Annotated in this window: 62 protein-coding genes and 1 tRNA gene (2 of these 63 running past the window's edge); 31 read left to right on the top strand and 32 right to left on the bottom strand. The window is 46.7% G+C overall.

Annotated features, from left to right (window positions below; translation table 11 throughout):
* A protein-coding gene (queG, locus tag QJS83_RS10485; protein ID WP_284604622.1) for a tRNA epoxyqueuosine(34) reductase QueG crosses the window boundary here: on the top strand, positions 1-719 show its 3' portion. Its footprint begins 325 nt before the window's first position; the window shows 719 of its 1,044 coding nt (coding positions 326-1,044); the start codon falls outside the window, past its left edge; its stop codon occupies positions 717-719.
* 3 nt (positions 720-722) lie between these two features.
* On the opposite strand, the gene QJS83_RS10480 is transcribed toward queG, so the two are convergent.
* The gene (locus QJS83_RS10480) at positions 723-1,205 is read right to left on the bottom strand and encodes a hypothetical protein (protein ID WP_284604620.1); all 483 of its coding nucleotides are present in this window, start codon (positions 1,203-1,205) and stop codon (positions 723-725) included.
* A gap of 67 nt (positions 1,206-1,272) precedes the next feature.
* Between QJS83_RS10480 and QJS83_RS10475 the strand changes: the two genes are divergently transcribed.
* Positions 1,273-2,199 carry an HD-GYP domain-containing protein gene (locus QJS83_RS10475; RefSeq protein ID WP_284604618.1) on the top strand — a complete coding sequence of 309 codons (927 nt, stop codon included), beginning with the start codon at positions 1,273-1,275 and terminating at the stop codon, positions 2,197-2,199.
* A 70-nt stretch (positions 2,200-2,269) separates the two neighbouring features.
* Here QJS83_RS10475 and QJS83_RS10470 read toward each other — a convergent pair whose 3' ends face one another.
* Positions 2,270-2,812 carry a hypothetical protein gene (locus QJS83_RS10470; protein ID WP_284604617.1) on the bottom strand — a complete coding sequence of 181 codons (543 nt, stop codon included), beginning with the start codon at positions 2,810-2,812 and terminating at the stop codon, positions 2,270-2,272.
* A gap of 29 nt (positions 2,813-2,841) precedes the next feature.
* Positions 2,842-3,690, bottom strand: coding sequence for a hypothetical protein (locus QJS83_RS10465; protein ID WP_284604616.1), 849 nt, complete (start codon positions 3,688-3,690; stop codon positions 2,842-2,844).
* A 42-nt stretch (positions 3,691-3,732) separates the two neighbouring features.
* On the opposite strand from QJS83_RS10465, the gene QJS83_RS10460 reads away from it, so the two are divergent.
* From QJS83_RS10460 to htpG, 6 genes are all read left to right on the top strand, one after another.
* Positions 3,733-4,452 (top strand): creatininase family protein, encoded by a 720-nt coding sequence (locus tag QJS83_RS10460; RefSeq protein WP_284604615.1) that lies wholly within the window; start codon positions 3,733-3,735, stop codon positions 4,450-4,452.
* Between the two features lie 44 nt (positions 4,453-4,496).
* The gene (locus QJS83_RS10455; RefSeq protein WP_284604614.1) at positions 4,497-5,081 is read left to right on the top strand and encodes a hypothetical protein; all 585 of its coding nucleotides are present in this window, start codon (positions 4,497-4,499) and stop codon (positions 5,079-5,081) included.
* Positions 5,081-6,040 (top strand): formimidoylglutamase, encoded by a 960-nt coding sequence (locus tag QJS83_RS10450; protein ID WP_284604613.1) that lies wholly within the window; start codon positions 5,081-5,083, stop codon positions 6,038-6,040. The genes QJS83_RS10455 and QJS83_RS10450 overlap by 1 nt, the downstream gene beginning before the upstream one ends.
* Positions 6,041-6,042: 2 nt before the next feature.
* Complete coding sequence (locus QJS83_RS10445) at positions 6,043-7,068, top strand: threonine aldolase family protein (protein WP_284604611.1); 1,026 nt, start codon at positions 6,043-6,045, stop codon at positions 7,066-7,068.
* Entirely contained in the window at positions 7,065-8,144 is a 1,080-nt protein-coding gene (locus tag QJS83_RS10440) for a tryptophan 2,3-dioxygenase family protein (RefSeq protein ID WP_284604610.1), read from the top strand. The genes QJS83_RS10445 and QJS83_RS10440 overlap by 4 nt, the downstream gene beginning before the upstream one ends.
* 80 nt (positions 8,145-8,224) lie before the next feature.
* Positions 8,225-10,099 (top strand): molecular chaperone HtpG, encoded by a 1,875-nt coding sequence (htpG, locus tag QJS83_RS10435; RefSeq protein ID WP_284604609.1) that lies wholly within the window; start codon positions 8,225-8,227, stop codon positions 10,097-10,099.
* Positions 10,100-10,195: 96 nt separating this feature from the next.
* On the opposite strand, the gene QJS83_RS10430 is transcribed toward htpG, so the two are convergent.
* The gene (locus QJS83_RS10430; protein WP_284604608.1) at positions 10,196-10,669 is read right to left on the bottom strand and encodes a peroxiredoxin; all 474 of its coding nucleotides are present in this window, start codon (positions 10,667-10,669) and stop codon (positions 10,196-10,198) included.
* Positions 10,659-11,783, bottom strand: a complete 1,125-nt coding sequence (locus tag QJS83_RS10425) for a hypothetical protein (protein ID WP_284604606.1) — start codon at positions 11,781-11,783, stop codon at positions 10,659-10,661. Before QJS83_RS10425 ends, QJS83_RS10430 begins: the two co-directional genes overlap by 11 nt.
* A 131-nt stretch (positions 11,784-11,914) precedes the next feature.
* Here QJS83_RS10425 and QJS83_RS10420 point away from each other — a divergent pair, with 131 nt between their 5' ends.
* Positions 11,915-13,579: an AMP-binding protein gene (locus tag QJS83_RS10420; protein ID WP_284604604.1), complete on the top strand. Its 1,665-nt coding sequence runs from the start codon at positions 11,915-11,917 to the stop codon at positions 13,577-13,579.
* A 31-nt stretch (positions 13,580-13,610) separates the two neighbouring features.
* Here the strand turns inward: QJS83_RS10420 and QJS83_RS10415 are convergent, their stop codons facing one another.
* Positions 13,611-15,458, bottom strand: a complete 1,848-nt coding sequence (locus tag QJS83_RS10415) for a DUF5050 domain-containing protein (protein WP_284604602.1) — start codon at positions 15,456-15,458, stop codon at positions 13,611-13,613.
* 211 nt (positions 15,459-15,669) lie between these two features.
* On the opposite strand from QJS83_RS10415, the gene QJS83_RS10410 reads away from it, so the two are divergent.
* From QJS83_RS10410 to QJS83_RS10400, 3 genes are read left to right on the top strand one after another with little or no spacing between them, the layout of a single operon-like run.
* Positions 15,670-17,424 carry an alpha/beta hydrolase gene (locus QJS83_RS10410; protein WP_284604600.1) on the top strand — a complete coding sequence of 585 codons (1,755 nt, stop codon included), beginning with the start codon at positions 15,670-15,672 and terminating at the stop codon, positions 17,422-17,424.
* Between the two features lies 1 nt (position 17,425).
* Positions 17,426-18,538, top strand: coding sequence for a DUF6765 family protein (locus tag QJS83_RS10405; RefSeq protein ID WP_284604598.1), 1,113 nt, complete (start codon positions 17,426-17,428; stop codon positions 18,536-18,538).
* Between the two features lie 12 nt (positions 18,539-18,550).
* A complete protein-coding gene (locus QJS83_RS10400; RefSeq protein WP_284604597.1) occupies positions 18,551-20,236 on the top strand; it encodes a GMC oxidoreductase in 1,686 nt (561 codons plus the stop codon).
* A gap of 64 nt (positions 20,237-20,300) precedes the next feature.
* Here the strand turns inward: QJS83_RS10400 and QJS83_RS10395 are convergent, their stop codons facing one another.
* Positions 20,301-20,675 carry a high-potential iron-sulfur protein gene (locus tag QJS83_RS10395; RefSeq protein ID WP_284604594.1) on the bottom strand — a complete coding sequence of 125 codons (375 nt, stop codon included), beginning with the start codon at positions 20,673-20,675 and terminating at the stop codon, positions 20,301-20,303.
* A gap of 250 nt (positions 20,676-20,925) precedes the next feature.
* Between QJS83_RS10395 and QJS83_RS10390 the strand changes: the two genes are divergently transcribed.
* On the top strand, positions 20,926-21,690 hold the full coding sequence (locus QJS83_RS10390; protein ID WP_284604592.1) for a murein L,D-transpeptidase catalytic domain family protein: 765 nt from the start codon (positions 20,926-20,928) through the stop codon (positions 21,688-21,690).
* Here QJS83_RS10390 and QJS83_RS10385 read toward each other — a convergent pair.
* Positions 21,583-22,014, bottom strand: coding sequence for a MerC domain-containing protein (locus QJS83_RS10385; protein ID WP_284604591.1), 432 nt, complete (start codon positions 22,012-22,014; stop codon positions 21,583-21,585). The two genes, QJS83_RS10390 and QJS83_RS10385, sit on opposite strands and share 108 nt — an antisense overlap.
* Positions 22,015-22,117: 103 nt before the next feature.
* Between QJS83_RS10385 and QJS83_RS10380 the strand changes: the two genes are divergently transcribed.
* On the top strand, positions 22,118-23,530 hold the full coding sequence (locus tag QJS83_RS10380; RefSeq protein ID WP_284604589.1) for a protein adenylyltransferase SelO family protein: 1,413 nt from the start codon (positions 22,118-22,120) through the stop codon (positions 23,528-23,530).
* Here the strand turns inward: QJS83_RS10380 and QJS83_RS10375 are convergent.
* From QJS83_RS10375 to QJS83_RS10360, 4 genes are all read right to left on the bottom strand, one after another.
* Positions 23,527-26,628, bottom strand: coding sequence for an efflux RND transporter permease subunit (locus tag QJS83_RS10375; protein ID WP_284604588.1), 3,102 nt, complete (start codon positions 26,626-26,628; stop codon positions 23,527-23,529). The two genes, QJS83_RS10380 and QJS83_RS10375, sit on opposite strands and share 4 nt — an antisense overlap.
* Positions 26,628-28,046, bottom strand: a complete 1,419-nt coding sequence (locus QJS83_RS10370; protein WP_284604586.1) for a TolC family protein — start codon at positions 28,044-28,046, stop codon at positions 26,628-26,630. The genes QJS83_RS10375 and QJS83_RS10370 overlap by 1 nt, the downstream gene beginning before the upstream one ends.
* Entirely contained in the window at positions 28,043-28,690 is a 648-nt protein-coding gene (locus QJS83_RS10365; RefSeq protein ID WP_284604584.1) for a TetR/AcrR family transcriptional regulator, read from the bottom strand. Before QJS83_RS10365 ends, QJS83_RS10370 begins: the two co-directional genes overlap by 4 nt.
* A gap of 147 nt (positions 28,691-28,837) precedes the next feature.
* On the bottom strand, positions 28,838-29,026 hold the full coding sequence (locus QJS83_RS10360; protein WP_284604583.1) for a hypothetical protein: 189 nt from the start codon (positions 29,024-29,026) through the stop codon (positions 28,838-28,840).
* A 275-nt stretch (positions 29,027-29,301) separates the two neighbouring features.
* On the opposite strand from QJS83_RS10360, the gene QJS83_RS10355 reads away from it, so the two are divergent.
* The 4 genes from QJS83_RS10355 to QJS83_RS10340 are packed head-to-tail and all read left to right on the top strand — an operon-like array spanning position 29,302 to position 31,743.
* Positions 29,302-30,192: an HNH endonuclease family protein gene (locus QJS83_RS10355; protein ID WP_284604582.1), complete on the top strand. Its 891-nt coding sequence runs from the start codon at positions 29,302-29,304 to the stop codon at positions 30,190-30,192.
* Entirely contained in the window at positions 30,189-30,869 is a 681-nt protein-coding gene (locus tag QJS83_RS10350; RefSeq protein ID WP_284604581.1) for an RluA family pseudouridine synthase, read from the top strand. The genes QJS83_RS10355 and QJS83_RS10350 overlap by 4 nt, the downstream gene beginning before the upstream one ends.
* Before the next feature lie 32 nt (positions 30,870-30,901).
* On the top strand, positions 30,902-31,327 hold the full coding sequence (locus tag QJS83_RS10345; RefSeq protein WP_284604580.1) for a hotdog fold thioesterase: 426 nt from the start codon (positions 30,902-30,904) through the stop codon (positions 31,325-31,327).
* Positions 31,328-31,329: 2 nt separating this feature from the next.
* A complete protein-coding gene (locus QJS83_RS10340; protein WP_284604579.1) occupies positions 31,330-31,743 on the top strand; it encodes a nuclear transport factor 2 family protein in 414 nt (137 codons plus the stop codon).
* 168 nt (positions 31,744-31,911) lie between these two features.
* Here the strand turns inward: QJS83_RS10340 and QJS83_RS10335 are convergent.
* Positions 31,912-32,003: transfer RNA gene (locus tag QJS83_RS10335), tRNA-Leu, on the bottom strand.
* A 146-nt stretch (positions 32,004-32,149) separates the two neighbouring features.
* Here QJS83_RS10335 and QJS83_RS10330 point away from each other — a divergent pair.
* Genes QJS83_RS10330 through QJS83_RS10320 form a run of 3 tightly spaced genes read left to right on the top strand, consistent with a single transcriptional unit; the run spans position 32,150 to position 33,843 of the window.
* Positions 32,150-32,479 carry an ArsR/SmtB family transcription factor gene (locus tag QJS83_RS10330; RefSeq protein ID WP_284604578.1) on the top strand — a complete coding sequence of 110 codons (330 nt, stop codon included), beginning with the start codon at positions 32,150-32,152 and terminating at the stop codon, positions 32,477-32,479.
* Complete coding sequence (locus tag QJS83_RS10325) at positions 32,466-32,957, top strand: SRPBCC family protein (protein WP_284604577.1); 492 nt, start codon at positions 32,466-32,468, stop codon at positions 32,955-32,957. Before QJS83_RS10330 ends, QJS83_RS10325 begins: the two co-directional genes overlap by 14 nt.
* A 1-nt stretch (position 32,958) precedes the next feature.
* Positions 32,959-33,843 (top strand): alpha/beta fold hydrolase, encoded by an 885-nt coding sequence (locus QJS83_RS10320; protein ID WP_284604576.1) that lies wholly within the window; start codon positions 32,959-32,961, stop codon positions 33,841-33,843.
* A gap of 51 nt (positions 33,844-33,894) precedes the next feature.
* On the opposite strand, the gene QJS83_RS10315 is transcribed toward QJS83_RS10320, so the two are convergent.
* The gene (locus QJS83_RS10315) at positions 33,895-34,509 is read right to left on the bottom strand and encodes an ATP-dependent Clp protease proteolytic subunit (RefSeq protein WP_284604575.1); all 615 of its coding nucleotides are present in this window, start codon (positions 34,507-34,509) and stop codon (positions 33,895-33,897) included.
* A 53-nt stretch (positions 34,510-34,562) separates the two neighbouring features.
* Here QJS83_RS10315 and QJS83_RS10310 point away from each other — a divergent pair, with 53 nt between their 5' ends.
* Positions 34,563-35,144 (top strand): TetR/AcrR family transcriptional regulator, encoded by a 582-nt coding sequence (locus tag QJS83_RS10310; protein WP_284604573.1) that lies wholly within the window; start codon positions 34,563-34,565, stop codon positions 35,142-35,144.
* Here QJS83_RS10310 and QJS83_RS10305 read toward each other — a convergent pair.
* Entirely contained in the window at positions 35,141-35,548 is a 408-nt protein-coding gene (locus QJS83_RS10305) for a hypothetical protein (RefSeq protein ID WP_284604572.1), read from the bottom strand. The genes QJS83_RS10310 and QJS83_RS10305 overlap by 4 nt on opposite strands.
* 49 nt (positions 35,549-35,597) lie before the next feature.
* Between QJS83_RS10305 and soxR the strand changes: the two genes are divergently transcribed.
* Positions 35,598-36,056, top strand: coding sequence for a redox-sensitive transcriptional activator SoxR (soxR, locus tag QJS83_RS10300; protein ID WP_284604571.1), 459 nt, complete (start codon positions 35,598-35,600; stop codon positions 36,054-36,056).
* On the opposite strand, the gene QJS83_RS10295 is transcribed toward soxR, so the two are convergent.
* The 3 genes from QJS83_RS10295 to QJS83_RS10285 are packed head-to-tail and all read right to left on the bottom strand — an operon-like array spanning position 36,057 to position 38,463.
* On the bottom strand, positions 36,057-36,419 hold the full coding sequence (locus tag QJS83_RS10295) for a DUF1428 domain-containing protein (protein ID WP_284604570.1): 363 nt from the start codon (positions 36,417-36,419) through the stop codon (positions 36,057-36,059).
* 47 nt (positions 36,420-36,466) lie between these two features.
* Positions 36,467-37,774 carry a sensor histidine kinase gene (locus tag QJS83_RS10290; RefSeq protein ID WP_284604569.1) on the bottom strand — a complete coding sequence of 436 codons (1,308 nt, stop codon included), beginning with the start codon at positions 37,772-37,774 and terminating at the stop codon, positions 36,467-36,469.
* The gene (locus QJS83_RS10285) at positions 37,771-38,463 is read right to left on the bottom strand and encodes a response regulator transcription factor (RefSeq protein WP_284604568.1); all 693 of its coding nucleotides are present in this window, start codon (positions 38,461-38,463) and stop codon (positions 37,771-37,773) included. The genes QJS83_RS10290 and QJS83_RS10285 overlap by 4 nt, the downstream gene beginning before the upstream one ends.
* Positions 38,464-38,623: 160 nt before the next feature.
* Here QJS83_RS10285 and QJS83_RS10280 point away from each other — a divergent pair, with 160 nt between their 5' ends.
* Positions 38,624-39,073 (top strand): Spy/CpxP family protein refolding chaperone, encoded by a 450-nt coding sequence (locus tag QJS83_RS10280; RefSeq protein ID WP_284604567.1) that lies wholly within the window; start codon positions 38,624-38,626, stop codon positions 39,071-39,073.
* Between the two features lie 179 nt (positions 39,074-39,252).
* Positions 39,253-39,663 (top strand): CoA-binding protein, encoded by a 411-nt coding sequence (locus QJS83_RS10275; protein ID WP_284604565.1) that lies wholly within the window; start codon positions 39,253-39,255, stop codon positions 39,661-39,663.
* A 42-nt stretch (positions 39,664-39,705) separates the two neighbouring features.
* On the opposite strand, the gene QJS83_RS10270 is transcribed toward QJS83_RS10275, so the two are convergent.
* The 3 genes from QJS83_RS10270 to QJS83_RS10260 all read right to left on the bottom strand — a co-directional run bounded on the left by QJS83_RS10270 (position 39,706) and on the right by QJS83_RS10260 (position 41,804).
* The gene (locus tag QJS83_RS10270; RefSeq protein WP_284604563.1) at positions 39,706-40,101 is read right to left on the bottom strand and encodes a DoxX family membrane protein; all 396 of its coding nucleotides are present in this window, start codon (positions 40,099-40,101) and stop codon (positions 39,706-39,708) included.
* Between the two features lie 148 nt (positions 40,102-40,249).
* On the bottom strand, positions 40,250-40,552 hold the full coding sequence (locus QJS83_RS10265) for a hypothetical protein (RefSeq protein ID WP_284604562.1): 303 nt from the start codon (positions 40,550-40,552) through the stop codon (positions 40,250-40,252).
* Positions 40,553-40,676: 124 nt separating this feature from the next.
* Complete coding sequence (locus tag QJS83_RS10260) at positions 40,677-41,804, bottom strand: Rieske 2Fe-2S domain-containing protein (protein ID WP_284604561.1); 1,128 nt, start codon at positions 41,802-41,804, stop codon at positions 40,677-40,679.
* 133 nt (positions 41,805-41,937) lie between these two features.
* Here QJS83_RS10260 and QJS83_RS10255 point away from each other — a divergent pair, with 133 nt between their 5' ends.
* Positions 41,938-42,450 carry a DUF1440 domain-containing protein gene (locus QJS83_RS10255; RefSeq protein ID WP_284604560.1) on the top strand — a complete coding sequence of 171 codons (513 nt, stop codon included), beginning with the start codon at positions 41,938-41,940 and terminating at the stop codon, positions 42,448-42,450.
* Positions 42,451-42,452: 2 nt separating this feature from the next.
* Here QJS83_RS10255 and QJS83_RS10250 read toward each other — a convergent pair whose 3' ends face one another.
* On the bottom strand, positions 42,453-43,334 hold the full coding sequence (locus tag QJS83_RS10250) for an SDR family oxidoreductase (protein WP_284604559.1): 882 nt from the start codon (positions 43,332-43,334) through the stop codon (positions 42,453-42,455).
* Positions 43,335-43,443: 109 nt separating this feature from the next.
* Between QJS83_RS10250 and QJS83_RS10245 the strand changes: the two genes are divergently transcribed.
* From QJS83_RS10245 to murI, 3 genes are read left to right on the top strand one after another with little or no spacing between them, the layout of a single operon-like run.
* Positions 43,444-44,124, top strand: coding sequence for a hypothetical protein (locus QJS83_RS10245; protein ID WP_284604558.1), 681 nt, complete (start codon positions 43,444-43,446; stop codon positions 44,122-44,124).
* Positions 44,117-45,157, top strand: a complete 1,041-nt coding sequence (locus QJS83_RS10240; protein ID WP_350159290.1) for a guanosine monophosphate reductase — start codon at positions 44,117-44,119, stop codon at positions 45,155-45,157. The genes QJS83_RS10245 and QJS83_RS10240 overlap by 8 nt, the downstream gene beginning before the upstream one ends.
* A gap of 2 nt (positions 45,158-45,159) precedes the next feature.
* On the top strand, positions 45,160-45,966 hold the full coding sequence (gene murI, locus QJS83_RS10235) for a glutamate racemase (protein ID WP_284604556.1): 807 nt from the start codon (positions 45,160-45,162) through the stop codon (positions 45,964-45,966).
* On the opposite strand, the gene lysA is transcribed toward murI, so the two are convergent.
* Positions 45,963-47,138, bottom strand: a complete 1,176-nt coding sequence (gene lysA / locus QJS83_RS10230) for a diaminopimelate decarboxylase (protein ID WP_284604555.1) — start codon at positions 47,136-47,138, stop codon at positions 45,963-45,965. The two genes, murI and lysA, sit on opposite strands and share 4 nt — an antisense overlap.
* 44 nt (positions 47,139-47,182) lie before the next feature.
* Between lysA and QJS83_RS10225 the strand changes: the two genes are divergently transcribed.
* Together QJS83_RS10225 and QJS83_RS10220 are read left to right on the top strand one after the other, a co-directional pair.
* Positions 47,183-47,836, top strand: coding sequence for a M14 family zinc carboxypeptidase (locus QJS83_RS10225; protein ID WP_284604554.1), 654 nt, complete (start codon positions 47,183-47,185; stop codon positions 47,834-47,836).
* Between the two features lie 19 nt (positions 47,837-47,855).
* A complete protein-coding gene (locus QJS83_RS10220) occupies positions 47,856-48,677 on the top strand; it encodes a 2,3,4,5-tetrahydropyridine-2,6-dicarboxylate N-succinyltransferase (protein ID WP_284604553.1) in 822 nt (273 codons plus the stop codon).
* Here the strand turns inward: QJS83_RS10220 and QJS83_RS10215 are convergent, their stop codons facing one another.
* From QJS83_RS10215 to QJS83_RS10175, 9 genes are all read right to left on the bottom strand, one after another.
* Positions 48,678-49,874, bottom strand: a complete 1,197-nt coding sequence (locus QJS83_RS10215) for an FtsX-like permease family protein (RefSeq protein WP_284604552.1) — start codon at positions 49,872-49,874, stop codon at positions 48,678-48,680.
* 124 nt (positions 49,875-49,998) lie between these two features.
* Entirely contained in the window at positions 49,999-50,799 is an 801-nt protein-coding gene (locus tag QJS83_RS10210; RefSeq protein WP_284604551.1) for a substrate-binding periplasmic protein, read from the bottom strand.
* A gap of 110 nt (positions 50,800-50,909) precedes the next feature.
* Complete coding sequence (locus QJS83_RS10205) at positions 50,910-51,866, bottom strand: MlaD family protein (RefSeq protein WP_284604549.1); 957 nt, start codon at positions 51,864-51,866, stop codon at positions 50,910-50,912.
* Positions 51,863-52,573, bottom strand: coding sequence for a cell division ATP-binding protein FtsE (locus QJS83_RS10200; protein WP_284604548.1), 711 nt, complete (start codon positions 52,571-52,573; stop codon positions 51,863-51,865). The genes QJS83_RS10205 and QJS83_RS10200 overlap by 4 nt, the downstream gene beginning before the upstream one ends.
* Positions 52,573-53,397, bottom strand: a complete 825-nt coding sequence (locus QJS83_RS10195; RefSeq protein WP_284604546.1) for an MlaE family ABC transporter permease — start codon at positions 53,395-53,397, stop codon at positions 52,573-52,575. Before QJS83_RS10195 ends, QJS83_RS10200 begins: the two co-directional genes overlap by 1 nt.
* 74 nt (positions 53,398-53,471) lie before the next feature.
* The gene (locus QJS83_RS10190; RefSeq protein ID WP_284604544.1) at positions 53,472-54,047 is read right to left on the bottom strand and encodes a YdcF family protein; all 576 of its coding nucleotides are present in this window, start codon (positions 54,045-54,047) and stop codon (positions 53,472-53,474) included.
* Positions 54,034-54,411, bottom strand: coding sequence for a RidA family protein (locus QJS83_RS10185; protein ID WP_284604542.1), 378 nt, complete (start codon positions 54,409-54,411; stop codon positions 54,034-54,036). The genes QJS83_RS10190 and QJS83_RS10185 overlap by 14 nt, the downstream gene beginning before the upstream one ends.
* Positions 54,412-54,428: 17 nt before the next feature.
* Complete coding sequence (locus QJS83_RS10180; RefSeq protein ID WP_284604540.1) at positions 54,429-54,911, bottom strand: organic solvent tolerance protein; 483 nt, start codon at positions 54,909-54,911, stop codon at positions 54,429-54,431.
* A gap of 108 nt (positions 54,912-55,019) precedes the next feature.
* Positions 55,020-55,933: the 3' portion of an HD domain-containing protein gene (locus QJS83_RS10175; protein ID WP_284604538.1), read on the bottom strand. 412 nt of this gene lie beyond the right edge of the window; the window shows 914 of its 1,326 coding nt (coding positions 413-1,326); its start codon lies off the right edge, out of view; it ends in the stop codon at positions 55,020-55,022.

Here is a 55,933-nt window from a genome sequence, read left to right as displayed (position 1 = left end):
TTCTCTGTAAAAAACTGCAAGAGCTTTTTCCTGGAGAAGAGTTTTTGCCATTCACAGATAGCAGCCCCGTGCTGGAGCGCGATCTTGCGAAACGCGCGGGCTTAGGCTGGGTCGGGAAAAACACGTGTCTGATTCATCCCAAAAAAGGCAGCTTGTTTTTTATTGGCGAAATTTATTCGTCACTGAATATGCAAACAGAGTTTTCTCCGCTGCCGGATTTTTGCGGCACCTGCACTCGATGCATCGACGTCTGCCCCACAGGAGCTTTGCTCGAACCGCGTAAGATGGATGCGCGTAAATGCATTTCCTATTTGACGATTGAATCGCGCCAAGTTCCTGCCGAAGACTTGCGCGAAAAAATCGGCGATTGGTTTTTTGGCTGTGATCTGTGCCAAACAGTGTGTCCTTGGAATCAAAAAGTTTTTAAGGGACAGCTTTCCATCGAAAAATCATTGCCCTTAAATGACAACGATGAGCAGCTCTTGGTTGAAGATCTCCGCTATATTCTGACGGCTTCAGGAAAAAAAATCGGCCGCGATTTCTTAGGAACTCCGCTCGCCCGCGCTGGCTCTTTCGGCTTAAAAAGAAATGCCCTGATCGTCGTCGCCAACCGTCGACTGCACTCCCTCACAAACGAAGTGTCCGAACTGCAAACACACGAAAAACTCGGCGAACTCGCCCAATGGACTCTCACCCAACTCGGAAAAGATGCCCGCTGATTTTTAGAGGCCGAGCTTTTTGAGGAGGTCGTCGATTTCGGATTGTTTTAGCTTTTGTGGCGTTGCGCCTGTGCCGACGCTCATACTGTAGGCTTCGCTGAATTGGCTTGAGACCCAACGCAATCGCTCGATGAAGGCTTGCGGAATTGTTTCGCGTAAGACTTTGCCATCTTCGTGAATATTACTTAGCAGCGTGCTCAGGGTTTCCGTGGCGTCTAACAATACGGCTACGCACACATCAAAAAATTGTTCATTGTCGGTGATTTGCGACGCCTTGTAACCGACGGCTTTGCAAAGAGCTGCGTAGTCAGAAATCATATGAAGAGCGTGATCCGGAGGCGCGAGCATCGCTAAACTTTTCGCTCCCCCCATGATGCGGTCGACGTTGTTGCCATAATCGGCCAACTTAAGAACCTGAGAAAAATCACCTTCAATACCTTCGAGAAGGTCTATCAATTCCTCAATTAAGGTCTTTGACTCACTCACAAAATCTTCTACAATTTCTTTATCAATCGACATAGGTTCACGATAACAACCGAAGGAAACTCAGGCAATGGATTATGTTTCTATTCGCGTAAGCACCCTGCGCGGAGATCAAAAAATCGATTTCAACGCTTACGTTAAGATCAACGAGAAAATGGTTCTCTACCTTCGTCGCGGCGACAGTTTCGAAGGGGAACGCCTTAAGCGTCTTAAGGACAAAAAGCTTCGCAAAATGTACATCCTCAATGACGAGGAAGCCGCTTATCGCAACTACTTGCAGAAGAATATTGAAACGGCTTATGACAACTCCTCGAACAAGGACATTCAAACGCGTGCTGAAATCATTCAAGGATCGCAGCAAAGCAATACGGAAGAGGTTTTTGAAAACGCCGACAACGTCGAGTCCTACAACTATGCTAAAGATGCTGCCGGTAAATACGTCAGCTTTATCATGAGTAACGCCCAGGCTATGGGTGCGATCATGAACATGGAAAACACCGACAAAAATATCGCCCATCATGGCGTGACGGTTTCAACGCTGGCGATTGCTTTAGCTCAGAAATTGGGAGTCACCGACCCTAAGAAAACTCAGCTCCTGACTTTGGGCGCTCTTCTGCACGATTATGGTCATCACAATACGACGCTCAACTTGAATCAGCCTCTCGATACGATGAGTGCCGCTGACAAAGCGATGTGGGATCGCCATCCAAGAGAAGGTGCTTTGCGCGTGCACGACAAAAAACACTTCGATCAAACTGTCATCAACATCATCGCGCAACACGAAGAAACCATTAACGGCACGGGACCTCAAGGTCTGCGCGAGAAAGAACAGGATCCTTTGGCGATTATCGTGTCTTCCGCGAATGCGATGGATCGTTTGATTACTTTTGAAGGCATTCCAAAAGCTGAGGCCGCAAAAAAGCTTATGATCGATCACGTCGGGAAACATCCTCTGCCACATCTGCAAATGTTGAACGAAATTCTTAAGGGTCTATAGACCGCAAAATAAAAAAGGCTCCCGTCCTGGGAGCCTCACAATAACGTTCTAAAATTTATATTTTTCGTCCTTAAAAAATAAAGCCGACCGTGAGAAGTGGCATCAACTCCGATGTTTTAATACTGGAAACAGAAGCATCTGTTTCGTCTTTTTTATACTCAATCGCGCGATATGAAAGCTCAACGCCCACGATAAAAGCACCTGTGACATTCGTGATATAACCGAAGTCACCTTGGAAACCTGTTCCCTCTTTCCAATCGCCGTACTCTGCTTGCGCTAAGTAGTGACCTTGCACGTAAAATCCGCTGGCTCCGACATAACCAATAGAGCCACCTAAAGCTTTGCCGTCCGTTGAGGCGCCGCTACCTTCTGTCTTGGAAATAGAGTAGATACCGCCCAGATACAAGCCGCTACCGCCAAGATAACCCAGCTTCAAATCATAGGTACTCACCTTGCTTTCGCTTTCGGAACCACTGCCTACCTTTGAGGTTGTGTTGCGCATAAACGCATTCGCCGTCAACATCACACCGCCACCGGTGCTGCGGGCTTCAGAGATGGAAGCAAAAAGACCTACACTCAACAACGCGCTTAACACCAACAATTTAGATTTCATACTCACTCTCCCTGTTCGTCGAATCTGAACTATCCACTTACACAAATGAGTATAGCGTCGGCTTGCAATGATAAAAACTTTTTTTGCCATTCCTCGGGCGATAGCCGTGGTGTTATTTCGTCACTTAAAAGCGCGGCTTGCACCAACTGCTCAGGTGTGTACTTTCTATCTTCTTGTAATAAGTCGATGATTTGCGCTTCATAGACGTCCAGTGACCTTTCCACCACAGTACCGCGATCGTCACTGTAAACAAAAGCATACATACCTTTGTCTCGCTTTAAAACAGGATTGTCCTGAGATAACGAAACCACCTGAAGACTTGGATTGATCACCACCAAACCGAATTCCAAAGCGCCGATATCAAACGGTTGAATTTCGAGCCACGCCAGGACCCACTCCCAATGTGCGAGCTCCATCAAATCCATTCTGTCCGGAAATTTCTGACGAAGATACCCGACGAAATAGCGCCAGTGATCTTGCAAAAGCCAGCTGCTCCACTCCATGTCTTCCAGATACGAATCGCGAAGTTTGTTGGCAGTAAATCCCAAGCCCTGCTTGGTCAGAGGAAAAATCTTATCAAAAAGATTTTTCTGCTCTTGAACAAAATCGAAAGACGTCCCTTCTTCCACTTTGAACGGACGGAGCCACTGCAATGTGCGCAGAAGCTCGGCCTGATAAATCGAAAGAACCGAAGAAGGAATTTTATTTTCATGCGTTTGCAAAATAATTTTCTTTGTTTTTTGCAACTCTTCGAGCTGATGGCGGCGCAGACCACCGACACCTACCACGTCGACATCGCGCAAAGCCACGACGTCGGCCGCAGGCCATTCACCGCGCAGAGGAAAAGAAAGCTGACGAGTTCCGTTATCCATAGACATTTATCTTAATCTTATGTGTGCTTAGAGGACTGGAGCAAGACAATGTCGATGAATCTACAAGAAAAAACCTGGCCACAAGTGGAAGAGTATCTCAAAACCAAAAAGCACATCATTGTGCCTGTCGGTTCAACCGAACAACATGGCCCGACAGGGCTTATCGGTATCGACTATCTTTCGGCATGGGAAGTCGCTAAAGCCGTGGGAGAAAAAACTCAAACTCTGGTGGCGCCGCCGCTTTGTTTTGGCATGGCCGTTCATCACATGGCGTTTCCGGGCACGATCACTTTTTCTCCACTCACTTACATTCAAGTCGTGACAGAGATTATTCAAAGTCTTGGCAAGCACGGCTTTAATAAGTTCACTTTTATTAACGGTCATGGCGGAAATATCGCGCCTTTGACTTCGGCGTTCTGCCAAGCCAAACAAGACAAAGAAACTTTCGATATTAAGCTTTTTAACTGGTGGCATCTTCCTGAAGTCACGGCTTACGAAAACAAAGTTTTTGGGAATGAAAACGGATTCCACGCCACGTGCGGGGAGATTTCCGTCACGATGTACACACATCCTGAAGCTTATAAAGACGTTCCGAAGATGAATTTTCAGCCCACGAAAGATCGTCCACATTGGCCGATGGCGCCTCAAGAATTCCGAGAAATTTTTCCCGATGGCCGAATGGGTTCAAACCCGAGCCTTTGCTCTGCCGAACATGGTAAAATGCTATTTAATTTAGCAGTTGACTCCATTTGTCAAAAAATGGAGTAGGAATACTATTGACCGAGCTTTCGACCCATGAAACAAGGTGGGGCATGAGATTTTTGCTTTTCGTCCTCAGCCTTGTTTCAACATGCATGGCCTCTGCGGCTACGCCCGTAAGTGGTACCGTGGTTAAAGACCCATCTGGCGTTTATTTGCTCGCAGATAACGGATGCTATAGATACCTTGTTGACACAAAATCAGAGGATGCAGCAGAAAGCCTTCGCAAGCTTGCTTCAGGCGATACAATTACGGCTTCAGGTCTTCTTGATAAAGACACGTGCACAGCCGTGATCGAAAGCATCGACTACGTTGGTCTTAAAAAGATGCTTGGTTACTGGTACAGCCAAGAAGGTGTGATCACAGTTCGTGATTTCAAATCTTTGAACTTCTACCCGATCAACATGAAGGACTTCCAAAACGGCTCTGCGATTTCCGTTGTAGAACCGGTGCGCTACACTTACAGCATCACGCCTTCTGGCGGCAAAGAGTGGGTTCTTTTCTTGTCTGATTCGACAAGCACGACGTTTGCGACGATCCAGTTCAACAAGAGCAACGCAACGATGAAAATCTACGACTCTGAAACTGGAAATATTAATAAAATTCTTCGACTTTCTAAGTGGGGCAACCTGAAATAATGAGCTGGTTTCATCCGATCGACAAACATCTTCTTTTCACGAAAAATGATAAAGAAGATCCTCGTCTTGGTGAATGCGTCCAGCTCCTTAGTAAAGCCGATCTGCAATCGATCGCTGACACTCCCTCTGACATTACTATTCTAGGTTATCCTGATGACGAAGGTATCGCCCTTAACGGTGGTCGTCCGGGAGCACAAACGGCTCCACATCATGTTCGTCTTTACCTCTACAAAATGACTCCGCACTTGCTTGCAACACGCCTACCGAAAATTCTCGACGTGGGCGATCTTGTCGATAAAGAGAAGCCTTTAGCGGAACGTCACGAGCGGGCGCGCGAAACAGTGCGCACCTTCGCCCAAAGCGGTAAACGCTGGATCTCTCTCGGTGGAGGCCACGACTATGGCTACTGCGATGGCGCAGGCTTCTTGGACGTTTACAAGGACGATGCGGTTCTGATTAATTTCGACGCTCATATGGATGTGCGCCCGACTGACAAGGGCTTGAATTCAGGAACGCCTTTTCATCGCGTTCTGTCTGAGTTTCATGGTCACGTGGACTTTGCGGAAGTCGGCATTCAAAATCAATGCAACAGCCAAGCGCACATCACATGGGCCAAGAATCATGGCGCGGCGATCTTCACGCTAGATCAAGTGAATGAAGCAGGCCTTCAGCAAACGCTGCAAAACTTCATGCAGGGCAAAGAGAAGAAAAAAGTCTTCTTGAGTATTGATATCGATGCCTTTACTTCGAATGAAGCTCCCGGCTGCAGCCAATCTTGGACGACGGGACTTTTCACGAAAGAATTTTTAGAGAGCTTCTTGTGGTTGGTTCGCGAATTTGATGTTCGTGGTATCGGCATCTATGAAGTTTCACCTCCTTTGGATCAAGACAATCGCACAAGTAAATTGGCCGCTCTGATCGCGTATAATTTTATTTTCGCCACTCTTAAAAAGGGCTGATTATGAAACGAGGTTTTGGCAGTGATAATCATGCTGGAGTTCATCCGCGGATTTTAGCTTCCTTGGCTCTGGCAAATGTCGAACACGCCCCGGCTTATGGCACGGACGAGTGGACGGAAAAAGCCGTCGAAGCTTTTCGCCGCGAGTTCGGCCCTCACGCGCAGGTCTTCTTCGTGTTCAATGGTACTGCGGCCAATGTTACGGCCTTAAGATCGATAGCCCGGCCTTATCAGTCCGTTCTGTGTTCTGATGTCGCGCACATCAATGTCGATGAATGCGGGTCGCCGGAGTTTATGGCGGGTTGCAAATTGATCGCCCTTCCTTCTCGCAACGGAAAACTTTCTGTCGATGAGCTTGAAAAAGCATTTATCCGTCGCGGCGATCAGCATTATTCACAAGCGCAGGTTTTGAGTCTGACACAACCGACGGAGCTTGGGACGACTTATTCGTTGGCAGAACTCACGACTTTAATCGCTTGGGCCAAAGATAAAAAAATGCACGTGCACATCGACGGTGCCCGTCTTGCCAATGCGGCGACATTTCTTAAAAAGACATTGCAAGAAATCACAACGGATCTTGGCGTCGACGTCGTCTCTTTTGGCGGTACGAAAAACGGTCTTATGATGGGAGAAGCCGTTGTTTTTCTTAATAAAGATTTGGCGCAGGATTTTAAATACATCCGCAAGCAAAGCGCCCAGCTTCCCTCAAAGACCCGCTTTATCGCCTGTCAGTTTGAAACTTATTTCGCCAACGGCTTGTGGAAAGAAATCTCGCAACATTCTTGCGATATGGCTTTGTATCTTTACGAAGCGGTTCGATCCATTCCTGGAGTTCAGGTTCGCGAGACTCCACAAAGCAACGCGGTCTTTGCGAAAATTCCGAGCTCTTGGGTAAAACCTCTGCGCGAAAAATATTTCTTTTACGTTTGGGACGAGAACACTTTTGAATGTCGTTGGATGACTTCTTGGGATACGCAAAAAGAAGACATTGACGGCTTTGCTTCAGCTTTAAAGGAGCTTTCACGATGAAATACCCTCCGGTGCACTATCATAACTATTTGGGCCTAGACACTCTGCTTTCCGCACAAAATCCAAAGAGTATTGAATACGGAAAACCCGCTCACGATGAAATGCTTTTCATCACAGTTCATCAGACTTACGAATTGTGGTTTAAACAAATCATTTTCGAATTGGATTCGGTGCTGACAACTTTCCAGCAAAACGAAATTCCTGAAAGAGAACTCGGTGTTACTTCCGCCCGTCTTGAACGTATTGTCGCGATCCTAAAGCTTATCATCGGTCAGGTGGATGTTCTTGAAACAATGACACCAATGGACTTTCTGGATTTCCGCGACATGCTTTACCCGGCTTCGGGGTTTCAAAGCTTTCAATGGCGTTTGATTGAAACCAAATTAGGTCTGCGCATGGGCGACCGTTTGGCTTACAATCAGTCTCCTTTTTATAAGTCTCTGACCGAAGAACAACAACAGGTGATGTTGAACGTTTTAAATTCAACGTCGCTTTTTGATGCCGTAGAGAAATGGCTTGAAAGAACGCCGTTCTTGCAAGGCGAGAACTTCAACTTCTGGGATTCGTATAAGCAAGCCGTGCACTCGATGTTCCAAAGCGATATGAACACCGTTCGCGCGAACTCCCGCCTTACAGAAGAGGAAAAGAAAAGAGACATCGCCGGCCTCGAGGCCGCTCTGGGCAGTTTCGAAGCGCTCTTTAACGAAGAGGTTTACAATAAATTGCGCCAAGAAGGCCAGTACCGCTTAAGCTATAAAGCCCTGCACGCAGCTATTTTGATCCCTTTGTACCGTCACCAACCGATTTTACAGACGCCGTTTAGAATCATCCGTGCGCTTTTGGACATCGATGAAATCATGACGACATGGCGCTACCGACACGCGATGATGGCGCTAAGAATGCTTGGCCAAAAGATCGGCACGGGCGGCTCTAGCGGACATAAGTACCTGGCTGACGCGACCTCGAAGCATAAAATCTTTGGCGATTTCTTTAATTTAACAACGTTCTTTATTCCAGGTTCGCAAGTCCCGCCTTTGCCGGAATCGATTGCGAAAAAAATGAATTTCAATACTTAAATTTTTACTTTAACGACTTGCCAAAATTTTAAAAATTCCCAGATTTTGGAAGTCGTTAAAATGCTTTCGAAGGAGATTTTATGGCTAAACAAGTCCAAAGTTTTAATGCAGAAATAAAACAGCTTCTCGATATCGTGATTCATTCTCTTTATTCGCATAAAGAGATCTTTTTGCGTGAGCTTCTTTCCAATGCTTCCGACGCGATCGACAAGCTCAAATTCAACTCTTTGACTCATCCAAGTCTTTTGCCTGAAAACTGGCAACCGACGATTCGTCTTGAACCTTCATCCGATATGAAAACTCTAAAGATTATCGATAATGGTATCGGCATGACTCAGGAAGAAGTCGTCGAGTTTATCGGAACGATCGCCCGCTCTGGCGCCAAAGCCTTCGCGCAAATGAATGCCGAAATGAAATCAAAGCCCGAATTGATCGGTCAGTTCGGCGTGGGCTTTTACTCTGCCTTTATGGTGGCTGATCGTGTGACTTTGCACACGCAAAAAGCCGGCACCAACGACGGCACTGTGTGGGAATCTCAAGGTGATGGCACTTACTCCATCGACAGCGTGCCTCGTCCTGATGGCAACGGAACGACAATCACGTTGCATTTAAAAGAATTTAAAGAAGAAGATGAAGTGCAAAACTTCACCGATACTTGGGTTCTTAAATCCCTTGTTAAAAAGTATTCCGACTTTATCGCCTACCCAATCAAAATGCAGGGTGAAAAAGAAGATGAAGTTCTGAATTCGCAAAAAGCCTTGTGGCTGAAGTCCCCGTCCGAAATCACGGCGGAAGAGTATAAAGAATTCTATCAACACCTTACGCACGATTGGAACGAGCCTCTGCGCACCGTTCACTACAAAGCCGAAGGCACGATGGAGTTTAACGCGCTTTTGTATCTTCCGAACAAGAAGCCTTTTAACTACAATATGCGCGACATGGAATATGGCTTAAGCCTTTATATCAAGCGCGTGTTTATCATGTCTGACTGCAAAGATCTGATCCCGGCTTATTTACGCTTTATGAAAGGTCTTGTCGACAGCAGCGACCTTTCTTTGAATGTCTCTCGTGAGCTTTTGCAGCAAGATCGTCAAGTGACGCAAATTCGCAAGAACGTCACGAACAAGACTTTGGCAACTCTCAAAGACCTTCTGACAAAAGAGCGCAGCGTTTACGAAGACTTCTGGACTGAGTTCGGTGCGACTTTGAAAGAAGGCTTGCCAAGCGATCCGGCAAACAAAGAAAAGTTGCAAGATCTGGTTCTTTTCCATTCGACGGCGTCAGATAAGATGACAACACTCGACGAATACGTCGCGCGCATGAAAGAAACGCAAAAAGATATTTACTTTATCACAGGCGATTCTCTTTCCCAGGTTAGCAACAGTCCTTACCTTGAGAAGCTTAAAGAAAAAGGTTACGAAGTTCTTCTTCTTGTCGATCCGGTGGATGAGTGGGTGGTCGATTCGATGCGCGAGTTCAAAGGTAAGAAGCTGCAATCCATCACTCGCGAAGGTTTGGATTTAGACACAGCTGAAGAAAAGCAAAAGAAAGAGGAAGAAAAGAAACAGGCCGAAGAAACTTTGAAACCTGTTCTTGAGGTGATGAAAAAAACTTTGGCAGAGAACGTGAAAGACGTTGTTCTTTCCGATCGTCTGACGAACACGCCGGCATGCCTGGTTTCCTCTTCTTCCGACCCCTCCGCGCACATGCAAAAGCTGATGGCGCAAATGGGGAAAGAATATGCCGGCATGCAAACGAAACGTATTATGGAGATCAATCCGAACCACGCCGTCTTTAAAAAGATGCTAACGGCATCGCCGGAGCAACAGTCCCAATGGGCGGAAATCCTTTACGGACAGGCATTGCTCACTGAGGGTTCGTCATTGCCGGATCCGGTGAAGTTCTCACAACAAGTCGCAGAACTGATGGTGCAAGCAGCTGAGAGCAAACACTAACTGCGGCACATTCCGCTAACTGGATAAAAATAAAAAAGGCTCCGACAAGGAGCCTTTTTTTTCGGGAAAGGGAAAAAGGTACCTGGCACCTTTTTCCTACTTGAGACTTTTTACGAACTTCAGCATTTCTGCTGCGTGGCCTTGCGCTTTGATTTTTCTGAATTCGCCGACAAGTTTTTGATCTTCATCAAGAACAAAAGTGCTGCGCTCAATGCCCATCACTTTTTTGCCGTACATGTTTTTTTCTTTAATCACATCAAAAAGCTTACAAACTTCCTCTTCTTCATCCGAGAGAAGAGAAAACTTAAAGTCGTACTTGCAGATAAATTTATCGTGGGACTTTAAACTGTCGCGGGAAATTCCCAAAACTTCAGTGTTTTGTTTTTTAAACTGCGACAAAAGTTCATTGAACTCAATACCTTCTGTCGTGCAGCCTGGAGTGCTGTCTTTCGGATAGAAATACAACACCACTTTTTTCCCTTTGAGGCTCGACAAAGAAAAATCCTCCCCATTGGAAGAGGGAATTTTAAAATTAGGAACTTTTTTACCAATTTCGATTTTAGCGGCCATGATTTTCAACTCCTTCAGGCGCAGGCGGCTCTTGGCCCTGCTCTTGCGGTGGCATTTCCGGTTCTACACCTTCTGGCGGCAACCCCTCAAGAATTCTTTGTTGCTCACTCAGAGGTAAAACCTGCACAGGGCCGTCGCCTTGCTGCTGCTGTCTTTGCATTAATACATCCGGATCCACAGCCATCTCTTCGCGCGGAGGAGGAATCAAACCTTCGGGACCTTGTCCTTGTGGCGGCAACTCTAAAGGCGGCGCATTTGCGGCTCTCTCCGGAGCAGGGCCTCCCTTCGCCGCCGGCGTCGGCGTTGGATTCACAGGCGGCGGAGGCGTTTCCGGAGGATACAGCTCGGTCTCTGTGACTTGGATTTTTCCTTCCATGGGAATATCCGCTTCAATCTTGCGGGTGTCGGAAAGGTTTTCATAAACTTTGCCGCGCAGTTTGATCAGATTTTTTCCCTCTTTCGAGTAATCGTAGACATCGAGTCGAATCATTTGCGTTTGATTGCGATCTTGCGCCCAGTCTTTACACTGAAGACTTACAAGCTGGCCTTTTTCATTTCCTTTAAGCGTGCACTGACTGCGCTTGTTTAAAACCGTCGCACCTAGACCAAGGACTTCTTCAAGACCATCAGGAAAGAACGTCACTTGCACTTCGCTCACCGAGGGAGCGGAAAACTCCGCCAAAAGCTTTGCCGGCGTTTTTTCACTGCACTTTTCAAAAACTTCCGCCTTTTGCGGATAACCTGAAAGCCCCATGATATCGCGCTTCACCAAATAGCGGTCACAGCGAAACATGGACTTATTCGAGAGCTTAATGTTTTGTGAGGACAACAAAGCCCTTTGAACTTTTCCAAAAGGCGACTTGCCAGCAGGACGTCGTTCTTCCGTTAAAACCCACCAGGCTTCACGATGAATAGCGTCAGCCTGCTCGAAATAACGCGCAAAGGCCTCAAGCGCTTTATCTTTTGCGGGCTCCGTCGAGTTTTTCTTTGGGGGCAGAACAGAAACCGTCGTTTTGCCACTAGATACAGGTTCCGGCGCTTTTTCTTGCTTAGAAAAGCAGCCAACGAGGGAAAGACTTAAACTCAGAAGAACCCACCACGAAACAAGTTTCATGCTCTAAGTCTGGCAAATACCACCAGTGAAAACAAGAATTTACTTTACCATGATTGAATCTTTACTCTAAAATTTTAAAGGTAAATAAAACTCAGCATTGATCCACAGAATTTTTAGCATCGGAGAATGAAATGGAAAAAATCTGGCTTAAGAAATATCCAAAAGGCGTCTCACCAGAAGTCGACTTCTCAAACTATTCTTCGCTGTTTGACCTCTATGAAGAATCCATTCGTATGTTCAATACGAAGAAAGCCTTCACAAACATGGGAGTCAGCCTCACCTTCAACGAGCTCGATCGCCGCGTGGATCAGTTTGCATCGTTTCTGCAAAACGAGTTGAAACTAAAAAAAGGCGATCGCATTGCGATTCAAATGCCGAATCTTTTGCAATTCCCGATTGTCGCCTTCGCTGCTCTTCGTTCGGGTTTGACGATCGTAAATACGAATCCTCTTTACACAGCTAAAGAGATGCAACATCAGTTCAAAGACTCTGGCGCCAAAGCGATTGTGATCTTGGCCAACTACGCCCACTTGCTTGAGCAGATTTTGAAAGACACGAACATTGAAAGCATCGTCGTCACGGAAATCGGCGACATGTTCCCGACTCCGAAAAGAATTCTTGTGAACTCTGTTGTAAAGTACATCAAAAAAATGGTGCCGGCTTACAACCTTCCGCAGGCGTACTCTTTCCGTCAGGCCTTAGAGTTAGGCGCCATGAAGCCTTCACAAAAGATAGCGACAACTTTAGAAGACATCGCTTTCTTGCAATACACAGGTGGAACGACCGGCGTTGCAAAAGGCGCAATGCTTTTACACCGCAACGTTTTAGCGAACGTTTTGCAAATCCGCGACTGGATGAAACCAAAATTGCGTGAAGGCGAAGAGATCGCGATTGCAGCTTTGCCGCTTTACCATATCTTCGCTTTGACTTTGAACTGCTTGGGTCTGCTTCGCTATGGCGCTGAAAACGTGCTCATCACAAATCCGCGCGACATCCCTGGTTTTATCAAAGAGCTTAAGAAAGTCGACTTCACCATTATGGCCGGAGTTAATACGCTCTTTAACGCTCTCATGAACAATCCAGAATTTATGACTGTGAACTTTAGCCGCGTGAAAGTCAGCGTTGCAGGTGCAATGACTTTGCAAAAATCCGTGGCGGAAAAATGGATGGAGCTGACAAAGTCCGTGATCGTGGAAGGTTATGGTCTTACTGAAGCTTCTCCGGTTGTCTGCTGCAATCCTATCGATGGTACGGATAAAGTCGGCACAATCGGCCTTCCTTTCCCAAGCACAGACGTAAAACTTCTTAACGACGACAATCAAGAAGTTCCCATGGGAGAAGCCGGCGAACTTTGCTGTAAAGGCCCGCAAGTCATGGCGGGATACTGGAATCGTCCTGACGAGACGGCAAAAGTGATCGTTGACGGATGGCTTAAGACCGGTGACGTCGCTGTTTTTGACAACGATGGCTTCTTGAAAATCGTCGACCGCAAAAAAGACATGATTCTTGTGTCTGGCTTTAACGTTTATCCAAACGAAGTGGAAGAGGCTATCGCTTCACACCCGGGCGTGCTGGAAGTAGCCGCGATCGGTATTCCTGATGAACACTCCGGTGAAATCGTCAAAGTTTTCGTCGTTAAAAAGGACGACAAGCTGACAGCGGAAGAAGTTATCGCGCACGCCCGCAAATCATTAACGAATTACAAAGTGCCGCGCTTAGTAGAGTTCAGAACGGAACTTCCGAAAACAAACGTCGGTAAGATCCTTCGCCGCGCGCTTCGTGAAAACCCAAAATAATAAAAAAGGGGCTGTAAAGCCCCTTTTTCTTTTAGAGGAATTCGATCATAAACATCTCTCCACTCCAGACGAAAATAAGCTCTGAGCTTGGCAACTGATACATAGATTGATTCGTCAGATTCCACCCCCAGCTTCCCATATTCGTGTGCCGCTGCAAACCTTCGCCGGTTTTGGCATTGATGGAGTAAATATCTTTATCAAACGAACTGTTTTCCGCGGTAAAAAAGACACGATCTCCAAGAATCGCAAGTCGGTCATCAACACTCACGTCGAGCGCATGCACCTTGAGGTCTCCGCCTTGGTAATTCGTCGACATTAAGGCCGACATGCCTTCTGTCGAAGCGGCAAAATAAATACGATCCGCACTTAAAACAAAATTTTCCGGAGCTATATTGTAAGTCGTCCCGTCGGGGTCTAAGTCCGACAGCAAGGTGAACTGCTCGTTCGTGGGATTAAAAAGAAAAAAACTATAACGAGAATCGCTAAAGCTCTCGCTAAAAGCGGCGAGCCACAAAGGACTTTTATGCACGAATTCGAATGTGTAGTAATTTTCCGTTTCTAAAATTCGCGTCCAGGTCGAGTGATCCGAAGATATTCTATAAACTCCGCTGCCAAGAGATGTCGTGCCGACGACATAAAGTTTATTTTCAACAACGTAAATACCGCCGATGTCATAACCTGTGGCATTCATATTAGGAAAGCGATAGATCGCGAGATTATCCCCGCCCTCGTCCGTTGTAAGATAAAATAATTTGTATCCGGTCGACGGAGTCGAACCTACGTTCGCGGTAAAATAAAGTTTGTCATTGTAAACTTTCAGCATGAAGATTCCGTCAGCCGCGCCAGAAACAAAATTCGAGATCTTCTCTACGCCGGTGCCGTCCGGATTCATGCGAAAAAGTTTACTTCTAAAATCAGCTTCGTAAAGCGTGAAATACAGCTTTCCACGATAGAGCACCATTTCATAGTTGCCAAACATCGACAGATCACTCGCGTTGGTTCTAATATTCGCGACCAGCCTAAATTCAGAAAAATCCGCCTTCATAACATAAAGGCCTGTATAGTCGACATTGGGTTTGTAGCCATGAAAGTAAATGTAATCGCCAAATCGCGCGATCTCTTTCAAGAAATCATAGTTACTGCTGCGCTGATAAACTTTTCTAAATGTCGTAGGCGACGTTTTCAGGTAAGTGCTGTTGTCGGAACTTAATTGATAGTATTCATTATCAAGCACCGCCACGCCCGACTCTCTTGCGGAAAACGACGGAGATATATCACTCGTCAAGGCGCCAAAGGACACACGAGAGACTTTGTAACGTTTTGTTTCGTATTGAGCGTCTTCCCCTTGATCGAAATGAAATGTCAACGCGCCCGTTTCAATTTCTTCTAAAGGCACGCTCACACTCTCAAAAGAACATTCAGCCCCGGGCAACAACGGTGTCAAAGAGCATTGATCAAAAGACGAAACACCCGAAAGACTTGAACTCTTTCGGAAAGCCACGGGTGTCGTTTCGAAATTATCTGGAATCGGCGGTATGCTTAAAGGCTCTGTTCCGACATCCACTCTCTCGGGACGAAGCAAAGGTTTGATATCATCGACAAGAGCCGGCGTCGCCAGCACCGTGACATCCGCTAGAACTTTCAACTGCGCCGTACTGACCGCAGGAGCCACCGCAGACGGAGAAAAAAGAGGCGTTGTATTCACCGCGAAGCTCAGCGTTCCCTGCTCCGTAAAAACCAGATCTCTTTCCGGCGTAAGCTTAAAACGTTCACTGCTCACTTGAGAGAGGAGTTGGCTTTTTAAAGATGCATCCAGACTGCAGCCAGAAAGTCCAAGCAAAGAAAGAATCGCGTATAAGACGTGCCTATAAAACTTCATAAGTTCTTTTCGGAGCCTTAAAATCTCCCCTGAAGACCCTCACTGTTTCATCTTGAGAAACTTTAAAAAATAGTAATGATGATTTCCAAGGTAAATCGGTAACTGTTGAAAAGCCCTTCATAAGGGTGCGTCCACGGCTTTGAGATTCCGTCCTCCGATCTAAAGTCCAAACGACATTTACTTTATATGTGAATATCCCTATCTTTGATGAATGACAGTACACAGCTTAGAGTTCACTGAAAGAATGGCCGGGCACATTGTTGCTCAAAACTTCACTCTGAATCCCGCGCATCCTCTTTCGCGCACTTCATTTCAAGAAGCCGAAATCAGTCCTCACCACCAGCCTTTCGAATTTACACTGACGATCTCTGTGCAAGACGTGAACTCGTTCATTCGCGATCCTGAATTGCAAGCGGCCGCCTTCGGAACTGTCGCGTCTTTTGCGGGAAAAAATTTTTCCGTCGAAGAAGGCCACTTCAATCTTTTTACTCGGCCTTCCGTAAGTCCCGACTTGGACACCGCGAAAGAAATGCACTACCGTCTTTACCTGCAAGACACCCAAGGGAAAGATTGGACCTTTTACGGCTTCAAAGAAATTTTAAAAGAAGACGGTTTTGAGGCGTGGTCACAGACAACGACATTGTATTTTTATCTCTGGGAAGGTCACTCCGATTTCAAAGACGGCCAAGAAAAGAAAGTTCATGGCTTAGGCATTTTGCATATTTCCGTCGGCGACTTCATTAAACAACTTGGTACTTTTAAAACGAATGCCGACAGTCCTTTAGAAGAACAAAGCCTTATCGCGCAGTTCCTCAACGTCTTTGCCGCCAACCTTTGGCAGGCTTATGCCCCTTTCATGTTCACAACCACGTCGTCGCGCTGGAATGAACATCTTTACCCTTTGCATACGACCCAAGGCGTGGCCCTCGGTGAAAAAACTTTACATCCGCTTGATACGGCGGATGGTCTTACGATTTCAGTTCAGCGCTTTAAGGTGAAAGAAAGCAAAAAGGTTGTTTTGCTTTTGCACGGCCTTACAACCTCCACGGATATGTACATCATGCCGGAGCATCAAAACCTGGTGAACTATCTTCATGCCCACGGCTTTACGGACGTATGGTCGCTCGATTGGCGTGGCAGCGGACGCTTTACTTACAATCTTATTCCGCATCGTTATACGATCGATGACATCGCAAAAAATGACGTTCCTCGAGCCGTCGAATTTATCCGCCAAAAATGCGGCGAAGATGTAGAGATCCACGTGATCTGTCATTGCGTGGGTTCCCTGGCATTCATGGCTTCGCTGGCCGCGGGTCACGTAAAAAATATTAAAAGCGTTATTTCCAACAGCGTTTCTTTAACTCCTAAAGTGCGCTGGCAAGGCTTTTTAAAACTGCTCTTCGGGCCGACAGTATTTGAACATCTTTTTGGCTATGCTTACATCAGTCCGCGAATGCCGTACCTTCCCGGTCCCGGTTTTGGAAAATGGATTTACTGGATGGAGCGCCTACTGCGCAAAGAGTGTAAAGAACCGGCCTGTCACCTTGTGAGCTTTATGTGGGGCTGGGGTTTTCCCGCCGCTTACTCTCACCGCAACATGCACCCGATTACGCACCGTCGTCTGGTCGATCTTTTCGGCGGAACCAGTTTTCATTACTACAGACATATTCGCAAAATGCTTTTCGCCAAAGCCTCTATTTCTTATGAAAAGAAAAATCGCACGAATTATTTGGAAGAGATGAAAAAACGCAAAGACCTGCCGCCAATACTTCTTATGAGCGGCTCTGAGAATCATATTTTTCCGGGTTCTAATAAGGAAACTTATGCCCAGCTTCGCGAGCATCACGGAAAAGTTCGTTATTTGGAACTCCCCCACTACGGGCATCAAGACGTTTTTATGGGACAGTATTGCCATATTGAAGTCTTCCCTAAACTCGTTGCCTTCCTGAAAGAGCAAGGAGCTTAAAATGCAAATCGATTTTCATCTCGGCGTTACATATGTTTTGGCACGTTTAAGCGGCTTTTCGCCTTACGAGGCAAACACGATCGCAAGTGCCTCCCAATACGTGGACGATGCAATTCACGAAGGCACGATTCTGTTTAACAACCGCTCCATGTACAAGTTCACGGCCAGCGCGCATAAGATGCTCGACTATCGTAACTTTAAAGAATTGGCTAACCACCACGTGTGGATTCCGTTTCATTTTATCCCCGGTAACAGCGTCAGCGACCTACAGATGGATCCGTTGACTCAAAAACTGATCTGTCGCCCAAACAGCAAAGTCGCGCAGGACATCACTCAAAACTGCATTCAAAATTTTCAGCGTACTTATGGGTATCATCTTCTTGGTGTGACTACTCACGCTTATGTCGATACATGGGCGCATCAGGGATTTTCCGGAATCACGCACGAGTCGAACAAAGTCTATGATATCTATGACGATGCGGGCTCTTTAGATCACGAGATGCTCGATTACCGTGATCAGTACTTTAAAAGCGGCAAATACCGCCCGTGGTGGCGATTTCTTTATGACCGTCTGATTTCCTATTTTGTCAGTGAAGCCAATCCCATCGGCCATGGCAGCGTTCTTAGTTATCCCGATCTTCCGTACCTTAAGTGGAGTTACCGTGACTGGAAAGGCCGTCTTATCGAACGAGACAATCCCACCGACTACATGACAGCCGTTCATCACGTTCTGGATTTTTACAAACGTCTGCGCGAAACTCACAAGATGACTGTCATCAAAATTCAAGAGCGGGATATCGCAAAAATCAAAGAGCTTCTTGAAAACATCGATAACGAAGAATCCGAAGACCGCCTGAAAAAATGGGAGCATGAAATCCGTTGCGGCGCTTTTAGTTTTGGCACCGACACATGGAAGTATTCAACCGAGGGCCAAGACTCCTGGTTGAAAGAAGCGTTCGACTATGACACTCAGGACGAGTTTGAATATGAAGACGTCGTCTATAAAGAGACATTTCTGACTTCAAACTGGAAAATGATGCACGATGCGCTGGCCTACTACCGCTTCAGTGTTTTGCACGAAATACTTCCCCGTTATCAAATCTGCGTAGCATAGAGGTTGAAGACAATGATCGACTGCGATTACGACTATATTGTTATTGGTTCTGGATTCGGCGGCTCTGTGATGACGTGCCGGCTTGCTGAAAAAGGTTACAAAGTTTTGCTTCTGGAACGCGGACGCCAATGGAAAATGCACGAGTTCCCGCGTCGTCCTCACGAGATCCAACAAAACATGTTCTGGGATCCCGAAGACAATAAATTTGGTCTTATGGAATTTCTCGACAATCCGGAAAGTGATGCAATCTCTTTGACAGCAAGCGGACTTGGCGGCGGCAGTCTTATTTACGCCAACGTTCTTTACAAAATGCCCGCTGAAAATTTCCACGCTTGGCCGGGTGGTTTTACGCGGGAAAAGTTAGAACCTTATTACGATAAAGTTCTAGCCACGATGGAAGCAAAACCTTATCCTTTCGAAACAGAGTCCTTTTATCATCACACTCCGAAAACAAGTACGCTCAAACGTTTGGCGACGGAGCTTCCCGTTTCCGACGAAGAAAATGAACCTCCCAAATTCGTCCTGCCGCCTTTAGCCGTACGCTTTGAAGGCGCTTATCCCGGCGAGCAGACAAAGAACATTCATGGTGCCACCCAGTCGAAATGCACAAAGTGCGGCGAGTGCGATCTTGGTTGTAACATTCACGCGAAAAATACTTTGGATTTAAATTATCTTTATCGCGCCCAGCATTTAAAAACGAAAGCGGAAGTACGCACCCACGCTGAGGTTCAACGCATTGAATACATCGACGGCGTTTATAAAGTGACCTACGTGATTCCGCAAATGCCAGAGCATGAGATCTCTTTCACCGCGAAAAACGTTATTGTGGCGGCGGGCTCTGTAGGTTCGACGTCTTTGCTTTTAAAAATGAAAAAGGAAGGTTATCTTCCCCGTTTGAATTCCTGGTTAGGAAAAAAATGGTGTGGCAACGGCGATCTTTTGGGAATCGTTCTTGATTCTGAAGAGAACCTCGATCCCACAAACGGTCCCGTCATCACGGGTGCCTTACAATATTCCTTTAAGAATTATCCCGATGGCTTTGCTCACAATATGGTCGTTGAAGACGCGGGTTTTCCCATCGGCATGGCCTGGTATCTTTCCGGCAAAATTCCGCAACTGCGGGGTCTTGGCGGAACTCTGAAACTGATTGCAAAAAACCTTCGCGACTATCTTTATAAGATTTTGCGTCTTAAGAATCCACGCAAAGAACTCAATATTGGCGACGACTTCGCCACAGCGATCGACCGCGCCGACTTTGTTCGTCGTGCTTTTGTCCTCTTGGGAATGGGACGTGATCGCCCCGATGGCGAGATCTCGTTGCGCTCAGACAATAAAGCCGTTATCCGCTGGAAGCTCGAGAAGAGCGAACTGCACTATGACCGTCTTCGTCGTGCCATGAAAAATATCGCGGATAAAGTCGGCGGCGTGTTCATGGATAATCCTCTCACGCATCTTGATAAGGTGATCGCGGTCCATCCTCTAGGCGGGTGTCCCATGGGGAATACGTCGGAAGACGGCTTTGTTTCTCCGCAAGGAAAAGTCTTTGGTTATGACGGGCTTTACGTTGTCGATGGCAGTATCATTCCAACATCGATCGGGCCGAATCCGTCACTCACGATCGCAGCCTTGGCTGAATACATTTCCGAGCAAATTCCCGCCAAAGATTCTATTCTGAAAAAGGCAACGGAACTGGCGTAACGAACAAAATAAAAAAGGGGCTGTATAAGCCCCTTTTTCTTTTCTGAAATAATGAAATGCTTTATTAAGCTTTTTTATTCCAAGATGCGCACCAAGCATCAGCGTAAACCAGTTTGCCCGCGAAGATCGTGCAAGTTCCCGCTTCTTTACCATTGCGAGTCTCTTTCTTAGCGTAGAAACCACAAGTCGCGCAGTGATTGCCTTTCGCTTCGGGAGCTTTTTTATGATCTTCAATATACTTCACAGCTTTTGCCACAGAGTCATTGGGATCAACCATAGGCATAGCATTGCCGGCTGCTGGAGCCGCTCCGCCTCTCTTCTTTTGTGCATGTGCAGAAGACGAGAAAACCGCTGTCAAAGCAGCTGGAGCTACGACAGCTACACCCGCTAATTTCGCAACAGTTGAAAAGAAACTACGACGATTCATTTTGTTATCCATCAGGATGCCTCCATTTAGAATTCTCAATTAGCGATACTATTCCTTTTCATTTAGTTATCAATTGTAAATTTGCAAATATTGCGGATCGGCGCAAGAGAATCGACAAAAGTCCGAATGCAAGCGCCACAGTTTGTTGCACCCTTCGCGGAAAAAGCTTTTTTCGCCGTCCGCCATTTCGACAAAGAAATTAGACAGTCCTTCCGAGGAGCACAAAGGTAAATGCCCTGGCACATTTCACGGAGTGAAAAAAATGAAAGCAGTTCTTAGCTTCTTCATCTTGCTGGTGCTCACCTCTACAACACAGGCAAGTTGGTTTGATAAAAAAATCAGTGGCCGATATCTTTACGATGTCTTTCGCAAGCAAGGCGTACCGAAACAAGCCGTCGAGCGCGTTTTCGAATTTCTTGATCTCAATGCCGACAAAAAATTCAAACTAAAACTCAACGAAGAGACGACGACCAAAAAGATCGCGAACAAAGACTACGCCGTGATCGTTGATTTTTCCAAGCCGTCTTCGGAAAAGCGTCTTTACTTTATGAATCTAAAAAATGGCGGCGTCGAAAAATATTATGTCGCGCACGGAGTGAACTCCGGCGAAGACCGCGCCGTCAGTTTTTCGAATGAAATCGATTCGCGTAAATCCTCTTTGGGATTTTACATCACGGGTTCTATTTACACCGGCAAACACGGCGAATCGCTTTACTTGCATGGGTTGGAAAAAACCAACGACCTCGCCTTTAAAAGAGACATCGTCATGCACGGAGCTAAATATGTCTCGCTGGAATTTCTAGAAAAATACGGAAGAATGGGGCGAAGCTGGGGATGCCCCGCCGTCTCAGAGGCTGTTAATAAAAAACTGCTTCCGCTGATCAAAGGCGGAGCCGTCTTTTATGCCTATCACAAAGAACTAGTGCTTATGACACAAGCACGCGCGACGATTCAAAACGTGCGCGGTGATCAGAGAGATACTTCCGAGAATGGTCACAACGTCGTATTCGAAGAGCTCGACCCATGAATGTGGAGCTAAGGAAGCACCACCGACCATAAGAAGACCTAAGACGCCCAAAGCGAAAACTTTCACTTGCTTATGGTGTTTGTAGCCGGACCAGAAAGCAAAAAGACCTACAGGCACAACAAACAAAGCCATTGTTAAATGCATCCACTCTTGTTCAAAAACTTCGCCCATTACTGGCAAAGTCAAAACAAGCAAAGGTGTCGCCAGACAGTGAATCGCACAAAGACTTGAAAGAAAAATCCCGATCTTATCCCAGGTTCCCGTCTTCTCATCGAATTGTTCGTGTTCAGAGTGATTCACTTCGCAGCATGCATGTTCGTTCACGACGACCGCCTTTGGTATTTAGGTTTTCTCCTAAATGCAAATAACTGTCAACTAGAGACTCTCCCTGCTTGCGTTTCTTCGGGGAAAGGCTCATAAAATAGAGGTGCCACAATATAAAAATCCTCCCATTTATGAGCTCGGCCCCGATTTCTACGACGAAGTCGAACCTGCACAGTTTCCCAAAGCGATTTTACGCTATCGCAATCAGGATGCGGCTCACAGCATCGGCCTTGCACACCTCACGGCGGAGGAGTGGCAAAAACACTTTTGGTCTTTCCAACCGATCGAGAAGAATATTCAAAAGCCTTTGGCTTTGCGCTATCACGGGCATCAATTCCAAGTTTACAATCCTCGTCTTGGTGATGGTCGTGGATTTCTGTTTGCGCAATTTCTGACTGAAGGAAAACTTTTTGATTTAGGCACCAAAGGCAGTGGACAAACTCCCTACTCGCGCAATGGCGATGGTCGTCTGACTTTAAAAGGAGCTTTTCGCGAAATTCTCGCCACCGAAATGCTTGAATCCTACGGCATGAACACTTCAAAAACTTTTTCGGTTTTCGAAACGGGAGAAAGTCTTGAAAGACACGACGAACCTTCCCCCACCCGCGCCGGAGTTCTTGTTCGTCTTAGTCACAGTCACATTCGTTTCGGAACTTTCCAGCGTCTCGCATTTTTAGGCGAAACGGAGAACATCAAAAAACTTATCGACTATTGCGTAAAATATTTTTACCCACAGCTAAGTTCTTTCACCGATCTTGAGCGCGCGGCGGCCTTCTTGCGGGAGGTTTCCCAGGCCTCGGCTAAAACCGCAGCTTCGTGGATGATCTCAGGATTTGTTCACGGTGTTTTAAATACCGACAATATGAATATCACCGGTGAAAGTTTCGATTACGGTCCGTATCGCTTTCTTCCGACGTACGATCCCGCTTTCACAGCGGCCTATTTTGATGAAGCGGGACTTTATTGTTACGGCCGACAACCAGCTTCCGTGTTGTGGAATCTTTATCAACTAGGCGGCGCCTTGATGAAGGCCTTTCCTGAGTTGCCGGTTCAAGATCTGCTTGAAGATTTTAGCGACACCTTTTCCCTTCACATTCACCACAGGCTTCTTAAACGTCTTAATTTGCGCAATCCCCTTGAAGAACCCGCAGCGCAAGCGGATCTGAATCAGGAACTGGTTACAGATCTTTTCTCCTTCATGGATCAGGAAAAAGGGTTGTTTGAGCAGACTCTTTTTGATTTGCATTCCGGCGCCAACGACGAGCGCCTGCAAAGATCTCCGCAAGCGGCTCTATACCAGAAAGAGTCTTTCGCAAAACTTAAAGACACATTGAATTGTTATGAAATCGCCGATAACCAAATCGCAGTCCATCCTTACTTTCAGCAAGGCAAAGCCTGTTCGATGTTGATTGATGAATTGGAAGCATTGTGGAAGCCCATCGCTGACAATGACGACTGGGCTCCGTTTGAAAAGAAGCTGCAAGAAATTCGCAGCTTCCGAGGTGTTTACACTTAAGGCTGATAGCCCGTGATCTTCGCAAGTTTCGCGCGAACCCACGCTTTAAAGTCTTCGATAAAGCCAAACGCCGCTGGAACAATCAGCAATGTCAAAAGCGTCGAACTCACCAAACCGCCGATGATCGCAATACCCATGGACGTTCTCATCGCAGAGGCTTCGTTCAAACCAATCGCAATTGGAATCATCCCAGAGATCAACGCGAGCGACGTCATCAAGATCGGACGCAGACGCGTGCGGCACGCTTTCAAAAGCGCGGCATTGCGCTCAAGTCCCTCGTGAATCAACTGATTCGTATAATCCACAAGCAAGATCGAGTTCTTCGCCACGACCCCAAGCAAGAGCACGATCCCAATCAGCGAGAAGATATCAATCGTCTTCCCGAAAATCAAAAGAGCCAAGAAGGCGCCCGTCATCGCCAATGGCAACGCCAGAAGAATCGAGAACGGAGTGATAAAGCTTTCATACAAACTCGCAAGCACGAGGTAAATAAACGTCACACCCAGGAAAATCGCCAAGAGCATGTTTTCGATCAACTCTTTAAAGTCATCGGCCTGTCCACGGAAACTAAAATCAATTCCCGGAGGAGGCGGCAATTCTTTCTTCACAATTCTTTCAATCTCAGTCGAAATCGTTCCTAACGCACCACCTTTAGCCAAGTTTCCTGAAACTTGGATGTAACGGCCTTTGTTTTGGCGATTGATCTGCGAATAACCAAAGGCCTCTTCCCCTTTTGCAATACGCGGAAGGGGAATCATATTGTAGTTCGAGTTTGGCACAAGCGTGGTCGCAAACTGCGTGCGCAAGTCGCGGAAAGCCTCTTCAAAACGAACGCGGATTTTATAGTCGATCCCGTCTTCGCGGAAGATCGCCTGTTCGTTTCCTTCGGTGCGGTTACGAAGCTCGCCACCGGCAACAACCGTCGAAACGCCCAGAGCCTCTGATTTTTTACGATCAAAGACAACGTGGAATTCAGGTTTCCCAGAGCGGAAGTTTGTATCAACGTCCACCAGACCCGGGATCTTTTTCATTTTCTCAACCAGTTTTGTTGCGTAAGCATTGAGGTCTTCCAGGTTTTCACCTTGAATGATCACGTTCAAGGGCTTTTCCCCCGAACCCACGGCATCAATGTCACCGATTTGCACGGAAGACTTGCCGTTGAATTTCTCCAACTTCTTACGAAGAGTTTCTTTGTAATCCGTTGTCGTCATGCTGCGATTTTTACGCTCCACCAAACGAACGAACAAAGACGATTTGTTCGACTCATTATTGGTGTTCCCCACAATCGCCAGAATAATATCGACCGCTTTATCTCCTTCAAAAACCTTCTCGACTTCTTCCGTGAACTTGCTGGTCGCCATCAGCGAAGAGCCTACAGGCAACTCGATGTTCACCATAAACTCCCCGTTATCCGGAGAAGGCAAGAATGTTTTCGGAATGAAAGCAATCGTTCCCAAAGAACCAAAGAAGATCAATGTGCCCGCGATCAAAATTTTGATCGGATGGTGCAACGTATACTTCAACGCTTTTTCATAAATGTCTTCCAGCCAAGTTTGGAAACGGTCAAAGCCCGTCAGCATTTTTCCGACAAAGCCCGTGCCCTTCACATGCTCATTCGGATGAGCCATGTAAGCAGAAAGCATTGGCGCCACCGTAAAGGCGTCAAACAACGAAATCAACATTGTAAAGACGACAGTTAAACCGAACTGTTTAAAGAACTGTCCGACGATCCCCTGCAAGAAAGAGATCGGTCCAAACACCGCAATAACCACAAGAGTTGTCGCGATCACGGCCATGGCCACTTCTTTGGTTCCGTCTAATGCCGCATCTTTGGGTTTTTTACCCATCTCAAGATGACGGAAAATATTTTCCCGCACCACGATCGCGTCGTCGATCAAAAGACCAACAGCCAAAGACAACGCCAACAAGGTCATCAAGTTGATCGTAAAGCCCATCGCATACATGATAACGAAACCGCCCAAAAGGGAGTTCGGTAACGCCATCGCCGTAATAAATGTCGAACGCGCGGATCCCAAGAAGAAGAACACCACAATCACGCAAAGAATAATACCGATAATAATAGATTCTTTAACGTCATAAACGTTCAATTGAATCGGACGAGAGCTGTCACGCACCATCGTGACCTGCGCGTTGGTTTTTCGGTCTTTCATCAGGGTGTTGGCTTTTTCGATATTCTTTTTAACGGCTTCAGCCACAGCCACCGTATTTGCACCACGTTGTTTATAAACGTTGAGCAACAAGGCTTTCTTCCCGTTGATACGCCCCATTGTTTTTTGATCTTCAAGACTGCGCACAACACGGCCGACGTCTTCAACCAAAACAGCGCGGTCGGAACCTATGAAGTTCACGTTTACTTCCGCAATTTGTTTAAGAGAATCAAACTCCCCGCTTGTTCGCAAAGTCGTTTCGTCACTGGGATTTTCAATCTTTCCAATCGGCGTATCTTTGGACGTGTCCAAAATACGCTGCGACACTTGCAGCATTGAAATCTTACGGTCTTGCAGACGGTTCTTATCGATCAAGACGTGAATCTCTTGCTTACGACCACCGAAGATATCCACTTGTCCCACGTCTTTAATACGCTCGAACAAAGGCTTAATTACTTCGTTGGCTAAGTCGTAGGCTTTGGCATCGTCAAGATCCGTCGTCAACGCCAAGGTCACAATCGGCTGATCGGCCGGGTCGAAACGGCGAATGACCGGCTCGTAGATATCCGTCGGCAAATCCCGGCGAATATTTCCGATACGGTTACGAACTTCTTGTTCCATCTCGCGAATGTCCGTCCCCAATTGGAATTCCAAAACAATCACGGCGACGCTGTCTAAGTTGTTCGAAGTCAGCGTCTTTAGTCCCGAAAGACTTCCGACTTCATCTTCAATAGGTTTAGAAACCTGTTTCTCTAAATCCAGTGGAGAAGCGCCGGGATAGGTCACTTGCACCATCAATACTGGAAAGGTCACATCCGGAAACAAATCCACGGGCATTTTTCGCAATGAAAACACTCCCAGGATCAGCATCAGGATGACGACACTCGAAATAAAAATCGGTCTTTTAATTGAAAGACTTGGTAAATTCATTATTGCTCCTCAATAGCGACAAACAAGCGCCCTTGAGCCTCCATTTTTCTCTGTTCCGATTTCAATCTGATTAAATTCAATTCCGCAACACCGGCATCTTCTTCTGCATTGATTACGTTCATTGTGATCGAGCGTCCTTTATTGAAAAGATCCGTTTGCGCTTTCGCCGCTGCTGTTTGCAAGCGGGACGTTTCAGCCGCGGCCTCAATACGTTTACTCAGCTCGATGTAACGGCGATTGAGCTCTGTCCATGCGCTGTCACTCTCAAGCATTTTTCTTTCACTCTGAAGTCTTGCAGCAAGCGCCTCCGCACGTGCGGCCTCTTGCGCGGAGGATTTTACGTCTGTGTCGAAAAGATAACGGAAACTCAAACCCACCTTCGCAGTCGGTCGGTCCATATCCGTCCATTGCCCGACAGCGGTATTCATATCCCCTTCCAAGGAATTGGTTTTATAAGATCCGCCAAGGATAAGATCCGGACGATAAGCATCTTCGACTTCTCGAGCCGCTAAAGAACGGGCTTTGGCCTGCAATGACGCCAGGTAAGCTTCAATCGCTACGACTTTTCCTTTTTTCCCCGTGATCATGCTGCTCAAAGCACGGCTTTGATTGATGTCGCCCGTAATCTCGGGAAACTCTTCGGAATCTGCCAGCTCCAGGTAATCGCGCACTTTTCTTTTCGCCGCCGCCAATTCATCTTCGGTCGAGATCAACAACAACTGACGAGTCGACACAAGAGCTTGCGCCTGCAATAGATCCGCGCGATCACTAATACCGTCATTCACACGGCGGCGGGTCCAGCTTTCAATACGCTTCGCACGCTCCAAAGAAGCTTTTCCGACTTTAAGGTTTTCACTCGCGTATACATAATCCCAGTAAGCGGCTTCCGCGCCGACAAGAACCGCTTTCTTTTGCAAATCAAAAGAACCGGTCTCTGCTGATGTGGCGGCGTCTTCACGCTGTCTTCTTAAGCGAGTGGCATTTCCGAAAAAGTCTCTCCAGAGAGATTGCGAAAGCTCGACTCCTAAAGAGCCGACACCGAACTTTTGATAAACACCGGGCGCTCCGACGTTATCAAACTCCGCGGCCATCGCCGACAATGCGACGCTGGTTCCTGAAGAAAACTTTTTCGCCAATCCCAGACTGTACTGCGCGGATTTACTTTCAGTGGCGCCAATCAACGCAAACTGGCTGAGCGGTGCCTTATCACTGATCCACTGCGCGTCCGCTGAAAGCATCGGCACAAGTTCAATGTCGCCCGCCTCTTTGCGCGACTCGGCTGCGGCTGTCGATGCATCGAATGCCTGAAGACTTTTATTTCTGGTTTCAACAGCTTTTAAATAATCCTGCAAATTCATTGCGAAGGACTGAGGTTGCCAAGCTAAGAAGAACAAACCTACGAGGGCTCCCTTTTTCATTCTAAAATCCCTTCTAAAAACAATAGCGAAATCTGATTCATGAGTTCATTTTTATGCTCTGGTTTTGCATACAAACCGTCATTGAAAGAGCAATTGCAATCGACGATGTTGAAGTAACCCAGCATTCCCTCCACCAAACAGAGGATAAAGAAACGCGGATTGATCTGCTTTTTTACGAGCCCCGCCTCTTGCGCTTTAATAATTATGGATTCAAGTTTTAAACCGGCACCGGTCATCATTGTTTCGTGAATTTCTCGAGAGAACGGCAGACCTTGCAGCTTTTCCCGAGTCATAATCTTTGCCATATGCGGATTGGCGACACGACAATCAATCACAGTTTGAATCAGCGATTGAATGGCTTTGCGCAAACTTCTTTCGCTGACAGTGTCTTGTTCAAACTCATTCACGACGTTGGAAATTTGCAAAAAGATCTTTTGCACGAATTCTTGTATGACCGTGCGATAAAGCCCCTCTTTGCCGCCAAAGTAGTAACTGATAAGACTAAGATTTAAACCTGATTGCTTCGCGATATCCCGCGTACTGGTTCCGTGCAGACCTTCGTTGGCAAAAAGCACAATGGCTGCTTCTGTGATTCTCTGTCGAGCGCCAACATCGTCCGGAGTCATTTCTTGCAGTGAGTTCATGTGGACACCGTAATTTACGGGCCCCTATTAATCAAACGATTTAATCATTTGATTGAATCTTAACGATCTCTTGAAACGAGGTTGCGTCAAAAACAACAAAGCCCCTGATTTCTCAGGGGCTTCTTAAAAATCTAAAGTATTCAGAGCCTACTTCGCTGCGGCTTGTGTGCACTCCGCACATTTCTTATCAACGGCGCACTCTGTGCCAGAGCATTTCGCTTCTGCTTTTGCTTCGCTGTGACCGCAGTTGCAACCTGCGTGTTGGTGAGCTTTTTGCGCGCAAGCCGCCAAAGTCAAAGCTACTGCCGCTGTCATAATAAGTGTTTTGAAGTTCATGGATGCCTCTCCTCTATATGATGGATTCAAGCTTAACGATAAACCGCGCCCCTGCACAACAACAGAAAACGGCCCCCGGACCCTATATATTCTTCACGCGAATAATATTATGCGCAGAACGGCAGATTAAATTTGCGCAAATAAACAGCAAATCGTCCTCATATTGCATACTTAACGCGATGCATGTAAAAACAACAAAATCCTGACAAATTGTTTCCTTGAATCCACAAAGGAAGTCGTGCTTTATTGTGTCCGATTCGCGGAGGGGGACCCGAATGAAACTTCAAAAGGCATTGATTCTGATACTGACGCTGTTGGCACTTCAAAGCCACGCATCGTCCTCAGGTCAGCAGCAACAGCTCACACCGCAAAAGCCCCTACCGGTTTACCACGAGTACTACACGGTCAACGAAGAACATCTCGAAGACGGCAATGGTCGCCGTACAGCGGCTCACTCATTCAGCGAGTTCTCTCCGGTTTTTGATGCTCACCAATTTATTAAAGTAACTAAAAAAGTTCTCGTGAATCTTCTGCGCTGGACGATTCACAATGAAGACCTCGCTCTTCCAGAAGAAGGCTACATCCGCAAATTGCACTTTGGCCGCTGGATCAATGATCCTACAGACGACACGTGCATGAACACGCGCGCGAAAGTTTTAGTGCGTGATAGTGAAGAGGAAATCACTTACCGCGGCGATCGCCAATGCGTCGTTGAAACAGGTCGCTGGCTAGATCCTTATTCCAATAAAGAATTTACTTCTTCCCGCGAAATCCAAATTGATCACATGGTGCCACTCAAGAACGCTTACGTGTCTGGCGCTTGGAAATGGGATTATAAAACGCGCTGTCTTTATGCGAACTACATGGGCTACAGAAATCATCTGATTCCAGCTTCTGTTCGCGAGAACACATCTAAGGGCGACCGTGCTCCAGACCGATATCTTCCAACGGAACTTTCTTACCGCTGTCAGTATGTTAAAGACTGGCTGACTGTGAAATTGATCTGGGGCTTGACGATGAACCCGGATGAGGCGCAAGCCATTCACGAAGTCGTCACAAACTACGGCTGCAAAGTCTCTAATTTCCGTATTTCCAAAACAGAACTTGAGAGTCAAAGACAATACATCAACGACAATCTCGAATTCTGCATGATCAATAAGCGATGAATTTGAATATCCTCTTCGAGGACGAATACTTCATCGCTGCGGAAAAACCCGCAGGCCTTCCTTCACAACCCACCGTCGATAAACGCCGGCCGGATTTTTTCACTCTCTTAAAAAAACAACTCCAAGAAGAGCGCGGAAAAGATTTTTATTTAGCTCTTCATCACCGTTTGGACCGCGACACATCGGGCGTGATGATTTTCGCGAAAAATAAAATCGCCAATGAGCCTCTGGCAGAGATGTTTAAGAAGCACAAGATCCAAAAAACTTACCTGTGTGTGACTCAGTCAAAGAAATCTCCCGCGAACTGGGAGGTTCAAAATCATCTCGCCGAGGTCCGCGATCCTGTTCTGAAAAAAATGAAAATGAAATCCGTGCGCTCCGGCGGCGATAAGGCTCACACAGTTTTTCGTCGAATTGAAACTTATACGAAGGGTCTGCTTGTCGAAGCCAAACCGCTCTCAGGACGTATGCATCAGATTCGCGTGCATCTCTCTGAAAACGGCATGGGGATTTTTGGTGATGACATTTACCCCTCTCCCCAAAAGCCCGCAGCTCCAAGACTTATGTTACATGCTCTGCGTCTGGAGTTCACACATCCCTTCACGCACGAGAACCTCGTAATTGAAAGCCCTCTCCCCGAGGACATGCGCCAATTTATCGCTTCCTTGACCTCTTAGATTTTCTTTTTAGAATATCGACAGAGGTGCGCATGGAAATTCAAAGAAAAAAAGCGACTGTTGATGAACTCAATGCTCTTTCAAAAAACACAATGCTGGAAACACTCGGCATTCGCATCACAAAAGTCGAGGACGGCCTGCTTGAAGGCACAATGCCGGTCGACCATCGCACGCACCAACCTTACGGCATCTTGCATGGTGGAGCCTCCGTAGTGCTTGCCGAAAGCTTGGGCTCGATCGCCGCGCAACTTTACGCTCCCGAAGGTCATTTCTGTGTGGGTCTTGATATCAATGCCAATCACATTCGCTCCGTACGGTCATGCACCGTCACCGGCCGTGCAACGCCAATTCATTTGGGAAGAACAACGCAAGTATGGGAAATCAAAATCACAAGTGAAGACGATAAGCTCGTGTGCATCAGCCGACTCACGATCGCGGTCGTTCAGAAAGTTAAATAATCATGATGACCCCAAACTCCCATATTCAAGAAATAGAAATACTCAAAGCCGTCTATGCGGCGATCAACCGCAATGACATTGAAACAGCTCTGAGTTTTTTTGATCCACAAATCGAGCGCACAGAGCCGGAAGGCTTTCCTTCCTCCGGCACCTATCGCGGACTGGCAGATTTTGAAAAACATCTTAGACAAGGCCGCGCAACATGGGCCGAAGGAAGCTGCGAACCCGAACACTTCCAAGGCATGGGCAATAAAGTCATCGCCTTCTTACACGTCAGAGTCCGACTAAAAAACAACTCCGAATGGATCGACGCCCGCTTCCCCGACGGTTTCACATTCAAAAACGGCAAAATCACCGAAATGCGAACGTTCACCAAAGACCAAGAAGCCAAAACCTGGGCAGAAATCAAATCCTAAAAAACTACCCTCCCCCAAAAAAAGGAGGGCACCACTTCCTCTTCTTTTGCAAGTTCCGCAGCAAAAAAAGAACGAAGTAAGAACGACGCAACAACATCGAGCCGAAAGATTCCAATCGAAGTAACAATTAAAACGAGCGAGGACTGTCCGAAGCAAAAGAAGAGGAAGTGGTGCCCCGGGCCGGACTTGAACCGGCACGACCCTGTGAAGGAATCCCAGGATTTTAAGTCCTGTGCGTCTACCAATTTCGCCACCGGGGCACGAAGGTCAAATTTTACAGTTTCGACTTTAAAGGTCAACCACTTAGTTCGTTTTGACCTTGCGCTTAGTACCCCTCCTTGCGCGGGAAAAAGCCTTCCATATTTAAGTATTGACTTAATTAAGCAAATACTTTATTATTGGTCTCATGAACGCATTCGCCGCTCTTTCAGACGATACCAGACGGGAAATTGTGAGACTTGTTGCTCGCAATGGAGAACTAACTTCGACAGAGATCAGTCAGAGTTTCAAAATGAGTCCTCCCGCCATTTCCCAGCATCTTAAAATTTTAAAAGAAGCCAAAGTTCTGCAGATGAAAAAAGAGGCACAGAAGCGGATCTACAGCCTTCATGAATCGGGTCTCAGTGAAGTGGAAGATTGGCTTTTGGAGATCCGCAATCTCTGGAATGAGCGGTTGGATAATTTAGAAAAATACCTACTCAAAATGAAAAAGGATAAAGCTCGTGAAAAAAAATAATATCGAGACAATCGTTGAGGGCAACAAGGTTATTTACAAACGCTACTTTGATGCCCCGGTAGAGCTGGTCTTTGCAGCATGGTCTTCGCACGAACATCTGTCCCAATGGTGGGGACCCGATGGCTTTACGATTACAACGAAAAGCCTGAACTTCAGCAAAGATGGAATTTGGGATTTCATTATGCATGGTCCCGATGGACGCGATTACAAAAATAAAATTCAGTTCATCGACATCGAAAAACCGAATTATATTTCCTATAAACATCTCGGCGATGGCGAGGGCGACACGGACGTGCACTTTCACTCGAAGATTTTCTTCGAAGAAGCTGGTGACGGAACAAACCTGACAATGGAACAAATCTTCCCAAGCAAGGAAGAACTTGAAAGAATAAATAAAAAATACGGCGCGATTGAAGGTGGCAAACAGCATGTTGGCAACCTGGCCCACTATTTAGAAACTTTGAAAGGACGTCCCTAGTATGAAAGCTCTGTTAGTATTTATACCGTTTTTTATTCTTGCAGCTTGCACACATTCCCCTAAAGGGTCTTCATCAAAAAATCCTGCACCGCAAGCGCAAAGCGGTTATGCACCTGTGAACGGTCTAAATCTTTATTATGAAATTTATGAACCGACAGAAGAACTTCACAATCCTATTCCCCTTCTTTTGCTCCATGGCGGAGGCGAGACCATCGAATCGAACTACGCGCGCTTTATCCCGTTAATCGCGAAACATCGCCGAGTCATCGCTATGGAAGAACAAGGCCACGGCCACACGGTGGCGATCAACCGCCCCTTCACTTTCGACAACTCAGCAAAAGACGCAGCGGCTTTGCTCGAGTATTTGAAAATTGAGAAGGCGGATATCATGGGCTTTAGTAACGGAGGCACCGTCGCTTTGCGTGTCGCTCATTTTCATCCGCATAAAGTGAACAAACTGATCATCGCTTCGGCGCAATACCGCCGCGACGGAATGATCAAAGGATTTTGGGATGGCATGAACAAAGCCCGTATAGAAGATATGCCGAAGTCTTTGCTTGATGCGGACCGCAAGATCAATCCGGATCCAAAACATCAGGAACAACTCTTCTTGCAAGACAGTAAACGCATGCAAAACTTCAAAGATATTCCTGAAAAAGAAATCAAGTCGATCTCTTCACCCACACTTGTCATTATTGGCGACAAAGACGCCATCACTGTGGAGCACGCTGCGAGAATGTCGCGCACTCTGCCCCACGGACGCCTTGCCGTTCTACCGGGCACACATGGCAGCTATATCGGTGAAGTGAGCTCTGGAGTCGCGGAAAACAGCCGCGCACCTGAAGCCACCGCTTTGTTTGTCAGTGAATTCTTAGATTCTAAATAGCAAATCTTCGTCCTCACGGGACTCGAAAAGAAAAAACGAGTCCCGCGAAACTTATACCGCGTTTTTGAGTTTGTTCTTTCTAAACTCAACCACGTGATCAATAAGCCCAAATGACTTCGCATCCTCGGCACTCATATAGTAATCACGTTCCATAATTCCAGCGAGATGATCCGCGCTTTTTCCGGTATGAGTTGCGTATATCTCGGTCATTTTCTTTTTCATACGCACAAGCTCTTTAGCATGAATCTCTATATCGGTGACTTGACCGCCGATACCGCCATCACCCAAATGCGGCTGATGCAAAAGAATACGACTGTTCGGCATCGAATATCTTTTACCTTGCGCACCCGCCATCAAAAGGAAAGACCCCATGCTTGCCGCCATTCCCATGCAATAGGTGGCCACATCACATCTTACAAACTGCATGACGTCGTAGATTGCGAGCCCCGAAGAAACCGAGCCGCCAGGAGAATTGATATAAAGATGAATGTCTTTATTTGGGTCATTCACCTCAAGAAAAAGCAGTTGCGCGACAATCGAGTTCGCAACGTCATCATTGATCGCTGTTCCTAGAATGATAATACGGTCCTTCAGAAGCCTTGAGTAAATATCATAACTTCTTTCACCGGCCGATGTGGACTCGATTACATAGGGATTGATTGCCATAGAATGCACCTCCTTCTTGATAATAAGTGAATAACCATTTACTATCTAGAAATATGGCAAGACCCAAAAAAGTCAGTGATTCTGAGATATTGTTAATCGCATTCGAGGTCATTTCTAACGAAGGCTTTGAATCATTTACTTTTGAACAAGTTTCCAGGGCCACGGGGCTTTCTCCGGCGGCGCTTGTCAAACGCTTCAAAACGAAAAAACGTCTGGCTTTTTTAGCCCGCAATCAAAAGTGGGATGAAAATATGGCTAAGATGAATACCACGAAAATCTCTGAACTGAATGGTCTGAATGGGATCTTCGAGTTTTTGCGCCTTATCGCTAAAAGCGTTGATTCGAAAAGATTGGGTGAGCATTTGCGATGGCTGGGTACCGAAGCGGAAGATCCGAAAGCAAAGAAAAAAGTCGCTTCTTATTTTGCAGAAACGCGCGGGATTTTCCGTCGTCTTATCGAGGAGGCCATCGCAAATCGTGAAATCAAGAAGGTCTCTGACCCGGAAGATCTTGCGATGACTTTAGAAGCTTTAGTGCAGGGCTCGATCTTTCAATTCGGTTTTCTTAACGAAAGAAATATCGAGCGACATCTCGTCAGTCGCTTTCGCTCTGCACTTCAACCCTTTACGTCTTAAAGAGCCGGTTTCGCGACGGCGAGCCAGATAGCGGCCACGCCCAATCCGCTTATAAGAAGCATCGTGATCCCTGAAAGTTTCGGCCTTTTCGCAAGCAAAAGAACACTCAAGCCCAACGCCACCCAAATAACTGTTTTCACCGAAGCCCACTTTGGAAAAGCCGCGTGCATACCCAGCGCGGACACCAAACCAAAGGCGCTCAGGAAAAGAGTCAGCCAGGAAATGCCGTGAAGAATAAAACCCGCTTTCCTGAGTTTCCCTGGATTTGTTTGCAGCGTCGCTGCCAAAATCATTCCGAAACTTAAGAACAAGACGGCAAGACTGATCAAGTGAATGATCTTTGAAGGAACGTAACCCATTTTTTCTTTCTCCCCTTTTGGTGGATTTTGTATTAATGTGCCCACTCTAGAACCTCAACAATACTTGAGGTCAAAGAAATAATGAGGTTTTCGCATGGAAGAAAATGAAGATATAAAAACAACCCTCTCTGTCGGAGAAGTCGCCAAACGCAGCGGCGTCGCTGTTTCCACTCTTCACTTTTATGAAGCAAAAGGTTTGATTGCAGGCTGGCGCACAGAAGGAAATCAACGCCGTTATCACCGCGCTGTGCTTCGCCGTATTGCGATTATCAAAATCGCTCAACGTGCAGGAATTCCTCTTTCCGTTATTCTTGAAGCACTGGCTGATTTACCGCACGATCACATCCCCAGCGCGAAAGACTGGCGCCGCTTTACAGAAGCTTGGAAAGATATGCTGGAAGAAAGAATCACAAGTTTGATACAGCTGCGGGATCAGATTACAAGCTGCATTGGCTGTGGCTGCTTGTCCTTGAAAGAGTGTCCGTTAAGAAATCCAGACGACAAACTGGGACAGCAGGGACCAGGTCCCCGCCACCTTATTGAAAGCGAATAATTATTTGCCTTCGACGAGGACGTCGAAACCACCATGACTCATGCGTTTAATATCAAACGGCATGCTTTTAGGATCGACATTCATAATGCGCGGGTCTTTCATGACCTTCGCATTCACGCGGTCACGATGGGCCTTTGACTTATAAACGATCCATGAAAAAATCACCGTTTCATTGGGTTTTAATTTCGCCAAACGTGGAAATGGCACACCGAATGGAGATTGCATATCTTCACCGACACACTCGAAATATTCCAGTGCACCATACTCCATCCATACCTTTCCCGCTTTTTTCGCTATCGCTTGATAGGCTTTTACATTTTTTTTGGGAACGGCAATCACAAATCCGTCGACATACTTCGCCATAATTTCCTCCTTGCTCATTTTCTCCACACGCGCACAGCGAAGGCAAATTAAAAAGCGGAGTTCGTTGCAGGAATACTCAGGATAAATTCACAGCCTTGACCTAGTTTGCTCTGCACAGAAATTCGTCCCCCGTGCGCTTCCACGATGGATTTTGCAATGGCGAGCCCCAAACCAAACCCTGACTTTCCTGGCGAGCGAGCCGCATCCGCGCGATAAAAAGGTTCAAAAATATGCGGCAAGTCTTTCTCCGCAATGCCCTTCCCGTCATCTTTCACTTTCACGCACCACTGATCCTTGTGTTTCGTCAGGGTGACCGTGATCTCTTGGGAATTTTCTTTCGCATACTTGATCGCATTCTCGATAAGATTTCTTAACACTCGCTCGATCTGCATGGGATCAATAAAAGCCTTGCCGTCGGTCTCAAGCTTCAAGAGCACGTTCGGGGACACTTCCTGATAATCGCTGACAATACCGGCAAGAAGTTCGCTCCAAGTCACTTCAACTTTTTTTAGAGAAGCTTCCCCTTCACGCAGACGGTAGGACTCTAAAATCTCCGAGACCATCTCTTCCATTTTACGCAAATCCTCTTTGATGGAAGTTTTTAATTTCTCGTCGGACATCAGATCCACTGCCACACCCACTCTTGTCAGAGGACTGCGCAATTCATGACTCACATCACGAAGAAGTTGTTCTTTGGAACGCACCATTTTCTCCAAACCATCCGCCATGCGATTAAAAGCTTCGCTGATGATTTGAAACTCTCCGCCTTGGCGTGTTTTCACCCGGTACTTTAAATCCCCGGCGGAAATTTTAGCCACACCTGTAAGAAGCACCTTGATAGGTGACATCATCCAGCGGATCGTCAAGAAACTCATGATTAAAATAAAAAATATAAATCCCGCAATGGCCGCAAACGGAAAGGCAAATCCCCGCGGAAATTCTTTGGCGGAAATAAACCACGCCGTTTTCGGCGAGGCTCCTTTGAGTTCTGCAAAGAAATAACCTTTCTTTCTTCCGAGAGAGACCTTGTCCGATTTATGGGAATCTTCTTTTTCGAGCTCTGCGAAGGACGGCAGCCCCTGGCGATTGGCGAGATCTTCAAAACCTTCGACCCGTGCATAAACATGCAAATCTTTGTAAAGCTCCTCAATTCCCTCTTCCGACAAAGATGCATTTAATTTCTGCTGCAAACCCGAAAGATAAAAAACGATGTTCTTTTCAGCCACTCCGGAAAGTGCTTTTTCCGGCGACAGGGAATGCGCCAAAAGAAAAACGCCTCCCGTAATCAAAATCGCCGTCATCAGAAACGTCAGAAATATGCGCAATAAGAGTTTCTTCTTCACTCGATGTTTCACAGAACTTCCTCCACCGGAGCAATAAAACAATACCCCTCGCCCCAGACTGTGCGCAGATAAACCGGAGCTTTCGCTGGATCTTTAAGCTTCTGTCGGAGCCTGCTCACCGCGACGTCAATACTTCTGTTATAGGCTTCCCAGTCCACACCGCGCAGTTCATCCATAATCCGATCGCGCGAAAGACTTTGCCCGGAATGCGCCATTAAAAACTTAAGCAGTTCATACTCGTGTGTGCTGAGATTCAGATTCTGGCCCTGCAAAAACGCCGCACGCAATTGCGTATCCAGAACAAGATCACCCGATTTCAATTTGCTTGAAAGAGCCGTCTTGCGGTAACGGCGGATCAGACTTTTGATTCGCGCGACAAGCTCGCGAGCTTCGAAAGGCTTCGGCAAATAGTCATCAACACCCAGTTCAAGACCTAAAACTTTGTCAGAGGTTTCCCCGCGAGCCGTTAACATAAGAATCGGAACCTCACTGAAGCTGCGTATTCTTTTACAGACTTCAAAACCATCCATCTCTGGCAACATGACATCCAGAATGATCGCATCGAATTTATCTTTCTTAAGAGACGACAGTCCTTCCGAAGGTAAAAGCGTTTGCACAATCTGCAATTCGAATTGCAGAAAATATTGCTTAAGCAGATCGCCCAATTTCTGATCGTCATCGATCAATAAGATACGGTTCATAAAGACATCATAAGACAATCCCCGCCCGAACCAAAGATATTTTCCCAGAATAATCAAGCGGTTACAATTTGTTACAAAGATTAACACTCCTGAAACCACCCTCGCCCGCAAAAGACCTAAACTGTTTTTAACAACGCAACCCCTAGGAGGAAAAAAATCTATGAGACATCATCACCATTCACACCACCATAGAAAATGGCCAAAAGTTTTAGGAATTCTGCTTGCGATTGGCAGCGTCGGTTTTCTAAGTGGATGCCATAAAAGTCCGGAAGAAAGAATCAGCGCCATCAGTGAAAAAATCGCCGACAAACTTGATTTCAATGAGCAGCAAAAAGCTCTCTTAGGCGACATCACTTCAGAAATGAAAAAAGATTTCGCGGAGGAAAAAAACGTTCGCAAAGGCATGAAGGACACTGTTAAAGGTCTCATCTTGGCTGACGATTTAGATAAGTCCAGAATCAAAGAACTCATTAAAGCTCGCCAGGCACGCTTCGACGCCAAGGTCGACAAATACTTAGACAAAGTCGCAGCTCTTCATAAAACTCTGACTCCGGAGCAGAAAAAAGAGATGATCGATAAAATCGAGAAGTTTCATGCGCGATGGGAATAGAACATGTATCTAGTTCTCTTTGCCAGTGCGCCAAAGTCGTGGAGACCGCGGCGCTCCAAAAAAGATAAAGACAAGACTCCCCAAAAAACGGAGCCTGACCAATAACATAAAGTTTAGAAACAGATGCCTTTCCTCGAAGAACGGACTAAACTCTGTAAATCGAAGAAAGGCGCCTTATCATGAATGTCAAAGACAGCGAAATCAAAGGTCTTCTGGAAAAGTATAAAAAATTTGCCGTTTATGGGTTAAGCCCGGACTCCACTAAGGCGAGCCATTATGTTCCTGTCTACATGCGCGATCACGGTTGGCAAATGGTCGGCACCTACCCAAAACAACACTCCGAAGGCGGCTTTCAAATCTATAAAAGCCTTCAAGAGATCCCGGCAGAGTATCGCAAGTTCGTCGACGTCTTTCGCAGCTCTGATCGCATTCCTGAAGTCGTCGACGAAGTTCTCGCTGTTGGCGGCGTTGAGGTGCTCTGGCTCCAATTGGGGATTTCTCATCCAGAGGCGGAAAAGCGCGCCGAAGATGCGGGAATCAAAGTAGTATCAAATCGTTGTTTGATCATCGAACACAAGCGCTGGTTCTAACAAAAGAAGCCTCTGCGCGAGGCTTCTTTGAGTCACCGTCATTTACGAGCGGCGAGAAAACAACGGACGATACAAAGCCCAATATGCTGTCGCAGCTAAAATGTGCAAAGCGATCATTGCAACTGGCATAATAGAGTTTTCAAGTCCAGGTGTCATAAATGAGTGGAACAAGAAAATCTGTAAAGTGATAGGAGCCAAGATCACAAGAGCCAACGGCGCTGCGAATCCGGACAACAACAAAAGACCGCAAAGAGTTTCAGTTCCTTTTAACACCGGAAAGAAATAAGGAGCCGCCATCATTCCCCCCATGAAGGTCATAGCTGCCTCGGGAAACGGTGTCGGTGGTGGCGGAATAAAGTTTAGAAATCCATTTAATCCGAAAACGAAATAAATAAGCCCCAAGATGATTCTTGAGATCATAGCGATTTTGTGTTTCATGCACTCCCCTTGTTGTGGTTATTTAACACAAGTCTCTGCCATTATTTCATAGCAGATTACCAGGCAAAGCAAGCTTCTTTAGTTTTTCAAAAATAAAAAGCCGCCCTCGGATGATGGCGGCTTTCGTTCACTCAGGAAGCGGAACTTTCTACTGCGCTAAGAATTCACCGATGATTTGCGCCGCGGTGTCTTCGCTGTAGTCGTAAGAAAGAAGCATGTCTTTCAGTGTGAGGATTTCCTCGTCACTTAGACGCTTGCGCACGCATCGATCCGTGATTAATGCTTTCACCACTTTGCTTTCCACGATTTGATAAGGAAGCTCCACGATTCTTAGTTGCTCAATTTGACGAGTGGTTTTTTTACTGGCTTTGCAGTATGAAGCGGCGGAAGCTTCAAAACCGCTGAGCAACAAAGCCATCGCCGCCATTGTTACCATTGATTTTTTAAACATAATGTCTCCTGTTTTTGCTAAGGTTTTACGCCCAAAAGGCCCCTGTCGCCACTGCGGAATGTGCTGAGGTTAAAAAGGTGAGACTCGCCTATCACAAGGACAGATGTTCACAGCCGGTGAACCTTCAGATTTGCGAATTGATGTGGGGATCGTCGCGATGCCCGTGAATGTTAAAGGCTTTTCGGCCCGCCCGCTGCACCAAGGTATTCGGGGCATTGGCCAGAATCAAAGACTGCGCTAAAGTCGCACAGCGATTGATAAGTTCTTCGGCCGCCTCGACCAAGACTTTGCTGTGTTGAACGTAGCGAACGTTGTGTTCCATGTTTTCCATGCTCCACCCTAGAGAGTGCGCAATGTAAGGAAACGGCGGAAGATGAAATCCCAACTCCGAAAAAAATCCCATCATGCCACCTGCGACAGCTTGCACATTGTCTTGACCACCGGTGATGATGAACCCGGCGACCTTATTACAGATCAGCTGATTGTTATGGATGGTGATTTGATTTTGAATACAATTGAGCCGCTCCACCATTTTGAAATACAGTGAGCTCGCCGAGCCCCAGCGAATCGGCGTAGAAACGATAATAACATCCGCCCAATGCACAAGATCTTCATAAACTTGGTCCAACTGATCCTGAGGATCCAGCTGAGTGATCGAACAAGGCCAGATACACGCGTGAGAGCTCTTCGAATAAAAACCCTCGCAATGGCGAAACTGCAGCTCTCGCAACTTTATCAAATGCGTATCGTATCCTTGCGTTTTGGCGTGTTGTAAAGCTTCCTGCAAAAGAATTTCCGATGTCGAAGGACGCGGATACTTTAAGTCCATCGCTGTCGCCGAGATCCCCGCAATTCGCAGGGGTCCCGCCTGCCGCTCCGGCTTTCGCGCCAGCGCCATTGGTTCATGATGAATATGATTTCGCGTCGTCAGTCTTTGCAAGCTTAACAAAACCCGGCCGCCTTCCACCTTCACGGGAAAAATGGGTACGCGATCCGCTTCATATCCCGGCTCACCCTCGCCCGTCTTCCAATGAAATTTGTAGTAGTGCCAGGGACAAACGACATAATCGCCTTCAAGCACACCGTCCCCGAGCGGTCCTCCGACATGATTGCAAACTCCGGAGATCGCACTGAATTCGTCATCTTTATAAATGAGCGCAATCTTTTTACCCGCCACTTCCAACTGTCGCAGCGGTTTTGTTTTTAAGTGAGAGACCTCGCCGAGATCATGCCATTCTTCAGTGTTTGCCATTCCCACAACGTAACAAACACAAACGGCGGAGTCTGTTTGAATGTATGCAAGGAAGCTCTGTTTTATAACACAAGTCCTCCCTTTCCCAAGGAGGAAGCCTATTCTGAAGGAAACTTATCGAAAAGGAGCTCTTATGAACTTTCTATTTCGAGGAATCTGGGCCAGCGTTCTTGCAACGAGTTCTATGACTTTGGCTCTTTTCAATCGTTTTACAAAACTTCCCGCTTCTCAGCAAAAGCCGTTGCCCCCCGCGCAACTGACCCAAAATATCGCGAAGAAAACGGGCCTCGCTGAAAAAATGGGTCCGCAAATGCAGGAACAAGCGACAATGTTTTCGCACTATGGATACGGCCTCGCCTGCGGCGTGCTCTATTCTTATCTTGCGACAAAAGTTCCTGGCCCGGCGATGGTCAAAGGCGGCCTTTTCGGATTGGGAGTCTGGGCTACGAGTTACTATGGTTTGATTCCCGGCATGAATTTAAAACCCTCTGCTAAAGACATGGCCCGCGAGCGCAATATCATGATGGCCGCAAGCCACGTCGTGTGGGGAGCTGCTTTAGGCTATAGCGAAGAAGCGCTTCGCCGCAAAGGTAAAGAAATGCTTGCAGCAGGACAACGCCGTTCTTCCTTAAAAGATCTTGTTTAAACTTAAAGAGAAATATCTGGCGGAGGACGAAGTTTCCACTCGTCCTTCATCTCAAAACAAAAATCTTCAAAGCGACGAGGGTGTTTACCCGTGAGTCTTTCAAAGGCGTCGGTCACCTGCGAAGCCATGCCCTCTCGGGTCGCACGATGCAGGCTCATGATCGCATCCATTTGCCAACGATCCTCCATCGTATTTTCCAAAAAGCGACGAGCCACCTCTTCCGTCACGGGAACATAAGCCAGGCGGCGCGCCACCTGATTTGAAATAAGCGCCACCGCTTCGGCGTTGGAAATCGCTCTTTCTCCTGTCAGATCGAAGGTCAGTTTATGATAAGGCGAAGGATCATCAAAAACCCGCAAGGCCGCTTCAGCGACATCGCGAGCATCTACGAAGGAGGTTCGCCCTTCCCCCTCTGGTAAAAACAAAGCCCCTTGGCGCAAAGGTTCGCCATGTGAAAAAATAAAATTTTGCATAAACGTATTGGGCCGAAAGATGCAATAGCGCAAACCACTTTCAGCCAACATGTCGTCCACGGCTCCGTGCACTCTTTGGAAAAGATATTGGGACGTTGGCGAGGCCCCTAACTCAGAAACTTTTAAGACAAATTGCACTCCCGAAGACTTGGCCGCGCGTAGAATTTTTTCCGCTTCGGGAATCATATTGGGGGCGAGAGGCTGCAAAAAGAAAAGGATGTCAATATCGCGAAATGCCTGCTCAAGGAGCGAAAAATTATCATAATTCAGTTGCAAGGAACGCACCCCCGAGGGCAGACGTTCCAAACTGCGAGAGGTGGCAATAAAGTTCCGTCCCGCATTGCGCAAGGACTCGATCACTTCCCGACCAAGAATGCCACTTGAACCCATGACCATGATACGATGGCCCATAACAGTATCTCCCCTTTTGACATTATCCTTCATAGGGAGGGCGAAGAAGACGTGTTTCTTAACAAGACTTCGCTTGACTCGTCTTTTCTTTCGCGATCTAAATACTTAAGTGAAATTTTTTGCTGAAAACCTTCAGGTTTTTAAAAAAGTCTTCCTGCCCCTGTTTGTCTTGGTCGTACTGTCGAGCAACATCGACCAGTACCTAAATCTGCACATAGAATCAGCACTTCGCGATCCCAGTGGAGCTCAGCAACAGGTTTATCTTTGGGGTTTTCTTTCCATTATCAGCAGCATCGTCTTTCCGGTCTTATTAATGACCGTGGCTCTTTATGCCTTGAACACTCTGGTCGGCTTCGCGGACGGCCTGGAAAGCTTCCTGGGCAAGAATTTGAATCAAGTGGCGATCGAAACTTTGCGTTCGTGGGGAAAAACCCTTTTATGGTCCTTGCTTTTTATTCTTCCGGGAGTTTGGAAGTATATCGAATACAGTCTGGTTCCTTTAGTTGTGACGACGTCGAAACGCTACGATGAAGGCAAAGAAGACGCTCTTCAAAAATCCTCACAAATCGTGCGCCGTAATTTCGGAAAAGTATTCGGAGTCTTTGTCTTATTTCATCTCTTCCTTCCGGTTCTGCTCTCTGGACTTTTTGATTCCTACCGTCTGGTGTGGAAAACACCTTTGGCGAGCTTGGTGCTCTCGGCTCTGGACACGTATTTACTTTTGGTATCAACTCATATTTTGTTCAATATTTTTAGAAGCGAGGTAAGAAAACATGACGCTCATGTTTAACTGGAAAGACATTAAAAATCGCGGTCGCGGTCTCACATTTGATGACGTTTTGATTGTGCCGGCTCGTTCAGACATCCGCTCTCGTCGCGATCCGCACCTCACCACTAAATTGACTAAAAATATTTCCATCGAAACGCCGATCATCAGCGCAAACATGGACACGATCACAGAATACGATATGGCCTTTGCGATGAACCAACTCGGCGGCGTAGGTATTCTTCACCGCTTTATCACTATTGAAGAACAAGCATCGCAGGCTCGTCGCTTGAAAGAGGCCGGCGTAAAAGTTATCTCTGCCAGCGTTGGCGTGGGTGAAGAATTCAAAGCGCGCGCAAAAGCGGTTATTGATGCCGGCGCCAATGTGATCACGATCGACATCGCGCACGGACACTCCGTGCAAATGATGGAGACGATGAAATGGCTTAAAGACAATTATCCAAAGATTGATATTATCGCCGGCAATATGGCGACTCCGGATGCGGCTCGTGATTTGATCGAAGCCGGTGCGGATGCAATCAAAGTGGGCATCGGTCCTGGATCTATGTGTACCACTCGGATCATCACAGGTTGTGGCGTGCCGCAATTGACGGCGGTGGCTTTGTGCTCTGAAATCGCGGAAAGCTACGGCGTCCCTGTGATCGCTGACGGCGGTATTCGTACTTCCGGGGACATGGTGAAAGCTTTCGCTGCGGGCGCAAATGTCGTTATGCTTGGCAGTATGCTTTCCGGCACAATTGAAACGCCGGGCGAAATCAAAAATGGAAAAAAACAATACCGTGGTATGGCTTCACGCTCGGCTCAAGACTCTTGGCGCGGCGGCGTTCCTGAAGGTATGGCTCCAGAGGGCGAATCAACTCAAGTCAATGTGAAAGGTCACGTGAAAGATGTGATCCTCGAAGTGACTGGTGGCATTCGTTCAGGCATGAGCTATGTGAATGCAACGACTATTTCTGAAATCCGTGAAAAAGCATTGTTTATGGAAATGTCGGCGAACGGAGTTGCAGAGTCTCGGGCTCACGGGGTAAAAACTTAAGAATGTCGGCTGTAGATACTCGTCCCATTGGCGTTTTCGATTCTGGAATTGGTGGTCTCACCGTTCTTAAAGAATTGGCTTTGCAGTTCCCTCAAGAAAGTTTTCTTTACTTGGGGGATACGGCAAGACTTCCCTATGGGTCGAAATCTCCGCAAACGATTCGCAAATATTCTGAGCAGAATATTCTTTTTCTTGAAAAACAGGATGTAAAAGCAATCGTCATCGCGTGCAATACAGCTTCAAGTCAGCTCACCGAAAAAGAGTTTGACGGTCTGCCGATTTACAATGTGATCGAACCGGGTTCGCAAAGAGCGTTGGAGCTTTCCCAAACTCGCAAAATCGGCGTTCTTGGCACTCGAGCCACCGTGAACAGCCAGGCTTATACTAAAAAAATTCGCGAACTGAATGCCGAGGCTGTGGTCTTTGATCAGGCCTGTCCACTTTTTGTTCCCCTGGCAGAGGAAGGCTGGGATTCCGATCCTGTGACGAATTTGATCGTCTTCCGTTATTTAAGTCCGCTCTTGCAAAATCAAATCGACACCTTGATTTTGGGTTGCACGCACTATCCGATTCTTAAGAACTCTATTGCTCGTGTGACGGGATCTGCGATTGAGCTTGTCGACTCTGGCGAAGCAATTGCGCGTTGGTTGGAAAGAGATTTCAGTTCCGGTCGACTTAAAAGAAATTCAGCGGGCAACAACCGCGTGATTGATATCATGACAACAGACCACTCCGTGCATTTCACCGAAGTGGCTCATCGCATTTTAAAACCCGTTGTTGCCAGCGGCTTTCGCGTTGTCGATCTTTAGATACAGATTTCCAAAGGCAGTTCTTGCAGATTGTAAATACTCGCCATCGAGTACCCATAGGCACCCGAATCCAAAACCGCAACAAAATCCCCTTCACTGACTGAGCCTAGCGTACGGTCTTTGGCGAAAAAGTCAGAGGATTCACAGATAGGCCCCACGATATCCGCTTTCATTTCCGCCGACGCTTTTTTGAGAGGCAAAATCAGATGATCGGCCTCATACAAAGACGGACGGATTAGATGGTTCATACCCGCATCAACGATGACAAAAGTTTTGTCTTTGGTTTTCTTAATGTATTGAACCTGCGTGATCAAAGCCCCGCAATGGCCAACAAGCCAACGCCCCGGCTCTGACTGCAACTCGCAGTTAAGATCGCCCAAGGTTTCAAGCGTGATCTTAGCGTAATCCTTAAGAAGGCTTTCTTCCAACTCCAGATCCAAGCGATCATAGAAAATGCCAAGGCCCCCGCCAAAATCAAAGCGTTTCAATGTACTGAACTCTTTTTGCAGCTCTACAAAAACTGATTTGAGTTTTAGTAACGCCTCTTGATAGCCGGAAAACTCCATCATCATAGAGCCTAAATGTAAACTCACACCCACAAGCTCAATACAATCAGCATAGGACTTTAAAGTTTTAATCAACTCTGGAATAAGCCCCAGCTCCATTCCAAATTTATTATCTTTAAGTCCTGTGGCGATATAGGGGTGAGTTTTAATATCAATATCAGGATTCAGTCGCAAAGCGATCGACGTTTTTTTATTGAGACTTCGCGCCAACGCACCAATACGCTCCAACTCCGGCAGGCTTTCTACGTTGATCTGATAAATACCGAGCTTTAACGCTTCGGTGATTTCATGGCGCGTTTTACCGACGCCGCTATAAACGATGTCTTGAACGGAAAAGCCGCTTTCTAAAGCTCGTTTGATTTCACCGAGAGAGACAACGTCTGCGCCCGCACCCAGCTTTTTTAGCTGCTGCAAAATCTCAGGGTTGGAGTTGGCTTTCATCGCATAAAAAAGACGCACACCCTTTAAATGCTGGGACATCGTTTTAAAACGCGCCGAAAGAAAATCGAGGTCATACACATAGATCGGCCGCATGTAGTTGGCACACAACGGAAGGAGCGGCTTCTTTAACGGCCCTAGGCATAATTCATTATTGATGTATTCCATCCAAACCTCGTGCTAGCATCATCGCGCAGGAAGGATATTTTGTCATGAAAACTTCTATTTTTACCACCACTTCTAAAGGCATGCCGGTCATAGCCTATGAATTTCATAATGACGGTCCGGAAGTTCTTATCCTGGGCGGCGTCCATGGCGACGAAATTGAAGGCGTCATCGCTTCTCAAGAGCTTTTGAAGCACTTTATGCACTCCTTCCCCTACAAGCTCAACCTCACATTGGTACCGCAATTTAACTTTGAAGGTGTGATTTTCAAAACCCGCGGTAACGGCAACGGTGTGGATCTGAACCGCAATCTGCCAACTAAAGATTGGTCTCCGGAAGTAAAAACGCCCCGCTATCATCCCGGCCCTTTTGCGGGAAGCGAAAACGAAAACAAAGGTTTGATGGCTTATCTTGAGCAGAAAAAACCAGTGTTTATTTTGAGTTTACACTCTTGGCATCCGGTCTTAAACGTCAACGGCGACTGCCGCCAGGTGGCCGAGGTTTTAGCGCAAAGAACCGGTTATAAAATTGATGACGACATCGGCTATCCAACACCAGGGTGCCTGGGAACTTACACAGGACTCGAAAGAAATTTCCCGACATTGACTTATGAAATCGAAAGAGGTCTGTCGGCAGAAAAAATTATTGAAATTCATGTTCCAGCGATTCTGGAATCACTCAAAGTTTTAGAAAGAAAATAGTTCGCGCGAAGGAGGACGTATGCAGAATGACGTGAATAAAATTTATACTGACATCCAAAACGGAAAAACCGTCGATCAGCTTACAACGCAAGAATTGAAACACATTGTTGAGACGATCGAAGGCCTGGATTCAGGACGCCTTCGCGTTTGCGAAAAAACCACTGAAGGCTGGATCACTCACGAATGGATCAAAAAAGCGATTTTGCTTTATTTCCGCATCCAAAAAATGGATATCATGAAAGCCGGCGACTTCACTTACTTCGATAAAATTCCCGTGAAGCAATGGAGCGAAGAAGATGGCGTTCGCGTTGTCCCACACGCTCTGGCGCGAAAAGGCTCCTTCATTGAAAAAGGGGCGATTCTTATGCCGTCATACGTGAACATTGGCGCTTACGTTGGCTCTGGAACGATGGTCGACACCTGGGCGACCGTAGGCTCGTGCGCGCAAATTGGAAAGAACGTGCATCTTTCCGGCGGCGTGGGTATTGGCGGCGTTCTTGAACCTGTTCAGGCATCTCCAGTAATCGTGGAAGACAATGCCTTTATCGGCAGCCGCTGTATCGTTGTCGAAGGTGCGGTCATCGAAGAGGGTGCTGTACTTGGTGCGGGTGTAACAATCACGGCAAGTACGAAAATCATTGATGTGACAGGATCTTCTCCTGTGGAATACAAAGGTCGCGTACCCGCCAATTGCGTCGTGATTCCTGGCACCCAAATGAAAGACTTCCCGTCTGGAAAATACGGAGTGCCGTGTGCATTGATTATCGGAAAAAGAAAACCAAGTACAGATCTGAAGACATCTTTGACAGATGCTCTGCGCGACTATCAAGTCAGTGTTTAATTATTTCATTCTTAAGGCGTCTGAGGGTTGCACCTCAGCCGCTGTTCTTGCCGGGATATAAGATCCAAACCACGCGGTCAAAGCACTGATAATAAGAACCGCGAACATCAAAGTGTAATCAACAAGAGCTGGGATCGACGGATCGTAATAGATTTGCGAAGCGCCCAGTTGAATCGGATGGGCCTGCAGATACAGTCCCACCCCCGTGCCTAAGATCACGCCGACAAGCACTCCGACAAAAGCCAGAATAAATCCCAGCTGCGTGAACGTCTTCACTGTCTGCCGACCTGAAAAACCAATCGTGCGCAGAATGGCGATATCTCTTTTCTTCTGTGAAAGCAATAGAGCAAGAACAGTTAAAATAGAGCTTGCTGCAATCATACCGGCCAAACCTAAAAAGGTGCCAATCGTCAGCTTCTCTAATTTCAATGCATACAAAAGAGCTGAGTTGCGATCCATCCAGGTTTCAACGCTGACGTCACTAAACTTCATCAAATCTTCTTTTGCGTCTTCAATGCGCGATTCGTCAGCCAACCAGGCTTCAATCCCGATCTTGCGCATTCCTTCATCGACCAAAGAGTTCAGCGCTTTACCCCGCTGATAGAAAACATATTGGGAATCGATATCCGCTAGACTCGTCGTTACGATTCTTTTAATACGCACTCGCTCGAACTTAGGTGTTTCCCCTGGAGGTAATAACAATCCCGACGGCGCAACCACGGTGACAAAATCCCCCTCAAAAACGCCTAGCGATTGCGCCAGATCCACACCCATCACGATTTCGCCCTGGTCCGGCACGTCCTGAGGATCGGTAAAATACGCCGGTGATTCACGATCGATATTTTTTCGGTCCATTTGTTGAAGCTGCTCTGAAAAGTGCTCTAGACTTTCGCGTGTCACTCCGCGCGCAATACCGCCGCGGAATTGACCGTCTTGACTGCGAATAATCACATCTTGAGTTTCATACACATAGGCTTTGTTTTCCGGAGTCTCATGCAGTCTTTGATAAACGGGATGTGTTTCTAAAACGGACGGCGACGTGATGCCGGAAACCTGCACGTAAAGATGCGGCTCCAACCCAAGAATTCTTTTTTTGATGGCGGCATTCATTCCGTTCATGACAAATAAAACGACAAGAAAAGCCGTCACGCTGATCGCGATTCCAACCATGGAAAGCCAAGAGATCCGACGGATCAAAGACCCGGCTCTTTTAGAGAAAATAAAATGGCGAAACAAGTGTCCAACCAGCATAGCCTCTATCATAAGATGCTAGGAAGTGGATTCAAGAGAATTATCCTCTCTCTTGCCTCGACATAGAGCGCTATCGTATGTTTTTAGACGTTAAAAGCGCCGCCAAGCTTTCGCCGACATAACTGCGAACAATCCGCTCATACTCGCCACTTTCGTGAAGCTTCGCCAATTCGCGATTAAAAGAATCCCGAAGTTTCTCGTCATGAAAAGCGACATGCGACGCCATTTTTTCAGAAAACAAACGAAACACTTCGATATCTTTCGCCGTATCGACTTTTGCCGCCTGCACCATGCGAAACCACCCGAAAACGTAGCGGTCGATGATGATAACATCAATTTTTTCACTCCAGAAAGCTTCGCTTTGCTCCTCTTGCTTGACGAACTCCTTATAGCCCGTCGAAAAATCTCCATTCGCTTTCGGAGAGTAAGTCGAACGAAACGCGGGTCCCAGATCTTTCCAGGCATTCACCCATGTTCCGATCCGATAGCGCTGCAGATCCTTAATATTTTTGACAGCGACTTTTTTCTTTTTTAAGGCAATCGCGTAGTTCTGAAAATACACGTAAGGCTCCGAATAAAACACCGCTCCGTCAGAAGCCAAAGGAACTCCGACGACAACATCGTAGGAATTTCCATGTTTGGCTTCGGCTTCCAAGCGCAACGGAGACATATTATCGAAAGTGTACTTCTGACCTAAACGACGAAAGATTTCGCCGACGACTTCAACTTCGATGCCTTTCCACTTCCCTTGTTCTTGAAAAACATAAGGAGGCCGGCCATTGCCGAAGGCTATTTTTAAATTTTTGGCTTCTGTTCTTTGTACCGCAACGTTCAGGAGTAAGAGAATACCAACGCGAAAAAAGGATCGCACGTTTCACCCCTGCTTCATTTGTGAGCAAGAGTAATATCGTGCGTTCGTGCCACTTACTAAAGGGCGGTTAAAAAAATTTGTTCCCTTATAATCTCAAGGCGAAACGAGATCTACTTAGTGTGAGCCGGCATTCGTAAAGCATCTTCTTCTTCTTTCACTTCACGAACACTTCCTCGCATAAAGAAGCTCTTTTGCATCGCTTTTAGGACAACCACTGTCTCATTGAGAGCCTGAACGAGTTTCACACTCGCTCCCGGTAATTCCGTTTCTACTTCTTTTACCGCAGGTCCGATCGCCTTGGTTACCACCGCCAGATTCTGCGTCATGGTTGCCAAATCTTTTGCGAGCTCCGGATTTTGTTCGTTGAGCTCAGGCAAGATGCGATTGATCTCCCGGGTTGTCACAGCTAAATTGCCGACAAGCTTTTGCACGCCATCGTCATGTGTGGCCTGCTTGGAAAGTTTGATGACTTCCATCGACATCGTGTTCAGATTTTTCATTAACGGATCAAGTCGGTCGATCACACGCACCATGCTTTCGGCACGGCTTTTATCCGCAAAAGCATCGACAATCACTTGCATGCTTTCTAAGATTCCTCCCAATTTTGAAAGGTAGGAATTCATGTTCTTTCCGCTCATCAATGTCATAAGATCCACGGTCTCTAAAGACTTCACCGCACTTTGCGCTGGAATGACTTCAAACCGATCGCTTCCAACCGACAGATCGAGCACTCTTTCCCCGATAATAAACGGACGAATCAGTTGCACCGTGCTGTTTTCACGAATACGGTCCTGGAATTTTCCCAAGACGTAAAATCCCACGCGAATGCGATTGTCGCTTTCCAGTTCCACGGTTTCTACGGCGCCGGCACGCAGACCCGAGATTTGCACCAAGGTTCCCTGATGAATCCCGTCAGCATTTTCAAACGTCGTCGTATAGCGGACCTTCGGCTCAAACCAACCTTGTTTGATCGCTGCAACGGTCGCGGTCAGCAACACTCCCCCAATAGCCAAGAGAATGAAGAGACCTGCGACTCTTTCAAACTTATTAAACTTCACCTTCATCATAGATGAACAACTCTTTTCTCTGGATCCACTGCTTGGTAATAAAGCTGCCCATCATCCAAGTGGATAATTTGATAAGCAAACAGGTTCATAAACTTCTCATCGTAAGAGCTAATAAAAATATGACTGAAGTGGCCTTCTTTGCGCAGGCGATGGATATGATCCACGAAAGTATAAATACTGTCTTGGCCCATCCCCACACTTGGATCATCTAAAAGCAGAACTTGCGGGCGCATGATCAAGGCTCTTAAAACACATGTCAGCTTGCGAATGCGGCCTGGCACGTGCGCAGGTCTTTCGTGCGCGAATTTTTCCATGCCGAATTCCTTCAACATGTCTACGACACGCTTTTTCGCTTCTTCCGGAGAAACCACCTTGTGATACAAAAGAGGCAACATCAAGTTATCAAACAGCGTGCGATTGTTGATCAAACCGCCGTAGTCAAACGAGTAACCGATTTGCAGGCGATACGGTAAAAATTCTTCAAAAGACATTTCCAAAACATTTTCACCGTTGATCAAGTACTTCCCCGATTGAGGAATTTGCAAGCCTGCTAGAATTTGCAAAAGCGAACTCTTCCCGGCTCCTTCTTCCGCCTTGACCCAGTGAATCTCGTTCATTGGAAAATCAAACTCGACGTTGTGAACAATCGGATCTTGTCCCTCGTGTGTAAATGAAACACCTTCAAATTTAAGACTCTCGATTTTCATTAGACCACCCCTAAACTGCGAAGTTGATTTAAATAAAACAAAGCTGAAACCATAAGATTAAAAATAACTACGAAGATAATGCTGTTAACGACCGCTTGCGTGGTGACTTGTGGAACTTCATGCGGACTGCGCTTTACCGACAAGCCTTGATAGCAAGACACGACGAAAATGATCATCCCGCTAAATCCGTTTTTAAGAAGAAAGATCAGCACGTCCTCTTGAGCAAAAGCCCGCATTAAAGAATCCGTATAGAAGGCAAACGGCATATCCTGCACAAACCGTGTGACCAGAAAGCCGCCGATCAAGGCGATAAAGTTGAAATAGAAAGCCAAGGCAAGCACGCTGATAATGCCGCCAATGACACGCGGGAAAACAATGAAACTCAAAGGATTAATTCCCATGCTCTCAAGGGCTTCGATCTCGCGATTGGCGCGCATATTTCCAACTTCGGAAGCAACCGCCGTCCCCGAGCGTGCGATCACCACAAGAGCCACAAGTAACGGCCCGGCCTCACGCAAAACCATCACGATCAAAAAGCTTCCGATCATTTGTGTGCCGCCAAGCAAAGTCAGATTGGCCAAAGACTGCATGATCATGATGGAGCCCACGCCCAAAGCAAGAACCGAGATCAATGGCAACGCCTGCCAGCCCGTGAAATAAATTTGTGCGGAAATAACGCCGACAATTTGGCGAAAGCCTTGGGCTTTATCAAGCAGAGTGGCACGCAACGAAAGATAGACCATCAGGAGGACACGTGCCGTGTACTCCAAATTCTTCGTAACAAATCTTCCTAGCGAATCAACGTGCGCCAGTAAAGAAGTCATAGTTCTTCCCTCTATCTTCCAGAAAACTTATCGGTTTTCTTTTGATTTTTAGGGATTAGATCTAAGTCCTGATTTTAGTAAGCCCACAAGGAGTAGAAGAAAGATTTCAACGCTTCAAAGCCCGTCTCCCAGACGGAAGCCTCGTAACGACCGCCGATCATAGCGTGTTTCTTTATGTAGATGTTTTCAGGAAAGGCCGCACGAAAAGTGCGATACGAGCGATACATGTGCAAGCGCGACGTCACCAGCAGGATGTCGCGGCATTTTAGCGCTTCCACAATCGGCAGACTTTGTTGGGCATTCCCGTAAGTCGTTTCCGAGCGACGATCCAAAACAACGTCATTCTCTGAAAGATTTCCGTAAAAAGACCAGACTGGCATGATCTCGCGCAGGCGCGCATTGGAATACACGCCTGAAATCACCAACTTTTTTACGTTTTGATTCGCGAGTAAATCAAAACCTTCGCGCACTCTTCCCGCCCCGCCTGTCAGGACAACGGCACAATCAGCAGAAGGAGTTTTCATCCAAGATTGCACGCTCTCATTTTGCACCTTTTGGAATTCTCCGTAATAACGAAAAATCACGACGCCGCTAAAAAGCAGCAAGACCCAAAAAGAACGAGAGCGCAGCAAAGACTTAGCGATGCGCAATGACTTCGATCTCCACGTTCACACCCTTAGGAAGCGCCGCTACGCCCACAGTCGAACGCGCAGGAGGTGCCTCTTTGAATGCTTTCGCATAAACTTCGTTCACAGTCGCGAAGTCGCTCATGTTTGTGATGAAGATTGTCGTCTTCACGATATTCGAGAAATTCATTCCCGATGCCGCAAGAACCGCTTCGACATTTTTCATCACCATCTCTGTCTGAGTTTTAATATCGCCCGTAAAAACTTCGTTCGTTTTCGGATCGATAGAAATTTGTCCAGAACAGAAAAGCATGTCACCCATTTGAATTGCTTGAGAGTAAGGGCCTACCGCCTTCGGAGCATTGTCTGTATGAATAACTTTTTTCATCGGTTTCATTCCTTTTTTTAGAAGTAAAAAATAATTCCAGCGCTGAACGGACCGTCAGCGATTGTTCTGAAGCGAACGTTGTCAGCAGAGATCACGCCCACACCGCCTTCAAATGTGAATCCCAAAGAATCCAAACCAGGCAAGAAGAACTCACCGCCAAACAGAGCGTTCAATTCAAAGCCCGATTCTTTTTCGCCCAGGGTCTCGAAATTCACAAGACCTACAGAGCCCCCCATGTAGAAGTTCATATTATCTTCTTTGAAAACAATGCGGCGAACGCCCGCATTAAAAGAAAAACGAGATGCATCTTCTTGAGTATCTACGCCTAAGCCGCCGGCAAATGCGATGTCGGAATTAGGATAGTAAACGGCTGCAAGCTCTGGCAGATCCAGGGACGTATTCTTTTTTACGCCCACGCCCAAACGGTTTGTAAGTTCTTTGGCTTCCACTGTGCCAGCAAATGCGATTAAGCAAAGTGCCAACGCCAATTTTTTAAGCATTCTGTGCTCCTCTGTTGCGGTTTTTCAAAGCCATTTCATTAAATGCAAAAGCGCACAAGGGCGCAAAAGGATTCTGCATGTTACAAGAGGTGTCAAAGAGGTTCGGCTTTAAATCAGAGACTCGGCAATGGCAGACAAGAATTCGGAACTGAAAGCGCCCGGATTTTTACTTTCCGCTTCCCACAATTTTTCCTTAAGAAAGCGGAAGCCGACGCCATTCTTTTGCATTGTCGTAAGAACCTCTTGATCAATGCGCTCCGCAAACTGAACCAACTGCGCCTCGACGGGCAATTGTGCCGCCGGCACCTGATTCGGAAAGCCCTTCTCATCGGCTCGTTCATGCGTGCAGACAAGCGCGCTTTTCACAGCCTCATCCAACGGTAGTTTTTTGATCAGACAACGGTTCAAAGACAAAAGCGGATGCTTTTCAAAACTGGATCTCGAATCTTCAGGAATCTTCTTATCATCCGAAAGAAAATACTGATGCGCGATTTTCTCTTCCAAATCATAAATACCGACGTCCGCAAAGAGTCCCGCTAAAAATGCTGTCATCGGATCGCCTTGACCGCTTTTTAAGGACATCAAAGCCGCATAAGTTGCAATCCAAGGTGAACGCCAGAATATCGTGAACTCATCAGAGACAGCTTCGCGAAATGTGTCCCACAAATTTTCTTCGCCACGCATGATTTGAAAAAGTTCTTCAGCAACTTTCTTCAATCCTTCGTAGGCCGCAGAGACCTCATCGTCTTTACTTGTTTTAAAATCAAAAAGCAGAATCTCATTCAAACGCAATGAATAATAGATCACACATAAAAACAAAGCGCGGGCGCGTTTCCTCAGCGCCTTTCCTGAGGTGTCGTAATAAGAATTGATGTACTGCAGGTACTTCTCGCTGTCTTTGATCTGAATATAAAGACCAGAGGCTTTTTCGATACGACTGAATTTTTCGTCTGAAAGAACCGTGTTACTGAAAAGCACCGCCAAATATCTTTGATTCAGCTCCAAACGAACAAAAGCCGGAA

This window comes from Bdellovibrio sp. 22V (assembly GCF_030169785.1).
Lineage (GTDB): Bacteria > Bdellovibrionota > Bdellovibrionia > Bdellovibrionales > Bdellovibrionaceae > Bdellovibrio.
The sequence above is the reverse complement of the archived record's forward strand: the minus strand, read 5'-3'. Positions and strand labels throughout refer to the sequence as shown.

Bases quoted from the DNA above. Each gene is read 5' to 3' on its own strand.
- QJS83_RS10360 (WP_284604583.1), bottom strand. From the start codon at position 29,026: ATGAACTTCAAAACACTTATTATGACAGCGGCAGTAGCTTTGACTTTG.
- QJS83_RS10205 (WP_284604549.1), bottom strand. From the start codon at position 51,866: ATGATGAAGGTGAAGTTTAATAAGTTTGAAAGAGTCGCAGGTCTCTTC.
- QJS83_RS10250 (WP_284604559.1), bottom strand. From the start codon at position 43,334: ATGGGCCATCGTATCATGGTCATGGGTTCAAGTGGCATTCTTGGTCGG.
- QJS83_RS10200 (WP_284604548.1), bottom strand. From the start codon at position 52,573: ATGAAAATCGAGAGTCTTAAATTTGAAGGTGTTTCATTTACACACGAG.
- QJS83_RS10370 (WP_284604586.1), bottom strand. From the start codon at position 28,046: ATGAAAAAGGGAGCCCTCGTAGGTTTGTTCTTCTTAGCTTGGCAACCT.
- QJS83_RS10450 (WP_284604613.1), top strand. From the start codon at position 5,081: ATGAGCTGGTTTCATCCGATCGACAAACATCTTCTTTTCACGAAAAAT.
- QJS83_RS10310 (WP_284604573.1), top strand. From the start codon at position 34,563: ATGGCAAGACCCAAAAAAGTCAGTGATTCTGAGATATTGTTAATCGCA.
- QJS83_RS10405 (WP_284604598.1), top strand. From the start codon at position 17,426: ATGCAAATCGATTTTCATCTCGGCGTTACATATGTTTTGGCACGTTTA.
- QJS83_RS10220 (WP_284604553.1), top strand. From the start codon at position 47,856: ATGCAGAATGACGTGAATAAAATTTATACTGACATCCAAAACGGAAAA.
- QJS83_RS10410 (WP_284604600.1), top strand. From the start codon at position 15,670: ATGACAGTACACAGCTTAGAGTTCACTGAAAGAATGGCCGGGCACATT.
- QJS83_RS10395 (WP_284604594.1), bottom strand. From the start codon at position 20,675: ATGGATAACAAAATGAATCGTCGTAGTTTCTTTTCAACTGTTGCGAAA.
- QJS83_RS10425 (WP_284604606.1), bottom strand. From the start codon at position 11,783: ATGAAACTTGTTTCGTGGTGGGTTCTTCTGAGTTTAAGTCTTTCCCTC.
- QJS83_RS10195 (WP_284604546.1), bottom strand. From the start codon at position 53,397: ATGACTTCTTTACTGGCGCACGTTGATTCGCTAGGAAGATTTGTTACG.
- QJS83_RS10350 (WP_284604581.1), top strand. From the start codon at position 30,189: ATGAATTTGAATATCCTCTTCGAGGACGAATACTTCATCGCTGCGGAA.
- QJS83_RS10225 (WP_284604554.1), top strand. From the start codon at position 47,183: ATGAAAACTTCTATTTTTACCACCACTTCTAAAGGCATGCCGGTCATA.
- QJS83_RS10375 (WP_284604588.1), bottom strand. From the start codon at position 26,628: ATGAATTTACCAAGTCTTTCAATTAAAAGACCGATTTTTATTTCGAGT.
- QJS83_RS10440 (WP_284604610.1), top strand. From the start codon at position 7,065: ATGAAATACCCTCCGGTGCACTATCATAACTATTTGGGCCTAGACACT.
- QJS83_RS10445 (WP_284604611.1), top strand. From the start codon at position 6,043: ATGAAACGAGGTTTTGGCAGTGATAATCATGCTGGAGTTCATCCGCGG.
- QJS83_RS10265 (WP_284604562.1), bottom strand. From the start codon at position 40,552: ATGTTTAAAAAATCAATGGTAACAATGGCGGCGATGGCTTTGTTGCTC.
- htpG (WP_284604609.1), top strand. From the start codon at position 8,225: ATGGCTAAACAAGTCCAAAGTTTTAATGCAGAAATAAAACAGCTTCTC.
- QJS83_RS10345 (WP_284604580.1), top strand. From the start codon at position 30,902: ATGGAAATTCAAAGAAAAAAAGCGACTGTTGATGAACTCAATGCTCTT.
- QJS83_RS10285 (WP_284604568.1), bottom strand. From the start codon at position 38,463: ATGAACCGTATCTTATTGATCGATGACGATCAGAAATTGGGCGATCTG.
- QJS83_RS10465 (WP_284604616.1), bottom strand. From the start codon at position 3,690: ATGTCTATGGATAACGGAACTCGTCAGCTTTCTTTTCCTCTGCGCGGT.
- QJS83_RS10240 (WP_350159290.1), top strand. From the start codon at position 44,117: ATGTTTAACTGGAAAGACATTAAAAATCGCGGTCGCGGTCTCACATTT.
- QJS83_RS10355 (WP_284604582.1), top strand. From the start codon at position 29,302: ATGAAACTTCAAAAGGCATTGATTCTGATACTGACGCTGTTGGCACTT.
- QJS83_RS10260 (WP_284604561.1), bottom strand. From the start codon at position 41,804: ATGGCAAACACTGAAGAATGGCATGATCTCGGCGAGGTCTCTCACTTA.
- QJS83_RS10180 (WP_284604540.1), bottom strand. From the start codon at position 54,911: ATGCTTAAAAAATTGGCGTTGGCACTTTGCTTAATCGCATTTGCTGGC.
- QJS83_RS10320 (WP_284604576.1), top strand. From the start codon at position 32,959: ATGAAAGCTCTGTTAGTATTTATACCGTTTTTTATTCTTGCAGCTTGC.
- QJS83_RS10365 (WP_284604584.1), bottom strand. From the start codon at position 28,690: ATGAACTCACTGCAAGAAATGACTCCGGACGATGTTGGCGCTCGACAG.
- QJS83_RS10455 (WP_284604614.1), top strand. From the start codon at position 4,497: ATGAGATTTTTGCTTTTCGTCCTCAGCCTTGTTTCAACATGCATGGCC.
- QJS83_RS10415 (WP_284604602.1), bottom strand. From the start codon at position 15,458: ATGAAGTTTTATAGGCACGTCTTATACGCGATTCTTTCTTTGCTTGGA.
- QJS83_RS10270 (WP_284604563.1), bottom strand. From the start codon at position 40,101: ATGAAACACAAAATCGCTATGATCTCAAGAATCATCTTGGGGCTTATT.
- QJS83_RS10400 (WP_284604597.1), top strand. From the start codon at position 18,551: ATGATCGACTGCGATTACGACTATATTGTTATTGGTTCTGGATTCGGC.
- lysA (WP_284604555.1), bottom strand. From the start codon at position 47,138: ATGGAATACATCAATAATGAATTATGCCTAGGGCCGTTAAAGAAGCCG.
- QJS83_RS10280 (WP_284604567.1), top strand. From the start codon at position 38,624: ATGAGACATCATCACCATTCACACCACCATAGAAAATGGCCAAAAGTT.
- QJS83_RS10340 (WP_284604579.1), top strand. From the start codon at position 31,330: ATGATGACCCCAAACTCCCATATTCAAGAAATAGAAATACTCAAAGCC.
- QJS83_RS10390 (WP_284604592.1), top strand. From the start codon at position 20,926: ATGAAAGCAGTTCTTAGCTTCTTCATCTTGCTGGTGCTCACCTCTACA.
- murI (WP_284604556.1), top strand. From the start codon at position 45,160: ATGTCGGCTGTAGATACTCGTCCCATTGGCGTTTTCGATTCTGGAATT.
- QJS83_RS10185 (WP_284604542.1), bottom strand. From the start codon at position 54,411: ATGAAAAAAGTTATTCATACAGACAATGCTCCGAAGGCGGTAGGCCCT.
- QJS83_RS10470 (WP_284604617.1), bottom strand. From the start codon at position 2,812: ATGAAATCTAAATTGTTGGTGTTAAGCGCGTTGTTGAGTGTAGGTCTT.
- QJS83_RS10475 (WP_284604618.1), top strand. From the start codon at position 1,273: ATGGATTATGTTTCTATTCGCGTAAGCACCCTGCGCGGAGATCAAAAA.
- QJS83_RS10295 (WP_284604570.1), bottom strand. From the start codon at position 36,419: ATGGCGAAGTATGTCGACGGATTTGTGATTGCCGTTCCCAAAAAAAAT.
- QJS83_RS10275 (WP_284604565.1), top strand. From the start codon at position 39,253: ATGAATGTCAAAGACAGCGAAATCAAAGGTCTTCTGGAAAAGTATAAA.
- soxR (WP_284604571.1), top strand. From the start codon at position 35,598: ATGGAAGAAAATGAAGATATAAAAACAACCCTCTCTGTCGGAGAAGTC.
- QJS83_RS10420 (WP_284604604.1), top strand. From the start codon at position 11,915: ATGGAAAAAATCTGGCTTAAGAAATATCCAAAAGGCGTCTCACCAGAA.
- QJS83_RS10315 (WP_284604575.1), bottom strand. From the start codon at position 34,509: ATGGCAATCAATCCCTATGTAATCGAGTCCACATCGGCCGGTGAAAGA.
- QJS83_RS10430 (WP_284604608.1), bottom strand. From the start codon at position 10,669: ATGGCCGCTAAAATCGAAATTGGTAAAAAAGTTCCTAATTTTAAAATT.
- QJS83_RS10460 (WP_284604615.1), top strand. From the start codon at position 3,733: ATGTCGATGAATCTACAAGAAAAAACCTGGCCACAAGTGGAAGAGTAT.
- QJS83_RS10330 (WP_284604578.1), top strand. From the start codon at position 32,150: ATGAACGCATTCGCCGCTCTTTCAGACGATACCAGACGGGAAATTGTG.
- QJS83_RS10255 (WP_284604560.1), top strand. From the start codon at position 41,938: ATGAACTTTCTATTTCGAGGAATCTGGGCCAGCGTTCTTGCAACGAGT.